The sequence below is a fragment of the Streptomyces corynorhini genome, assembly GCF_003346515.1.
GTDB lineage: Bacteria > Actinomycetota > Actinomycetes > Streptomycetales > Streptomycetaceae > Streptomyces > Streptomyces corynorhini.
In genome coordinates, this window is record NZ_QQNA01000019.1 from 1 (window position 1) to 42,645 (window position 42,645).

Sequence of the window (42,645 nt, forward strand, 5' to 3'; positions counted from 1 at the left end):
GTCGCCGAGATCCGCGAGAAGTTCCAGCAGCGCAGGGCCAGCGGCGCCGGGCGGCTCGACCAGGCGCTGCGCAAGCTGCTCGGCCTCGACGCCAAGCTCCGCCAGTACCGGGACGGGGAGCGGTTCGTACGCTCCGTGGTCGAGGAGGTCGGCATGGACGGCTTCAACCGCGTCTGGACCTCTCCGAACACCCTTCCCACCAAGGCGGAGATCGCCAAACCGGCGGATTGGGTCGCGAGGGTGCACCGTAAGGCCGATTCCTGACCCGAATCGCACCCTTGGCAGAAGGACGCCCCAGGTATCACCCATCCGAGGGACCGTGGGTGAGGGATAGGCGTGCAATGCTCGGGTAATGGCTCGGTTCTGTCACCATCGACGCACTCTGAGTGACGTTCTCCGTCCTTACCTCGACCGAGGCACCCCCCAAATAACCTCACGAAGGGCACCGGATATGGGTCCCCATCCTGCGGTCGCGGCGNNCCCCACGCCACCCCCTCCGCCCCGGGCGAACCGCCGCTCGTGCTCGTCGCCTGCTCCGGCGGCGCGGACTCCATGGCGCTCGCCTCCGCCCTCGCCTTCGAGGCTCCCCGGCTCTCCGTCCGCGCGGGCGCCGTCACCGTCGACCACGGCCTCCAGGACGGCTCCGCCCTCCGCGCGGCCGAAGTCGTCGCCCGGCTCGGCGCGATGCGGCTCGACCCCGTCGAAGCGGTCGCGGTGACCGTCGGCTCGGCGACCAGGGCGGCGCACAGCGCGCCGACCGCGGGCACCGGCGGACGACCGGCGGGCGGCGGCCCCGAGGCCGCCGCCAGGGACGCCCGCTACGCCGCGCTCGACGCCGCCGCCGAACGCCACGGGGCGGCCGCCGTCCTGCTCGGCCACACCCGCGACGACCAGGCGGAGACCGTGCTCCTCGGCCTCGCCCGCGGCTCGGGGACCCGCTCCCTGTCCGGCATGGCCGCCGTCACCGGGGCGACGGGGCGCTACCGCCGCCCCTTCCTCCAACTCGACCGGCAGACCGCCCGCAAGGCATGCCTGGTCCAGTCGATCCCCGTCTGGGACGACCCCCACAACGCCGACCCCGCCTACACCCGCTCACGACTGCGTCACGAAGGGCTGCCCGCGCTGGAGAAAGCGCTCGGCAAAGGAGTGGTCGAGGCGCTGGCCCGCACCGCGCAGCTCTCCCGCGACGACGCCGACGCCCTCGACGGCTGGGCCGCCGACGCCGAACAGGGCGTCCGGGACGAGGCGGGACAGCTGGAATGCGCCAAGCTCTACGCGCTGCCGCCCGCGGTGCGCCGCCGGGTGCTGCGCAGGGCCGCCATCGCCGCGGGCTCTCCCGCGGGCTCACTGTTCGCCCGGCACATCGAAGAGGTCGACCGCCTGATCACCGGCTGGCGCGGCCAGGGAGCCATCAATCTGCCCGGCCGCGTGGAGGCCAGGAGGCAGGGTGGCAGACTGGTCATCCGGCAGGGCTGAAGCGCGGATGCACTACGGCTGTGTCTCCGGGGCCGCTGGTTCCGGACCTCTGGCCGACGAAGAAAGCGATGCGGGTGGACGACAAGGACATGGGCAAAGACCTCCAGTCGGTGCTCATCACCAAAGAAGAGATCGACGCGAAGCTGGCCGAGCTGGCGGCGAAGATCGACGCGGAGTACGCGGGCAAGGACCTCCTGCTGGTCGGGGTCCTCAAGGGTGCCGTGATGGTCATGGCCGACCTGGCGCGCGCCCTGTCCACCCCCGTCACGATGGACTGGATGGCCGTCTCCTCGTACGGGGCGGGCACCCAGTCCTCCGGCGTGGTCCGGATCCTGAAGGACCTGGACACGGACATCAAGGGCAAGCACGTCCTGATCGTCGAGGACATCATCGACTCCGGTCTGACGCTGTCGTGGCTGCTGTCCAACCTCGGATCCCGGGAGCCCGCCTCGCTGGAGGTGTGCACTCTGCTCCGTAAGCCGGATGCCGCAAAGGTCGCGATCGACGTGAAATGGATCGGCTTCGACATTCCCAATGAGTTCGTCGTCGGATACGGCCTGGATTACGCGGAGAAGTACCGCAACATGCCTTTCGTCGGCACGCTCGCGCCACACGTCTACGGCGGCTAGCGCCTGTCCGGACGGGCCGGCCGCGCCCCGGTGGGGCAAAGCGTTACCGAAAGGCTTCGTCGTGGCCGGGAACCCCAGCCCTCTTCGCACCGTTGGAGGATGGGAAGACTGGTTTGTCAGCCGTCCCGTGCGGTCGCGGGCCATGATGCTGGGGTACCGTCCGAAGAACACTCTTTTCTCACAGCAGCATTTACCTACGGGCAGGAGGGACGGGGCGACTTCGCCTCGTATGGATGGACGTGAAGCGATACTTCCGTGGGCCGGTCATGTGGATCGTGCTGGCCGTCCTCGCCGTGGTCGTGCTGATGAATGTCGTCGGCTCGGGCAGCGGCTACAAGACGGTGGACACCGGCGAGGTCGTCCAGGCGATCAGCAAGAACCAGGCCGAGCAGGTCAAACTGACCACCGGTGACGACCAGGTCATCAAGGTCGACCTCAAGAACGGCGTCAAGGTCAAGGGCAGCGACAAGATCCAGGCCAGCTATATCGGCAGCCAGGGTTCCCAGCTGGCCCAGACACTTCAGACGAAGTTCCAGAACGGCGACATCTCCAAGGGCTATACGGTCTCGCCGACGAAGCAGAGCCCGTTCCTCTCGGTTCTGTTCTCGCTGCTCCCCTTCGTGCTGATCGTCGTGGTCTTCCTGTTCCTGATGAATCAGATGCAGGGCGGCGGCTCCCGCGTCATGCAGTTCGGGAAGTCCAAGGCCAAGCTCATCACCAAGGACACCCCCAAGACCACGTTCGCCGATGTGGCGGGGTCCGACGAGGCAGTCGAGGAACTCCACGAGATCAAGGAATTCCTCCAGGAGCCGGCCAAGTTCCAGGCCGTCGGCGCCAAGATCCCGAAGGGTGTGCTGCTCTACGGCCCGCCCGGCACGGGCAAGACCCTGCTGGCCCGCGCCGTCGCGGGCGAGGCCGGCGTCCCGTTCTACTCGATCTCCGGCTCCGACTTCGTGGAGATGTTCGTCGGTGTCGGCGCCTCCCGGGTGCGCGACCTCTTCGAGCAGGCCAAGGCGAACGCTCCGGCGATCGTCTTCGTGGACGAGATCGACGCCGTCGGCCGGCACCGCGGTGCGGGCCTCGGCGGTGGCCACGACGAGCGCGAGCAGACGCTCAACCAGCTGCTCGTCGAGATGGACGGCTTCGACGTGAAGGGCGGCGTCATCCTGATCGCCGCCACGAACCGTCCCGACATCCTCGACCCGGCGCTGCTGCGCCCGGGACGTTTCGACCGGCAGATCGCGGTCGACCGCCCGGACATGCAGGGCCGGCTGGAGATCCTCAAGGTCCACCAGAAGGGCAAGCCGGTCTCCCCGGACGTCGACCTGGGCGCGGTCGCCCGTCGTACGCCCGGCTTCACCGGCGCGGACCTGGCGAACGTGCTGAACGAAGCGGCGCTCCTGACGGCGCGCAGCGACAAGAAGCTCGTCGACAACCACTCCCTCGACGAGGCGATCGACCGCGTCGTGGCGGGCCCGCAGAAGCGGACCCGGATCATGTCCGAGAAGGAAAAGAAGATCACCGCGTACCACGAGGGCGGCCACGCCCTGGTCGCCGCGGCGTCTCCGAACTCCGACCCGGTGCACAAGATCACGATCCTGTCCCGCGGCCGGGCTCTGGGCTACACCATGGTCCTGCCCGACGAGGACAAGTACTCGACCACGCGCAACGAGATGCTCGACCAGCTCGCGTACATGCTGGGCGGGCGCGCGGCCGAGGAGCTGGTCTTCCACGACCCGACCACGGGCGCGGCCAACGACATCGAGAAGGCCACGGCCACGGCCCGCGCGATGGTCACGCAGTACGGCATGACCGAGCGGCTCGGCGCGATCAAGTTCGGCGGCGACAACACCGAACCGTTCGTCGGCCGTGAGATGGGCCATCAGCGCGACTACTCGGAAGAGGTCGCCGCGCTGGTCGACGAAGAGGTCAAGAAGCTCATCGAGACCGCGCACAACGAGGCGTGGGAGATCCTCGTCGAGAACCGTGACGTTCTCGACAATCTGGTCCTGGCACTCCTGGAGAAGGAGACGCTCAACAAGGAGCAGATCGCCGAGGTCTTCTCGACCATCGTCAAGCGTCCCTCCCGCCCGGCCTGGACCGGCTCGTCGCGTCGTACGCCTTCGACGCGCCCGCCGGTGCTCTCGCCCAAGGAGCTGGCGCTCACCAACGGCGCGGCCGGTTCGAACGGCGGGCTTCCCGCGGTGACGACCGGCGAGACGCCGACCGAAGCGGTTCCCGAGGACCGCCCGGAGAGCTGATCCGGGCGCCCCGCCGGGCCCGGAATGGAAGCCGCGTCCCCCAGGTTCTAGCCTGTGGGGGCGCGGCTTTCGTATGTCCGTACGGAAGAGCCCCGCATCAGGCACGGCACAGGAACGAGGCACACATGACCGACCCGGTGACGCTGGACGGCGCGAGCCCCGTCCGCGAGTTCGACGTGAAACGGGCCGAGGACGCCGTGCGGGAGCTGCTGATCGCCGTCGGCGAGGACCCGGACCGCGAGGGGCTGCGGGCCACTCCCGGCCGGGTGGCCCGCGCGTACAGGGAGATATTCGCGGGGCTCTGGCAGAACCCGGAGGACGTGCTGACGACGACCTTCGACCTGGGCCACGACGAGATGGTCCTCGTGAAGGACATCGAAGTGATGTCCTCCTGCGAACATCATCTGGTCCCGTTCACCGGCGTCGCCCATGTCGGCTACATCCCGTCGGCCGACGGGAAGATCACCGGGCTGTCGAAGCTGGCCAGGCTGGTGGATGTCTACGCCCGTCGCCCGCAGGTCCAGGAGCGGCTGACCACGCAGATCGCCGACTCCCTGATGGAGATCCTCGAACCGCGCGGCGTGATCGTCGTGGTCGAGTGCGAGCACATGTGCATGACCATGCGTGGGGTACGGAAGGCGGGCGCCAAGACGATCACCTCGGCGGTCCGCGGCCAGATGCGATCGCCCGCCACCCGCGCGGAGGCCATGAGCCTGATCATGGCCCGCTGACGACCGCCCGGCCGGTGCCGGGCGGGCCCGGCGCCCGTTACGCCGCCGGGCCCGCCGGGGCCGCGCCGTTGCCTCCGTGGTCGTCGTCCGAGTCGTCGGGGAGCTTGCAGACGTGCTCCAGGAAGAACGCGGCGGCGATCACCGCGATGCCCGCCAGGACCGAGAAGCCGGCGTAGATGGCCTGGTCGCGGCGGACGGGGATGTCCAGGGAGCCGAGCAGGAAGACGCCCGCGCCGCCGTAGACGCCGCTGACCAGGGCCGCCACCAGGGCGCTCGACTGACCGAAGACGACCGCGCGGGCCGCCATGAGCGGGTCGACGCCCCTGGCGTCGGGGCGGCGCTCGCGCTGGGCGCGCAGCCGGGAGCGCAGGGAGAGGGCGGTCGCGGAGAGTACGGCGGCGATCGCCGCCAGCACGATGGGCGCCGCGAGGGGCACGCTCGGCAGCGTGCCGAACGCGTCCCAGAGGCGGGCTGCGGCCCACGACAGCACGCCCGCCACCACGAACAGGCCGGCGAGGACGCCGATCCGCAACTGCTTCACCGAGAAAGTCCTCCGCCTCGCGCCGTACTCATCCGTTCCGCACCGATCTTGGCGAGCCTACTTCGCCGTACCACGACTACTCGGGCAGGCGCAGTTCCAGATCGGCCCGGGGGTGTATGCCCGCGCGGCCGATCGCGGCCAGCAGCTCCGCGACGGGACCGCGGCCAGGGACGAGGGCGCCCGGATCCACGTCGTGCCACGGGGCGAGGACGAAGGCGCGCTCGTGGACCCTCGGGTGCGGCAGGGTGAGCAGCGGGTCGTCCGACACGACGTCCGCGTACGCCACGATGTCCACGTCGATCGTGCGCGGCCCCCAGCGCTCCTCGCGGACCCGGTCGAAGGCTTCCTCGATGGCCTGGCCGCGCTCCAGCAGCGAGGACGGCGGCAGCGTCGTCCTGATCACGGCGACCGCGTTGAAGTACGACGGCTGGGAGCCGGGGTCCACGCCCCAGGGCTCCGTCTCGTACACCGGGGAGACCGCCTTGACCCGGAGGCCCGGCGTGTCCTCCAGGGCGTCGACGGCGCCCTGGAGCGTCTCCAGCCGGTTGCCGAGGTTGGAGCCGAGGGCGACCACGGCCCACTGCGGATTGGACAGCGTGCTGTCCGCGGCGTCCACCTGGGCGACCACCGAGGCGGGTACCGGCTGAACGGTCGGGTCGCTCTGCGGCCCGCCGGCGGAAAACACAGTCATACTCGGCTCCGGGTGATGGTGACGGTCACATCGTCGAAGGGCACCGTGATCGGTGCGTCGGGTTTGTGGACGACCACTTCGACCTCCTCGACGCCGTCGTGTTTCAGGCAGCGCTGCGCGATGCGCTCCGCCAGCGTCTCGATCAGATCGACCGGCTCCCCCTGGACGACCTCCACGACCTCCTCGGCCACGATCCCGTAGTGCACCGTCTTCGTCAGGTCGTCGGCGGCGGCCGCGGGACGGGTGTCGAGGCCGAGCACCAGATCCACGATGAAGGTCTGGCCCTCCTCCCGCTCCCGGGGGAAGACGCCATGGTGCCCACGGGCCTTGAGGCCGCGCAGCGCGACACGGTCCACGCGAATCACTCCTGCTGTCGTTGGTCGTCGGGCACCCGGCCGCGTACGGGCGGCTCCGTACCCTCTTCCGAATCTACCCGCGGGCACCGACAGTGCTCTCCTGCGGGGTGCGCCCGGGGCAGCCCGCCCCTACCCCGCGCGCACCGGGGTCAATCCACCGGAGGGACCCGCCCACTCACGCGGGTGTCTCGTCGTCCGGTTCCTCTTCGGTCTCGGCCAGTACGGGCGAGCCGTGGTGCGACCACAGCTTCCACCCCTCGGAGGTGCGCCGGAACACGTTCGTCGCGACGACCAGCTGGCCGACGAGCGGGCCCAGCTCGCCGCTCTCCTCGGCCGGGCCGCCGCTCAGGATGTTCTCCGTACAGGTGACCAGGGCGGTGTCCGAGCTGACGGACACCTCGACATCGGTCAGGAAGAACTGGATGTACTCCGTGTTCGCCATGATCAGGGCGTACGAGCGCAGCACCTCGCCGCGGCCGGAGAGCACGGGCCAGCCCGGGTGGACGCAGGAGACGCCGTCGTCGTCGCCGTCCAGCCAGAGCCCGGACAGCGATTCGAAGTCGCTGCGCTCCATCACCTCGTAGAAGGTCGTGTTGGCCAGCTCGACCTGCTCGGTGTCGGTGCGCGCCGTCATTCGGCGACCTCCACCGCGCGCGCGACCCGTACCGCGTCCGCCGTCGCCCGTACCTCGTGGACCCGCACCGCCCAGGCGCGCTCGCGGGCGGCGAGCGCGGAGACGGCGGCGGTGGCCGCGTCCCGTTCGCGGGCGGGCGGCGGGGAGCCGTCGCCGTCCGCGAGGACATGGCCGAGGAACCGTTTGCGGGACGCCGCGACCAGCAGGGGACGGCCCAGGGCGCGCAGCTCGGCCAGGTGGGCGAGGAGCGTCAGATCGTGTTCGGCCCGCTTGGCGAAGCCCAGGCCCGGATCGACGACCAGGCGCTCGGGCGCGACACCGCCGTCGATCACCGCGTCCATCCGGGCGCGCAGCTCGGCGAGGACCTCCGCGACGACGTCCGTGTAGACGGCGCGGCTGTTCATGCCGTCGCTGAAGCCGCGCCAGTGCATGACCACGAAGGGCACGCCCGCCGCCGCGACCGCGGGCACCATCGCCGGGTCGGCGAGCCCGCCGCTGACGTCGTTGACCAGGGCGGCGCCTGCGGCGACCGCCTGCTCCGCGACCGAGGCGCGCATGGTGTCCACGGAGACGGTGACGCCCTCGGAGGCCAGGCCGCGCACGACGGGCACGACCCGGCGCAGCTCCTCGTCCTCGTCGACCCGGGACGCGCCGGGCCGGGTCGACTCGCCGCCCACGTCCACCAGGTCGGCGCCCTCGGCGGCCAGCCCGAGCCCGCGTTTGACGGCGGCGGTGGTGTCGAACCAGCGCCCGCCGTCGGAGAAGGAGTCGGGCGTCACGTTGACGACCCCCATGACCGCGCAGCGGTCCCACCGGGGGAGCCCCTCGACCGTTCCACGCCCGCGCAAGCTACTCATATGCCCACCCTATGGGGTGTCCGGTGACCCGGCCGGGGGAAGTCCCGCGCTGCTCCGCGACATGGCCGGGGAGCGGCGTCCCGGGCTCCGGTCTACGCCGTACGGATCTCGTGATCGGACGGGGTGCGGGCGTTCGGGTGGCTGCCCGGCCGGTCACGGTGGTCGCGCCCGCCGCTGCCGAGGCGGCGCAGCGGACGCGGCAGGGCCAGCGTGACGAAGCCCTCGGCCTGCATCGCGGCGAAGCCGATCCTGGGCAGGTCGCCGGTCGAGCGGAAGATCACGTACCGCGGTTCCCAGCGCGGCTGGAACTTGGCGTTGAACTTGTACAGCGACTCGATCTGGAACCAGCGCGAGAGGAAGACGAGCAGCCCCCGCCAGCAGCGCAGCACCGGTCCCGCGCCCAGCCGCTCGCCCCGGGCGAGCGCCGAGCGGAACATCGCGAAGTTGAGCGAGACCCGGACCACACCCAGGTGGGGGGCGGCGTGCAGGGCGGCGACGATCAGCAGCTCGTTCATGCCGGGGTCGGCGGAGCGGTCGCGGCGCATCAGGTCGAGGGACATGCCGTCCGTGCCCCACGGAACGAAGTGGAGGACGGCCTTCAGGTCGCCGTAGGGGCCGGGCGTCTCGTCGCCCGGCTTGTGGGCGGTGGCGATCACCGAGTCGCCGTCGGCGGGGTCGCCGATCCGGCCGAGGGCCATGGAGAAGCCGCGCTCGGTGTCGGTGCCGCGCCAGTCGTCGGCGGCGCGGCGTACCCGCTCCAGCTCGCCGTCGGAGAGGTCACGGACGCGCCGTACCCGCGTTTCGTAGCCGGCGCGCTCGATGCGCTTCACCATCTGGCGTACGTTCCGCATGGCGCGTCCGTGCAGGGAGAAATCCGGCACGTCCACCACCGCTTCGTCGCCCAGCTCCAGCGCGTCGAGGCCGGTCTCCCGGGTCCAGACCTCGCCGCCGGTCTCGCTGCACCCCATGACGGCGGGGGTCCAGGAGTGCGACTTGGCCTCGTCCATGAAGCGTTCGATGGCGCCGGGCCACGCCTCGACGTCGCCGATGGGGTCGCCGCTGGCGAGCATCACGCCGGAGACGACGCGGTAGCAGACGGCCGCCTTGCCGCTGGGGGAGAAGACCACGCCCTTGTCGCGGCGCAGGGCGAAGTGGCCGAGGGAGTCGCGGGCGCCGTGCCGGTCGAGGAGGGCGCGCAGCCGCCGCTCGTCCTCCTCGGTGAGCCGGGCCGCCGGGTGCTCGGGCCGGAAGGCCAGGTAGATGGTGGTGAGGGCGGTGAGCAGACCGAGGGCGCCGAGCGAGTAGCCGACGGTCCAGTCGACGCTGCCGCTGTACTCGACCGGTCCTTCGAGGCCGAACAGGCCGTACAGCACGTGTTCGAGACGGTCGGTCAGGCTGGGGTTGCCCACGGTCCGGCGCGGATGGACGCTGACGATCACCAGTCCCAGGCCGATGGAGCCCGCGCCCATGAGGACGAAGTTGGCGAGCGCCCGCCACCGGCTGCGGGGGTCGGGCAGCGCCGCGAACTCGCCGCGGTGCCAGACCAGCAGCGCGAGCAGGGTCAGCGAGAACACGGCGCCGAGGACCGAGTGCCGGTAGCCGAACTGCGCGACGGCACCGGCCGGCAGCAGGATGACGGCCGCGCGCCAGGCGCGTCGTTTGCGGCGCTTGAGCCCGTGCGCCAGCAGCAGCAGGAGTACGCCGGCGCTCAGCGCGAGCGCGGCGGCGAAGGGGCCGAGCGCCCCCGGCAGCACCTCGGCGAGGGTGTGCATCCGGCTGTGCCGGAAGCGGGGGAAGACTCCGGCGGCGATGTCGATCAGGCCGATGAACGCGCAGGCGGTACCGACCAGCGCCGGTACGGAGTCGGGGCGCGGGCCGCCGAACAGCCGCCGCGCCCGGTCCGGCAGACGCCCGGTCAGCGAGCCGGTCGGCGCGCTCGACGAACGATTCATCCGATCCGGAACCGATCCCGATTTATCCCCATCTAGCGTCACAGACATCGCTTCCCGTGGTTCCGCGAGAGAGTGTGGTGTCCGGTTCGCTGTTTCGGTGCGGGCCGGACATTTTGCGACCTCTAGGACGTGGCTTTCGGGGTGCGGGTTCCGCTGTGTTCGGGAAAATCTCACGGAAGAGCTTCGGTCGACATGGGTCTTACCAGCCGTAAAGTCCTGGCTCTGGCGGTCGTGCTGGCCGTATTGCTGTTCGTTCTGACCGTCTGGCTGTGGCCACGGCTGTCCCGCCGTACGACACGGGCCGTGGCCGGGCGCGTCGGGCTGCTGTTCGCCACGCAGGTCTCCATCTTCGCGGCGGTCGCGCTCGTTGCCAATCAGTATTTCCTCTTCTACGGGACGTGGGGGGATCTCTTCGGCCAGGAGCAGCAGCTGGGGTCGGTGGTGGGCCGGGCGGCGGCCGACGGCAAGAACGTCACGGTCATGGACACCCAGCACGCGCCCGTGCCGGGCAGCCGCCGGCCGTCGGTCTCCGGGCAGATCCAGAAGATCGCCGTGAGCGGCCGGAAGTCGGGGATCGACAGCACCGCGTACGTCTACCTGCCGCCGCAGTACTTCCAGCCGCAGTTCAAGAGGCAGAAGTTCCCGGCGGCCGTGGTGCTCACCGGCTACCCGGGCGTGGCGGAGAACCTGATCAAGGGCCTCAACTATCCGACGACCGCCTGGCAGCTGGCCAAGGCCGACAAGATGCAGCCGATGATCCTGGTGATGCTGCGGCCCACCGTGGCACCGCCCCGGGACACCGAGTGCGTGGACATCCCCGGCGGTCCGCAGACCGAGACCTTCCTCGCCGAGGACGTGCCGACGGCGGTGTCGCAGGCGTACCGCGTGAAGGACGTGCCGCGCAGCTGGGGCGTCATCGGCAACTCCACCGGCGGCTACTGCGCGCTGAAGATCGCGATGCGCCACCCGGAGCGGTTCTCGGTGGGCGTCGGGCTCTCCGCGTACTACAAGGCGGCCGAGGACCCGACCACCGGCGACCTCTTCCAGGGCGACAACAACCTCAGGAACCGGTCGGACCTCCTGTGGAGCCTGGACCACCTGCCGCAGGGCGAGACGTCGCTGCTCGTCACCAGCTCCAGGAAGGGCGAGCGCAACCTCAAGGACACCGAGACGTTCATCAGCAAGGTCAAGGAGCCGTCCCAGGTCTCGTCGATCATCCTTCCGAGCGGCGCGCACAACTTCAACACCTGGCGCCGGGAGATCCCGCCGGCCCTGGTGTGGATGAGCGGACGGCTCAGCGGCGCCTGACCCGCCCGCCCGTGCGGGCCGGCCGCCTGACCGGCCCGCACGGGCCGGTCAGGCGGAGGCCACCTTGCTGACGGTCTCCAGCTCCACCTCCGTACGGGGCACGGCCCGCACGTCCGCGTCGATCGACCGGCGCAGCGCCTCGTGCAGCCGGGCCGGGGTGAGGACGCCGAGGAAGCGGCCCGTCTCCTCCTTGTCGATGACGGCGATCCACCCGGCGTCGTGCTGGAGCATGGTGGCGAACGCCTGCTTGAGGGAGGCGCCGACCGGCAGCCACGCCTCCATCCGGCGGGCGTGCTCCCGTACGGTCCCGGAGGCGCCGGTGCGGTCGGTGGAGATCCAGCCGTGCAGATTGTCGTCCGAGTCCAGTACGACGGCCCAGCGCGCGCCCTCCTCGGCGAGCCGGGCGGAGGCCCGCCCGAGCGGGTCGTCGAGGTGGAGTACGGGCGGCTGTTCCAGGTCGCCCTCCTCGATGGGGGTGACGGAGAGCCGCTTGAGGCCGCGGTCGGCGCCCACGAAGTCCGCGACGTACGGGGTGGCGGGCGCGCCGAGGACGGCGGCGGGGGCGTCGAACTGTTCGATCCGGCCCTGGCCGTAGACGGCGATGCGGTCGCCGAGCCTGACGGCCTCCTCGATGTCGTGCGTGACGAACAGCACGGTCTTGTCGACCGCTTCCTGGAGCCGGAGGAACTCGCTCTGGAGGTGGTCGCGCACCACGGGGTCGACGGCGCCGAAGGGCTCGTCCATCAGCAGGACGGGCGGGTCGGCGGCGAGCGCGCGGGCCACCCCGACGCGCTGGCGCTGGCCGCCGGAGAGCTGCTCGGGGTAGCGGTCGCCGTAGACCGACGGGTCGAGGCCGACCAGGTCGAGGAGTTCCGCGGCGCGCTCGCGGCCCTTGCCCCGTTTCCAGCCAAGGAGGTGCGGGACGGTCGCGGTGTTCTCCAGAACCGTCTTGTGCGGGAAGAGCCCCACCTGCTGGATGACATAGCCGATCCGGCGCCGGAGCTGGACCGGGTCGATGGCCGCTATGTCCTCGCCGTCGAGGAATATCCGTCCTCCGGTCGGTTCGATCAGCCGGTTGACCATTTTCATGGTGGTGGTCTTGCCGCAGCCGGAGGGTCCGACGAGCGTGACCAGTTCACCGCGCGCGACCTCGAAGGAGAGATCGTCGACAGCGGTCGTGCCGTCCGGGTACCGCTTGGTGACGTGCTCGAATCGGATCATGGTTCCCCATTGTGCTGCGAGTTGTGTGAAGGCCATGTTGCTGGAATGTGGCGGGCTTCCGCGAATGTCAGTGGTCGGGGATAGGGTCGCCGGACATAGGTGCCACACATACGCGCGGCACACATACTCAGCGGAAGACGGGGGAGGTGGGGACGGATGAGTGCGCGAGGATGCCTGGCGGCGAACGACTGGATCTGCGGCGAATATCTCCGCTCCCGCGGTCAGGAGCTGACCGACGCCACGGTCCAGCACGTGTGGATCACGGTGGTCTCGGTCGCCATCGGGCTGGCGGTGGCATTTCCGCTGGCGCTGCTGGCGCGGAGCAGGCCCGCTTTCGCCGGGCCGGTGCTGGGTCTGACGACCCTGCTCTACACGATTCCCTCCCTGGCGATGTTCTCGCTGCTGCTGCCGCTGTTCGGTCTCTCCGCGGGGCTGGTGATCACGGGTCTCGTGCTGTATTCACTGACGATTCTCGTCCGGAACATCATGGCCGGGCTGGAATCCGTTCCGGAAGAGGCCAGGGAAGCGGCGCGCGGGATGGGATACGGGCCGGGAAGGCTGCTCTGGGAGGTCGAGCTGCCGCTCGCGCTGCCGGCGCTGATGGCGGGGCTGCGCATCGCCACGGTCTCCACGATCGCCCTGACCACGGTCGGCTCGATCGTCGGCAGGGGCGGGCTCGGCAATCTCATCGAGGACGCGCTGTCGAGCTTCTTCAAGGCGCAGGTGCTGGCGGCGTCCGTGCTCTGCGTGCTGCTGGCGGTCGTCGCCGATCTGCTGCTGCTGGGCGTGCAGCGGCTGCTGACGCCCTGGACCCGCATACGTACGCCCGACAAGGCGGTACGCGCGCCTGAGGGCGCGTCCGCGTCGGCCGGGGCGGTGGCGTGACGATGGGTGTGCTGTCGGACGCGTGGTCCTGGCTGACCACGGGCGCCAACTGGTCGGGCGACGGCGGGGTGTGGCACCGCCTCCAGGAGCATGTGTACGTGAGCGGGCTCTCGCTCGCCCTGGCCTGCGCGATCGCCCTGCCGGTGGCCCTGTGGCTGGGCCACATCGGCAAGGGCGGCTCCCTCGCGATCAACATCTCCAACGCGGGCCGGGCCATCCCCGTCTTCGCGGTGCTCGCGCTCTTCATGGTCTCCCCGCTGCGCAACGCGGGCTCGGTGCCGACCGTGATCGCGCTGGTGCTGTTCGCCGTGCCGCCGCTGCTGACCAACGCCTATGTGGGGATGCGGGCGGTGGACCGCGCGGTGGTGGAGGCCGCCCGGGGGATGGGGATGTCGGGCCGCCAGCTCTTCGTACGGGTGGAGCTGCCCCTCGCCTACCCGCTGATCATGACCGGACTGCGGTCCGCCTCCGTGCAGGTGGTCGCCACCGCGACCATCGCGGCGATGGTGGGGCAGGGCGGCCTCGGCCGGCTCATCACCGCCGGATTCAACACGTACAACACCGCGCAGGTGGTCGCGGGCGCACTCCTGGTCGCGCTGCTCGCGCTGCTCGTCGAGGGGGTGCTGGTGGCGATCGACCGGATCATCGACCCGGCGCCGTCCATAGCCGCCCCCGGTCCGGCTCCGGACCGTACGGCGGCCCCGGCTTCCCCGGCCCCCGCCCGCAAGACCGCGTGACGACCGACCTTTTGGCCTCTTGGAGATGGTGGACATCATGAGCAAGACCTCGCGCATAGCGGGTGCGGCACTGGGAGTGGTCGCGCTGACCGTCTCGCTCGCCGCGTGCGGCGGCGACAGCCTGGAGAAGGACAACGCAGGCTCGGACTCCGGCTCCGGCTCGGGCAAGAAGGGCTCGCTGGTCATCGGTGCGGCCGCCTTCACCGAGTCGAAGGTGCTGGCCGAGCTGTACGCCCGGATCCTCGCCGACTCCGGCTACTCCACCTCCGTCACGACGGTGAAGAACCGCGAGCTGTACGAGCCCTCCCTGGAGAAGGGCGAGATCGACGTGGTCCCGGAATACGCCGCGACGATCACGGAATTCCTCAACGCCAAGGTGAACGGCGCGAAGACGGCGGAGGCGAAGCCCCTCGCCTCCAGCGACGCCGACGCGACCGTCGCCGAGCTGAAGAAGCTCGCCGAGCCGCGCGGGCTGAAGGTGCTCCCGGCCGGGCGGGCGGTCGACCAGAATGCCTTCGCGGTCACGAAGGAATTCGCCGAGAAGAACAAGCTCAAGACGCTTTCCGACCTCGGCAAGAGCAAGATCGAAGTGAAGATCGCCGCAGGTGACGAGTGCGCCGTCCGGCCGTTCTGCGCGCCCGGCCTCAAGAAGACGTACGGCATCGATGTCACGGACATCGACCCGAAGGGCGTCGGCACTCCGCAGTCCAAGCAGGCCGTCAAGGACGGCGTGGACCAACTCGTCCTCACCTCCACCACCGACGGCACGCTCGACAGCTTCGGGCTCGTGGTCCTGGAGGACGACAAGAAGCTGCAGAACGCGGACAACGTCCTGCCGGTCGTCAATGCCAAGGACGCCGGTTCACAGGAGATAGCCGACGTTCTGGGCAAGCTGACAGCTGCTCTGACGACCGAGGATCTCGGGAAGTTGAACCTCAAGGTCGACGGCGAGCGGGCGAAGCCGGAGGACGTCGCCAAGGAGTATCTGGAGTCCAAAGGTCTGGTCAAGAAGTAGCTCCCGCGCGGGTGGCGCCGGGTAACCCGCAACAGGCATAAAGGAGTTCTCCAGCGGAAACGGAAGAGGAACGGCGGGGGCCCGGCCACAGACCGGGAAAGATTGTCCGACCGGTGCCCCATTCGGCTCCCACGCACGGTAAATTTCAGGCCATGCCACGTGGACGCCACCGCCATTCCCCACCCCTCCACAAGCTTCTGCCGCCCACGGCGGTCGCCGGAGCCGCGGTCCTCTGCGCCGCGGGCGCCTGGCTGTTCGCCGATCCGCTGGTGCTGCGCGGGCTCGTCGCCGCGGCGGCGGCCGCCGCCGTCACCGGCGCGGTCTTCATGCGCGGCTGGGACCGCAGCGCGGGCCGCCAGGTCGCCGAGCTGGCGCGCGGACGCGAGAGCGACCAGTGGAAGACCGAGGAGCGCGTGGCCGAACTGGAGGCCGACGTCGAGGAGTCGCGCGAGTTGCGCGGCAAGCTCGACGCCAAACTCCGGGCCAAGCGCGTCGAGCTGGCCAAGCTGCGCGGCGAGCACGCCGCGCTGCTGCGGCGCTACGCCACGGCGGAGACCGAGCGGGCCACGGCGCTGGAGGGGCGGCGGCAGCTCGCCCTGGAGGCGGCGGCCGAGCCCAAGGCGCTGACCGCCGCGAGCGATACGGCGTCCGCGGCGGCGTATCTCGGCGCCGCCCGCGCCCTGGACGAGCTGGCGCGCAACGGCGCCGCCCAGCAGGCCAGGCGCACCGTCGAGGCGGCCCGCGCCCGCGATCTGGCCGAGCGGGCCACGGAGGCCGAGGACCAGCGGGGGAAGCACGCGGCGGACACGGGGGCCGAGCACAGCCGCCCGGTCGCCCTGCCCGCCACCCGGGTGCCGACCGCGTCCGCGATCGTGCCGTACTCCCCGCTGCGCCGCCCGGTGCGGCCGGAGGGCGGCTTCGACTTCTTCGGCGCGGAGAACCGGCCCGAGGGAGACGAACAGCCCCACGACGAGGCACCGTCGGGCGGGAGCCGGGGGGAGACCGGGGAAGAGGCCGGAGGCGAGGGCGAGAGCGGGGGCGACCGGCCCGGCCCGGCGGCCCGGCTGGAGCGCGAGGACCTCGCGGACGTCGTCGGTGAGGAGGCGCTCGCCGAGCGCCGCAGGTCGGAGGACCGGGGCGTCGGACAGGTCATCGACCTGACCGCGCACGACGAGACCGAGCGGCTCGAACTCGGCGAGCTGCGCGGCGCCGTCGGTTCCTGACGGGCCGCTGTCCCGGGCCACTGTCCCAGGCCACCGTCCCGATCCGGTGGGCCAGGATCGGCCGGGCCCCGAGCGGCCTGACCCGATCGGCCGGGCCCGATCCGGCGCCCCTGGTGAGGCTGCCTGCCTACTCGTCGGTGTCGTCGCCTACTTGTCGATGTCGCCGACGACGAAGAACAGCGACCCCAGGATCGCCACCATGTCCGCCACCTGCGTCCCTGGCAGCAGTTCGGTCAGCGCCTGGATGTTGTTGAACGAGGCCGAGCGCAGCTTCAGCCGGTACGGCGTCTTCTCGCCCTTCGACACCAGGTAGTAGCCGTTGACGCCGAGCGGGTTCTCCGTCCAGGCGTACGTGTGGCCCTCCGGGGCCTTCAGCACCTTGGGCAGCCGCTGGTTGATCGGGCCCGGCGGCAGCTCGGCGATCCGGTCCAGGCAGGCGTCCGCCAGCGCCAGCGCGTTGTGCGTCTGGTCCAGCAGGCATTCGAACCGCGCCAGGCAGTCGCCCTCCTCGCGGGTCACCACCTTGAGCGTGCCGCCCAGTTCGCCGTAGCCGAGATACGGCTCGTCGCGGCGCAGGTCGAAGTCCACCCCCGAGGCGCGGGCGATCGGCCCCGACACCCCGTACGCGTGCACCGCCTCCCGCGACAGCACCCCGACGCCGCGCGTACGCCCCCGGAAGATCTCGTTGCCGAGGACCAGCCGGTCGTACACGTCCATCCGCGAGCGCACGTCGGCGATCGCGTGCCGGGCGCGGCCCTGCCAGCCCGCCGGAAGGTCCTCCTTGAGGCCGCCGACCCGGTTGAACATGTAGTGCATCCGGCCGCCGGAGATCTCCTCCATCACGGCCTGCAGCTCCTCGCGCTCCCGGAACGCGTGGAACATCGGGGTGATGCCGCCCAGCTCCAGCGGATACGAGCCGAGGAACATCAGATGGTTCAGCACCCGGTTCAGCTCGGCGAGCAGCGTCCTGGTCCACACGGCGCGCTCGGGCACCTCCATGCCGAGCATCCGCTCGACGGCCATCACCACACCCAGCTCGTTGGCGAACGCCGACAGCCAGTCGTGGCGGTTGGCGAGCATCACGATCTGCCGGTAGTCCCGCGCCTCGAAAAGCTTCTCCGCACCCCGGTGCATATAGCCGATCACCGGCTCCGCCTGCCGGATCACCTCGCCGTCCAGCACGAGGCGCAGCCGGAGCACACCGTGGGTGGAGGGGTGCTGCGGACCGATATTGAGCACCATGTCGGTGCTCTCCGCCGCGCCGCCGATGCCGACCGTCGTCCGGGTGGTCTCCGTCATGGGCCACAGTCTCTCAGAGCGCCGTCCGGGCCACTCGGAGCGGTACCGACCGGCTGGACGAGCCACCCGAAGTCGCCCAGCCCGCCGCGCGCCGTCAGCTCCGCCGCCGCCCCGGCCGCCGACAGCGCCCGTACGTAGCCGGGCGGGTCGGTGGCGGCGAGGGCGAGCGGCGGGCGCGCCCCGCTCACCCCGAGCCTGCGCAGCGCCTCGCGCTGCGTCAGCAGCTCCGCGCCGGGCAACGCGCAGGCGTCCAGGGCCACATGGGCGGTCAGATCGCGCCCGCCGTCCGGTACGGGAGCCACCTCGCGGCCCGCCCGGAAGCCGGTCAGGGTGCCGAACGGCGGGCGGGCCGCCCGTACGTGCGCGTAGTCGACGGCGACGGCGAGCCCCCGCTCCAGGGTGGCCACCGCCGCCGCCCACGCCTCGTCGCGGGGGCGGCCGATCTCCGCCCGCGTCCCGGGGCCGGCCGCCGGCCACCAGCGCTCCAGCCACCGGGCGTCGGCGCCCTCGACCGGCTCGCCCGGCTCCTCGGAGCCGTCCGGCCGGACCAGGACGTAGCGCACCACACCGTCCTCGCCGGTCTCCGCGACGTCGACGGGCACGTTGTCGAGCCACTCGTTCGCGAACAGCAGCCCCCGCACCCCGCGCGGCGGCCGCGCGCACCACTCGATCCTCGGGTCGAGCCCGGCGGGCCTGGCGGCGCGCTCGACGGCGTACGGGCGCACCGTGAGGCCGTCGGGGACCGCCGCCAGGATCCCGGTCAGCAGCTCGCCGTGGCCCGCGCCGAGGTCGACGACCGCGATCTCGTCGGTCGCCAGCTCCCGCGCCGTCCCGGCCAGCAGCCGGGCCACGGCGGTGGCGAAGAGCGGGGAGGCGTGCACGGAGGTACGGAAGTGCGCGGCGGGGCCCTCGGGGCGCAGATAGAAGCCGTCCGGGCCGTACAGCGCCGCCTCGGCGGCCACGCGCCACCGTACGGGCTCCGCCTCCGCCGCCCCGGCCCGCCGTTCCGGTTCCGTCCCGTACCGGCCGCCGCGCGTGCCCCGCGCCCTGTCCGTCTCGTGCGTCACATCATCCACCACGACGCCAAGTCTCCACCTTGGGGAGTACGCTTCCGCCGACCGGATCGACCCTCCGGTTGACCCGTCCGCCGTCTCCGCCTCCCTACGCTGGGTTACGTGCAGCGCTTCTACGACTTCCTCCGCAGACACCCGACGAGTGTCGACAGTTTTCTGGCTGTCCTCCTCTTCGGGTTCTCCCTGTTGTGGGCGGTCCAGACGAACCTCGGCGTCGCGCCCCGGCTGGTGGCGATGGCGGCCGTTCTGCTGCTGAGCCTGTCGGTGGCGCTGCGCCGTCGCGCGCCCGCCAAGATCCTGCTCCTGGTGACGGCCGTGGGCGTCGCGCAGCTCGTGCTGGACGTGGATGTCAACCCGGCGGACTTCGCGATGCTGGTGATCATCTACACCGTCGCCTCGGAGGGCGGCCCGCGCTGGGCCTCCCGGTTCGCGCTGATCGGCGGGCTGCTCGCCGCGCCGCTGTCCCAGCTGCGCTGGCCGTCGGGTGACGACGGGGTGCCGGGCCGGTTCTTCGCCGCGGTGGTGCTGGCCGTGCCCTTCGTCCTCGCCTGGGTGCTCGGCGACTCGATCAGGACCCGGCGCGCCTACCTGGAGCAGCTGGAGGAGCGCGCCACCCGGCTGGAGAAGGAGCGCGAGGCACAGGCCAAGGTGGCGGTCGCCGCCGAGCGCGCCAGGATCGCCCGTGAGCTGCACGATGTCGTCGCGCACAACGTCTCGGTGATGGTGGTCCAGGCCGACGGTGCCGCCTACGTCCTGGATGCCGCGCCCGACCAGGCGAAACAGGCGCTGGAGACCATTTCGAGCACGGGCCGCCAGGCGCTCGCCGAGATGCGCCGACTGCTCGGGGTGCTGCGGACCGGCGATGCCAAGGAGAGCGGCGAGTACGTGCCGCAGCCCGATGTGGGCCAGATCGAGGAGCTGATCGAGAAGGTGCGCGAGGCCGGTCTCGCCGTGGACTTCCGCGTCGAGGGCACCGCCCGCCCGCTGCCCAGCGGCGTCGAGCTGACGGCGTACCGCATCGTGCAGGAGGCGCTCACCAACAGCCGCAAGCACGGCGGTCCCGATGTCGGCGCCAGCGTGCGGCTCGTCTACTTCGACGACGGACTGGGGCTGCTGGTGGAGGACGACGGCCGGGGCGCGGCCCAGGAGCTGTACGTGGACGGTGGGGCGGACGGCCGCGGGCACGGGATGATCGGGATGCGGGAGCGGGTCGGTATGGTCGGCGGCACGCTGGACGCCGGGCCGCGGCCCGGCGGCGGATTCCGGATCAGCGCGCTGCTGCCGCTGAAGCCCGCGGACTGAGCGCGAGCCGTCCGGTCGCCGTCGCCGTCCGTCCCCGGTCCCATCCGGCTGTCGCGCCCCTTCCGCTCCGCCGTCCGCCTCTCCTCCGCCGTCCGCCTCTCCTCCGCCGTCCGTCCCTTCTCCGCCGTACGTCCCCCGCCTTCTTCCCCGTTCCGCTCGGCCTACTGGACAAGGACCCCCCCATATGTCGATTCGCGTGATGCTCGTCGACGATCAGGTACTTCTGCGCACCGGTTTCCGTATGGTGCTGGCCGCGCAGCCGGACATGGATGTCGTCGCCGAGGCAGGCAACGGCGCCGAGGCCATCGAGACGCTCCGCTCCACCAAGGTGGACGTCGTCCTGATGGACGTGCGCATGCCCCGGCTGGACGGCGTCGAGGCCACCCGCCGGATCTGCGCCCAGCCCGGCGCCCCCAGAGTGCTGATCCTGACCACCTTCGACCTCGACGAGTACGCGTTCTCCGGTCTCAAGGCGGGCGCCAGCGGGTTCATGCTGAAGGACGTCCCGCCGGGCGAGCTGCTGAGCGCGATCCGCGCGGTGCACAGCGGCGACGCGGTCGTCGCCCCGTCCACCACGCGTCGGCTCCTGGACCGCTTCTCACCGATGCTGCCGGGCGGCGCGCAGCCGCGGAACAAGGAGCTGGACCGGCTGACCAGCCGCGAGAGCGAAGTGCTGCTGCTGGTCGCGCAGGGGCTGTCGAACGGCGAGATCGCGGGCCGGCTGGTGCTCTCCGAGGCGACCGTGAAGACGCATGTCGGCCGGATCCTCACCAAACTCGGCCTGCGCGACCGCGTCCAGGTCGTGGTCCTCGCCTACGAGACCGGGCTGGTGCGCGCCGGGGGCAACCCGGGGCTCTGAGCGGCCCGTCTCGCCCGCCGCTCGCCCGCCTGCCGCTCTCCCGTCGCTCGCCGGGCGCGTGACCGGGCCGTGGCCGGGCCGTGGCCGGAGCCGGACACGTACGGTCCGTTCAGCGCAGCATCCCCTCCAGGAAGTCGCTGCCGAGCCGCGCCACCACGGCGACGTCCAGCTGGTGCAGTACGTAGCGGCCGCGCCGCTGCGTCGTCAGCAGCCCCGCCTTGCGCAGCACGGCGAGGTGCCGGGAGACCTCGGGTGCGGTGATCCCGTTCGCGTCGGCCAGCTCGCCCGTCGTGTACGCGCCCCGCGCGAGGTAGCGGCAGAGCCGCATCCGCTGCGGGTGGGCGACGGCCTCCAGGCGCAGCTTGACGGTGTCGACCGGGGTGCTGGCGCCGGCCAGTTCGCGGCCGGAGACCGGGTACTGGACGACGGGCTGCCAGCCCGGGGCGTGCAGCGCGATCAGGTGCGGCCACCCGAAGGCGGTGGGCAGCAGCGTCACGCCTGCGCCGGATCCCGAGCCGGATCCCGAGCCGGATCCCGAGCCCGAGTCGGCTTCGAAGGCGGTCGTCCGGCCGTGGCCGAGCTTGTCCACGACGATCCGCGTGCGTGGACCGTCCCGCTCGACCGTGACCGCGGGGGAGACCGCCGCCATCGCTTCGGCGAGCCCCTGACGGCGCAGCAGCTCCGTCTTGTGGCGGGCGTCGGCGGCGAGCTGCACCCGCACGCGCCGCCAGGTGTCCGCGAAGAACACCTCGTCGCACTCCTCGAACAGCCGCCGTATCCACGCCCTGACGGCGGGCGGGTCGTCGAGCATGCGACGGGCGAAGGCCGCCTGACGCGGGCCCCTGGCCGCCGCCAGCTCCAGGGCGCGCTTGCGCACGGCCGCGTCGACGAGCGGCGACGCGATGCCCTCCCCGTACCGGCTGGCGCAGGAGATCTCCATCGCGGCGGCGACGTACCGCTCGTCGTCCATCCGGTCGAGGTCGTCCAGCTCCTCGGCGAGGGTCTCGCGCGGCGTGGGAGGCAGCAGGATGTCGGCGCGGGCGGCACGCCACAGGAAGTCCGCCTCGTGCAGCCGGTCGGCCAGCTCGGGCTTGAGGGAGGCGGCGGTGGCGGTGGTCCAGCCGTGCAGCCTGGCGTGGTGGCCGGGCTCGGACAGCGCGTGCAGGGCCGCCGCCAGCTCGGCCAGCGGGGAGGGGGCGAACGAGATCCGCTCCTGGGGCAGCCCGGTGATGTCGATGAACACGCTCATGTCCTCCATGCTGCCTCCCCCCACTGACAACGGGCGCCTCGATTGACGGCGCCCGTCAATCGGGACGCCCGGAGCCGGGTGCCCGGCGCAGGGTTGGCGCATGGACGCCATTCAGCAGCACATGCTCGACAGCTACCGCGCCACCCTCCGGGGCGAGCCGGTCCCGCCGTCTCCCGGCCGGTACGACCGGGAGACGCTGCGCACGATCCGCGAGTACCGGCTGCTGCGCGCCGTCGAGACGCCCGCGCCCGGCACCGGCGGCGGCGCGTGGGCGGCGCCGGCCGCGCTGGCCCGGCTGCTCCGCCGCCCGCGCCGCCGACCGCCCGCGCCCGGCGCGCACTGAGCGCGTCCCGGGCGGTCGCGGCAGGCCGGGGGAGGGCGGCCCACAGGCTGTGGACAACCCGGTGGCTGGTGGAAACGCTGGCGTAGCATGGCGAGAAATCGTCCGGTACCCCCTGCGGACTGGAACGGAAGGCCCCGCCGCGTGAACCCACCACCCCAGGCTCCCTTCGATCCCCGGGACCGCCCCGCCCGGCTCGGCGTCGGTGTCGTCGGCGCCGGCCGGGTGGGCCCCGCCCTCGCCGCGTCGCTGCGGCAGGCCGGGCACCACCCCGTCGCCGTGTCCGGGGTCTCCGACGCCTCGGTGCGCAGAGCGGGCGTGCTGCTGCCCGGCGTGCCGCTGGTCACCCCCGCCGACGTGCTCGCCCGCGCCGACCTGGTGCTGCTGACCGTCCCCGACGACGCGCTGCCGGGGCTGGTCGAGGGCCTCGCGGAGACCGGTGCCGTACGGCCGGGACAGCTGCTCGTGCACACCTCGGGGCGGTACGGCGTCAAGGTCCTCGAACCGGCCCTGCGCGCCGGGGCCCTGCCCCTCGCCCTCCACCCGGCCATGACCTTCACCGGCAGCCCGGTGGACGTCCAGCGGCTGGCGGGCTGCTCGTTCGGCGTCACCGCGCCCGAGGAGCTGCGGCTGGCCGCGGAGGCGCTCGTCATCGAGATGGGCGGCGAGCCGGAGTGGATCGCGGAGGAGTCCCGTCCGCTCTACCACGCCGCCCTGGCCCTGGGCGCGAACCACCTGGTCACCCTGGTCGCCCAGGCCATGGAGCTGCTCCGTACGGCCGGGGTCGCCGCCCCCGACCGGATGCTCGGCCCGCTGCTCGGCGCCGCCCTGGACAACGCGCTGCGCTCCGGCGACGCCGCGCTCACCGGGCCGGTCGCGCGCGGCGACGCGGGTACGGTCGCGGCGCACGTGGCGGAGTTGCGCGCGCACGCGCCCGGCGCCGTCGCCGGATATCTGGCGATGGCCCGCACCACCGCCGACCGGGCGCTCGCGCACGGGCTGCTCAAGCCCGAGCTGGCCGAGGACCTCCTCGGCGTCCTCGCGGCCGGCGACAGCCTCGGCGACCCGCGCGGAGGCGGCACGGGGGGCGCCCGATGAGCCTCGCCCTCGCCACCTCCCGCGCCGATCTCGACAAGCTCCCGCAGCGGCGCGCCGCCCCCGGCGGTACCGCCCCGGCCCGTACCGCCGCCGTGCTCACCATGGGCGCGCTCCACGAGGGCCACGCGGCGCTCGTACGGGCGGCGCGCGCCCACGTCGGACCGGACGGGTTCGTCGTGGTCACCGTCTTCGTCAACCCGCTCCAGTTCGGCGCGGGGGAGGACCTCGACCGCTATCCGCGCACCCTGGACGCCGATCTGGAGGTGGCAGGGAAGGCGGGGGCCGACGCCGTCTTCGCCCCGTCCACCGAAGAGGTCTACCCGGACGGGGCGCCCCTGGTGACGCTCGCGGCCGGGCCCATGGGCGAGCGCCTCGAAGGCGCCTCGCGCCCCGGCCACTTCGACGGGATGCTCACCGTCGTCGGCAAGCTGCTGCACCTCACCCGCGCCGACGCCTCGTTCTTCGGCACCAAGGACGCCCAGCAGCTGGCCCTGGTCCGCCGGATGGTCCGCGATCTGAACTTCCCGGTCGAGATCGTCGGCGTACCGACGGTGCGCGAGGAGGACGGTCTCGCGCTCTCCAGCCGCAACCGCTATCTCTCCCCGGCCGAACGCCACACCGCCCTGGCCCTCTCCCGGGTGCTGTTCGCGGCCCGCGACGCCGACGCCCGTGATCTGCCCGACGCCCGCGGCGCGCGCGGCGCCGACGCCGTACGGGCCGCCGCCCGCGCCGTGCTCGACGCGGCGCGCGGCGCGCTGCCGCCGCTGACGCTCGACTATCTGGCGCTCGTCGACCCCGGCGACTTCACCGAGGTCCCCGACGGCCACACCGGCGACGCGGTCCTCGCCGTCGCCGCGCGCGTCGGCACCACCCGGCTGATCGACAACATCACCCTGAGACTTGGAGCGCCCCAATGACCGGACCGGCGAACGGAACCGGAATACGGCTGTCCGCCCCCGCCCCCGGCTGGGCGATCGACGCCGATGTCGTCGTGGTGGGCTCCGGCGTCGCCGGTCTCACCACGGCCCTGCGCTGCACCGCCGCCGGACTGCGTACCGTCGTCGTCACCAAGGCGAGGCTCGACGACGGCTCCACGCGCTGGGCACAGGGCGGCATCGCCGCCGCCCTCGGTGAGGGCGACACCCCCGAACAGCACCTCGCCGACACGCTCGTCGCGGGCGTGGGCCTCTGCGACGAGGACGCCGTGCGCGCCCTGGTCACCGAGGGCCCCGCTGCCGTGCGCCGGCTGATCGACACCGGCGCCCACTTCGACACCTCCGCCACCGGAGAGCTGGAGCTGACCCGCGAAGGCGGCCACCACCGGCGCCGCATAGCCCACGCGGGCGGCGACGCCACCGGCGCCGAGATCTCCCGGGCCCTGGTCGAGGCGGTCCGCGCCGCCGCGCTGCGCACCGTGGAGAACGCGCTCGTCCTCGACCTCCTGACGGACGCGCACGGCCGTACGTCGGGCGTCACGCTCCATGTGATGGGCGAGGGCCAGCACGACGGCGTCGGCGCCGTCCACGCGCCCGCCGTGGTCCTCGCCACCGGCGGCATCGGCCAGGTCTTCTCCGCGACGACCAACCCCGCCGTCTCCACCGGCGACGGTGTGGCGCTCGCGCTGCGGGCCGGCGCCGAGATCTCCGACCTGGAGTTCGTCCAGTTCCACCCGACGGTGCTCTTCCTGGGCAGCGGCGCCGAGGGCCAGCAGCCGCTCGTCTCCGAGGCGGTACGGGGAGAGGGCGCCCACCTCGTGGACGCCGACGGGGTCCGCTTCATGCTCGGCCGGCACGAGCTGGCGGAGCTGGCGCCGCGCGACATCGTCGCCAAGGCGATCGTGCGCAGGATGCGCGAGCGGGGCGCCGATCACATGTATCTGGACGCCAGGCACTTCGGCGCCGCCATGTGGGAGAGCCGCTTCCCGACCATCCTGGCCGCCTGCCGCTCCCACGGCATCGACCCGGTCACCGAGCCCGTCCCGGTGGCGCCCGCCGCCCACTACGCCTCGGGCGGCATCCGTACGGACCTGCGCGGCCGGACCACGGTCCCCGGGCTGTACGCGAGCGGCGAGGCCGCCTGCACGGGCGTGCACGGAGCCAACCGGCTGGCCTCCAACTCCCTGCTGGAGGGCCTGGTCTTCGCGGAGCGCATCGCGGCGGACATCGTCGCGTCGCGGCGCCCCGGCCCGGCGGAACACGGCCCGGCGGAACACGGCCCGGCGGAACACGGCCCTCTTACAGAGGCCGCGGAAAACGCGCCCGAGGCCGCGGAGAACGTCGACGGACTGCCGCTCATCGCCCCCGAGGCACGCCCCGTGATCCAGCGGATCATGTCCATGGGCGCGGGCGTCCTGCGCTCGGCGCGCAGCCTGGAGGAGGCCGCGCGCGCCCTGGAGACCGTGGAGTCGGCCGCGTACGAACCCCTGGCGCCCGGCGCCAAGGCCGCCGTGCCCGGTGTCGACTCCTGGGAGACCACCAACCTGCTCTGCGTCGCGCGCGTCCTGGCCGCGGCCGCGCTGGAGCGCGAGGAGACCCGCGGCTGCCACTGGCGCGAGGACCACCCCGAGCGCGACGACACCGACTGGCGCCGCCACCTCGTCGTCCGGCTGACGCCCGAGCGCCGCCTGGTGCTCGGCCGTACCGGCACGGCGGGCTTCCCGCCCGTCAGCCCCGTACTCATCCCCACCGACCTGCCCCAGCCCCCCGCCGACGCCCCCAGGGAGCCGTAACCGTGAGCACGCACGAAGTCAGTCCACGCCCCGAGCCCGTGGACGTACCGCTCATCCAGATCGGCGCCCCCGCCGCCGCACCGGCCGAGGCGGGCGGCTGCGGTGACGGCTGCGGCTGCGCGGCGGGCGACGACGCGGACGGAGCCGGTCTGGAGTGCGGCCTCGACCCGGCCCTCGCCCAGCTCCTCGCCGACGCCGGACTCGACCCCGTCCTGGTGGAGGACATCGCGCACGTCGCGGTGGAGGAGGACCTCGACGGCGGCGAGGACATCACCTCGGCCGCCACCGTCCCCGACGACGCCGTCGCCACCGGCGACTTCACCGCCCGCGAGAGCGGCACGGTCGCCGGACTGCACATCGCCGAGGCCGTGCTCTCCCTCGTCTGTACGGAGGCGTTCGAGGTCGAGCGGCACGTCCTGGACGGCGACCGCGTCGAGGCGGGCCAGAAGCTGCTGAGCGTGACCACCCGCACCCGCGACCTGCTCACCGCCGAGCGCAGCGCCCTCAACCTGCTGTGCCGACTCTCCGGCATCGCGACCGCCACGCGCGCGTGGGCCGACGCCCTCGAAGGCACCGGCGCCAAGGTCCGCGACACCCGCAAGACCACCCCAGGGCTGCGCACCCTGGAGAAGTACGCGGTGCGCTGCGGGGGCGGCGTCAACCACCGCATGTCGCTCTCGGACGCGGCCCTGGTCAAGGACAACCACGTCGTGGCGGCGGGCGGCGTCGCGCAGGCGTTCAAGGCCGTACGCGCGCGGTTCCCCGACGTGACGGTCGAGGTGGAGGTCGACACCCTCCAGCAGGTCCACGAGGTGCTGGAGGCCGGTGCCGACCTGATCCTGCTGGACAACTTCACCCCGGAGCGGACCGCCGAGGCCGTGGCCGTCGTCGCGGGCCGGGCCGTCCTGGAGTCCTCCGGCCGGCTCTCCCTCGACAGCGCGCGCGCGTACGCGCGGACCGGCGTGGACTTCCTCGCCGTCGGCGCGCTGACGCACTCCTCGCCGATCCTCGACATCGGCCTGGACCTGCGCGAGGCCGCCGGGACGGCCGGGGCCGCCGAGGCGGACGCCTGATGCTGCTCACCATCGACGTTGGCAACACCCACACGGTCCTCGGCCTGTTCGACGGCGAGGAGATCGTCGAGCACTGGCGCATCTCCACCGACGCCCGGCGCACCGCCGACGAACTCGCCGTGCTCCTGCAGGGCCTGATGGGCATGCACCCGCTGCTCGGCGACGAACTGGGCGACGGCATCGAGGGCATCGCGATCTGCTCGACCGTCCCCTCCGTCCTGCACGAGCTGCGCGAGGTGACCCGCCGCTACTACGGCGACGTCCCCGCCGTCCTCGTGGAGCCCGGCATCAAGACCGGCGTGCCGATCCTCATGGACAACCCCAAGGAGGTCGGCGCCGACCGCATCATCAACGCCGTCGCCGCCGTCGAGCTGTACGGCGGCCCGGCGATCGTCGTCGACTTCGGTACGGCGACGACCTTCGACGCGGTCAGCGCGCGCGGCGAGTACACGGGCGGCGTCATCGCCCCCGGCATCGAGATCTCGGTCGAGGCCCTCGGCGTCAAGGGCGCCCAGCTCCGCAAGATCGAGCTGGCCCGGCCGCGCAGCGTCATCGGCAAGAACACGGTCGAGGCGATGCAGTCGGGCATCCTCTACGGCTTCGCGGGACAGGTCGACGGCGTGGTGACCCGGATGGCCCAGGAGCTGGCCGACGACCCCGAGGACGTCACGGTGATCGCGACGGGCGGCCTCGCCCCCATGGTCCTCGGCGAGGCGTCCGTGATCGACGAGCACGAGCCCTGGCTGACCCTGATCGGACTGCGGCTGGTGTACGAGCGCAACGTCTCACGCATGTAGCGCCAGGCCCCCCCGCCCGGCGCCCGCCCGGTCCCCGCCCGTCCGCCTGGTACTCCGGCACCCGCCCCGGCGGGCGGGCGACCGCGCCGCCGTCATCCGTTCGGCGGCGCGGGCCGCGCCAGCGGAGAGGCGTTAAGAGGATTTTGTCCCTTTGGCGCGTACTGTCGCCGCATGCCCACGCCATACGGATCCCGCGGCGGCATGGCCTTCGGCACCGACGAGCTGCGTGTGCTCCGACGTGCCCTCGCCGTTGCCCTCCATCCCACCCCGCTCCCGGACGGGGACATCCAGGCATGTCTGCGGCTCGCCGAGTCCGTGGACGAGGCGATGCACGAGGCCGGGCGGCTGCGGGACTTTCTCCTGGCCGACCTCGCCAGGTACCGCCAGGCCCTCCCCGGCTCGCTCACGGGCTATCTGGAGCTGCTCCAGGACGCCCTGGCCGCCGGGTACGTGCCGCTGCCCGACGACCTCGCCGCGCTGCGCGCCCTGCGCGGCAGCCCGGCCGCCGCGGCGCTCCTGGAGCGCTGCCGGATCCGCGCCGAGCGGTCGGTGCGCGCCCGGCTGGCCGGCCGGGTGTCCGCCGAGGCCCACGCCGTCCACGCCGTCCACGCGGCTCCCGCGCCCCGTACCCGGCTGCTGTCGATCCCGGGCGGCCGGGCCGCCGACGAGCCACGGCGCCCCAAGGAGCCCCAGCGCCCCGCCGAGCCCCGCGAGCCCGCCTCGCCGAAGCCCCCGGCGCCCGGCCGGCCCATGCCCAAGCCGTCCGAGGTCTTCCCGCCACGCCGCCGCCCCACGCCCCCGCCGGAGCGGCTGGCCGCCGGATAGCTACGCTGGGCGCCATGGACTACGTATCCGCGCTTCTGCCGCCCGTGGTGATGGCCGGCTTCTTCATCGGCCTGGTCGTGACGATCGTCAAGAGCCAGGGCGGCCCCAACAAGTTCAAGGAGGACGCCGCCGTCGACGCGGCGTTCTCCCGCGCGGAGGCCGAGCGGCGCCAGGGCGGCCCCGCCCCGGACGCGCGCGGCGCCTGAGCGGCCCCTCGCGCCGAACGTATGACCTGGACGTACGACTGACTCCCCGTCGTACGTCCTTTTTGTTACGTCAATAACCGGCCATTCGGACATCTCGCACTAGGGTGGCGCTGTGCCCCGTCAATTGGGAGACCTGGAAGACGCCGTCATGACCCGCGTCTGGCAATGGAACCGACCGGTCACTGTCCGGGAAGTCCTGGAAGACCTTCAACGGGAGCGGTCCATCGCCTACACCACCGTCATGACCGTAATGGACAATCTCCATCAGAAGGGCTGGGTCCGCAGGGAAGTCGACGGACGCGCCTATCGATATACGGCCGTCTCCACCCGTGCCGCCTACGCCGCCGCACTCATGAACGAGGCGTGGTCGAAGAGCGACAACCCGGCGGCGGCGCTGGTGGCCTTCTTCGGCATGATGTCGCCGGAGCAGCGGACCTCGCTGGAGGATGCCGTCCGTATGGTCCGCGCCCGCCCGGAAGACGCGCGGGAAGAGCGGGCCGAGGGCGCCGGTGAGCCGGACGGGACGGGGCGATAGCGTCCAGCCATGTCCACAGCCCATCCGGTTCCCAATGCCGAAGCAAATGCCCTCACCGTCCGCCGGGCCAGGACCAGGGATGTTCCGGCGGTCCGCCGTCTTGTCGACCCTTACGTCAGTGAAGGCATCCTGCTCGACAAAGCACCGGTGACGCTTTACGAGGACATCCAGGAGTTCTGGGTAGCAGAACGCGACGACGACGCTACTGTCATCGGCTGCGGCGCCCTTCACGTGATGTGGGAAGACCTCGCCGAAGTGCGCACACTCGCCGTGGATCCCGCGGTCAAGGGGGCGGGCGTCGGCCATCTTCTTCTGGACAAGCTGCTGGAGACGGCCCGCTGGCTCGGAGTGCGGCGCGTATTTTGCCTCACCTTCGAAGTCGAGTTCTTCACCAAGCGCGGCTTCGTGGAGATCGGTGAGACACCGGTCGACGGAGATGTCTACAGAGAGCTGCTGCGTTCCTATGACGAGGGCGTTGCCGAGTTCCTCGGTCTCGAACGGGTGAAGCCGAACACCTTGGGCAACAGCCGGATGCTTCTGCACCTGTGATCGCCGCACTCGGCGAGAGCCCTATGTCCGAATCGCGCACGTTTCCCTCGCGCCTGCCCCACTGAACCACTGCCGGGGGTTTGTGTTTTCCTGAGAAAAGCGGTTTCCTTTCCGCGTACTGCATTTTCGATGAAAGGAAATCCGGTGGCACAGAAGGTTCAGGTCCTTCTTGTCGATGACCTCGACGGTGGCGAGGCGGACGAGACAGTCACGTTCGCTCTGGATGGCAAGACCTACGAGATCGACCTCACGACCGCCAATGCGGACAAGCTCCGGGGTCTGCTCGATCCGTACACCAAGGGCGGCCGGCGTACCGGTGGCCGAGGCGCGAGCAGCCGCGGCAAGGGCCGGGTGGCGGCGGGCGGCAACAAGGACACCGCGGAAATCCGCAAGTGGGCCAAGGAGAACGGCTACAGCGTCAACGACCGCGGCCGCGTTCCCGCCGAGATCCGGGAAGCCTACGAGAAGGCCAACGGCTGAGTATTCGTACGAAACGCATTTCTGCGCAGCAGCCGGGCCCGGTGGCACTCAAGAGCCGCCGCGCCCACGAGGCGTACGAGATCGGGGGCACCCCCACCGCTGCCCCCGCTGCTGCCGCCGCCCCCGAACGGGACGAGCGCCGGCAGCGTCGCCTCGACCTCGCGTCCTGGCTCGGGGGGTCGCAGCCATACGGCGGCCCCCTGCGCAGTGGTGCCGCGCCACCCGGGCGGTACGGGGGCCGTCAGGCGCCCGTCCGTGCCGAGAGCGGTCAGTCCCAGCGGGACGCCGCCCCACTCCAGCCAGTCGAGCAGCCCCGGCAGCTCGTCCGCGCCCCCCGGGGCCACCAGGAAGCGCGTCCGGCCCCCCTGGAGTGCCACGGGACCCGTGGCACAGCCGCGCCGCAGCAGCGCGGCCCCGGCGTCCGCGGGCAGCTCCAGCGCGTCGAAACGCGCCCCGGTGAGCAGCAGGACCGGCGGCCCCGCCGCCGTGGGCCAGCCGAGCTTCTCCTCGTACCACCGCGCGGGATCGCCTTCGGGCGCGGCGCGGGGCGGCGGGACAGTGGGAGCCATACCCGGAGCAACTCCCGAACCCCACCCGGAGTTACGCTGTGGTGCCGGAACGTCGCACAGCGTGTCCGTTCCGGCGGCGTCCGGGAGCGCTCACGAGCGCAAGGGTGTTCGCCCGTAGCGGAGGGAACGGGGGTGCGCCGCATGGAGTGTCCGTGCTTGCGGGTAAGAGATTATCGAGTGCCCCTCCCGGCCGTACCCGTCCCGTCGCACCGTCCAGCGCGCGCGCCCGCCCCGCCGGTCAAAAGCCCAGGTAGCTCAGTTACCAGGGCCTTCGGCCGCCGTGCGATCGCACCCGATGGACGGCGTCTCGCCGGGCCGGACCACGCCGGTCGCGGCACGTGTGGGAGGGGGACGACACGCGGTTTCGGACGGCGCGCGTTCGCCATCGGCGTACTGATGGCAGGGGTATCCGCCTGGCCTGCGGGAACATCGTCTCGGACCATCGGGTTGGAGCTGGTGTCCGACGTTCAGGGCTGAGAGCCTGGGACAGGTGTCAGCAGTTGGAATGAGCGGTCCCCGCTTGCGGGACTAAGCTGCGGAAGGACAGGGAGGGGACCGACCCCTTTACTGCCTGACCGCTCTGAGGAGCGATTAACGATGTTCGAGAGGTTCACCGACCGCGCGCGGCGGGTTGTCGTCCTGGCTCAGGAAGAAGCCCGGATGCTCAACCACAACTACATCGGCACCGAGCACATCCTCCTGGGCCTGATCCACGAGGGTGAGGGTGTCGCCGCTAAGGCCCTGGAGAGCCTCGGGATTTCGCTCGAGGCGGTCCGCCAGCAGGTGGAGGAGATCATCGGGCAGGGGCAGCAGGCCCCGTCCGGCCACATCCCCTTCACCCCCCGTGCCAAGAAGGTCCTGGAGCTGTCGCTCCGCGAGGCCCTTCAGCTGGGCCACAACTACATCGGCACGGAGCACATCCTGCTCGGCCTGATCCGCGAGGGCGAGGGCGTCGCCGCCCAGGTCCTCGTGAAGCTGGGCGCCGATCTCAACCGGGTGCGGCAGCAGGTCATCCAGCTGCTCTCCGGCTACCAGGGCAAGGAGGCCGCCACAGCGGGCGGTCCTGCCGAGGGCACGCCCTCCACGTCCCTGGTCCTCGATCAGTTCGGCCGGAACCTCACCCAGGCCGCCCGTGAATCCAAGCTCGACCCGGTCATCGGGCGCGAGAAGGAGATCGAGCGGGTCATGCAGGTGCTGTCCCGCCGCACGAAGAACAACCCGGTCCTCATCGGCGAGCCCGGCGTCGGCAAGACGGCGGTCGTCGAGGGACTGGCGCAGGCCATCGTCAAGGGCGAGGTGCCCGAGACCCTCAAGGACAAGCACCTCTACACCCTCGACCTCGGCGCGCTCGTCGCCGGCTCCCGCTACCGCGGTGACTTCGAGGAGCGTCTGAAGAAGGTCCTGAAGGAGATCCGCACCCGCGGCGACATCATCCTGTTCATCGACGAGCTGCACACCCTGGTGGGTGCCGGCGCCGCCGAGGGCGCGATCGACGCCGCGAGCATCCTCAAGCCGATGCTGGCCCGCGGTGAACTCCAGACCATCGGTGCGACGACCCTTGACGAGTACCGCAAGCACCTGGAGAAGGACGCGGCCCTTGAGCGCCGCTTCCAGCCCATCCAGGTCGCGGAGCCGTCGCTGCCGCACACGATCGAGATCCTCAAGGGCCTGCGCGACCGTTACGAGGCGCACCACCGCGTGTCCATCACGGACTCCGCGCTGGTCGCCGCCGCGACGCTCGCCGACCGCTACATCTCGGACCGCTTCCTGCCGGACAAGGCGATCGACCTGATCGACGAGGCCGGTTCCCGGATGCGCATCCGCCGGATGACCGCGCCGCCGGACCTCCGCGAGTTCGACGAGAAGATCGCGGGTGTCCGCCGCGACAAGGAGTCGGCCATCGACTCCCAGGACTTCGAGAAGGCAGCCTCGCTCCGCGACAAGGAGAAGCAGCTGCTGGCCGCGAAGACCAAGCGGGAGAAGGAGTGGAAGGCCGGCGACATGGACGTCGTCGCCGAGGTGGACGAGGACCTGATCGCCGAGGTCCTGGCGACGGCCACCGGCATCCCGGTCTTCAAGCTCACCGAGGAGGAGTCCTCGCGGCTGCTCCGCATGGAGGACGAGCTGCACAAGCGCGTCATCGGTCAGAAGGACGCCATCAAGGCGCTCTCGCAGGCGATCCGCCGTACGCGAGCCGGTCTGAAGGACCCCAAGCGCCCCGGCGGCTCGTTCATCTTCGCCGGTCCTTCCGGCGTCGGTAAGACCGAGCTTTCCAAGACGCTCGCCGAATTCCTCTTCGGCGACGAGGACGCGCTGATCGCTCTCGACATGTCGGAGTTCAGCGAGAAGCACACGGTTTCCCGCCTCTTCGGTTCTCCCCCCGGATACGTGGGATACGAGGAGGGCGGCCAGCTCACCGAGAAGGTCCGCCGCAAGCCGTTCTCCGTCGTCCTCTTCGACGAGGTCGAGAAGGCCCACCCCGATATCTTCAATTCCCTTCTCCAGATCCTGGAGGACGGTCGCCTGACCGACTCCCAGGGCCGGGTCGTGGACTTCAAGAACACGGTCATCATCATGACGACCAACCTCGGGACCCGGGACATCTCGAAGGGGTTCAACCTGGGCTTCGCCGCCCAGGGCGACACCAAGACGAACTACGAGCGGATGAAGAACAAGGTCAACGAAGAGCTGAAGCAGCACTTCAGGCCCGAGTTCCTCAACCGTGTCGACGACACGGTCGTCTTCCACCAGCTCACCGAGGAAGACATCATCCAGATCGTCGACCTCATGGTCGACAAGGTCGACGAGCGCCTCAAGGACCGCGACATGGGCCTGGAGCTGAGCCCGTCCGCGAAGTCGCTCCTCGCCAAGAAGGGCTACGACCCGGTCCTGGGCGCCCGGCCGCTGCGCCGGACGATCCAGCGGTCGATCGAGGACATCCTCTCCGAGAAGATCCTCTTCGGCGAGCTGCGCCCCGGTCACATCGTGGTCGTGGACACGACGGGTGAGGGTGACGCCAAGGAGTTCACCTTCCGCGGCGAGGAGAAGTCCCCGCTCCCGGACGCCCCGCCGATCGAGCAGGCGGCGGGTGGCGGCCCGAACCTGACGAAGGAGGCGTGAGCGTTCTCGCTCCACGCTGAGCAGTGCGAAGGGGCTGCCCCGGACCGTACCCACGGTTCCGGGGCAGCCCCTTTTCGCGCGTACGGGACCGGCGGGGCAGTTCAGTTCGTGGACCGGAAGGTGACGTGCAGCCCGGGGTGCGCGCGCAGGGGCGTCAGGTCCGGTGGCCGGGCCTCGGCGGACTCGGCGGACTCGGAGACGATGTCGAGAGTCGTGAGGGACGGAAACAGGCCGGGCAGGTGGGCCAGCCCGTCATGGTCCCCCGCCCTGAGGTGGAGCGTCAGCGAGGTGACCTGGGGCGCGGGGGGTGGTTCGGGGACGATACGGGTGAGCCAGAGGCATGAGTCGATGGACAGGTGGAGTCTCCGGAGCGAGGACCACTCCGGTAAGGACGAGAGGTCGATCGGGCGCCGGCAGACCAGTCCCAGGAAGATCACCTCGGGGTGTGCGGTGGGCAGCCGGTCCAGAGTCGAGTGGCCGTAGTCGAGGGTCACGTGCCGCAGGTGCGCAATCCGGCGTACCAGGCCGAGTTCGGCCTCGCCGAAGGCGCCCACCTCCAGGTCCAGCGCCGTGAGCGAGGTGTTCACCAGCCCGGAGAGGTCCCTCAGAGCGGGGCATCTGGCGATACTGAGACTCCGCAGCCCGGTGAGCCCCTGGAGGAAGGACACGTCCCGGAGCACCGGGTTGTCGCCGATGTTCAGCTCTTCGCATCCCGTGGCGGGGAGATACGCGCGCAGTTGCGCGGCGGTGGCGCCGACGAAGACGTCGACGGTCGACGGGGGCGGCAGAACGCGGAGGAGGCGCAGTTCGTCCAGGTCGGACACGGTGAGGACCACGCCGGTCAGCGACATACCGGCCAGCACCTCGCGGGCGTACCGCTCCATCGGGAACATGAACCAGCTCCCCGCGATGATCGCCCGTACCCCGGCGCTCTCGCGCCGGGAGAACCGCTGCGCGTAGGGAAGGGCGGCGGATCCGCCGACCACGCAGATGAGTTCGGCCACCTCCTCGGCGTCCTCGTGGGAGAGCCCGGACGGTTCGGGCAGAAACGGCAGCACATGCTCCCCGAGCGAGGCCAGTTCCTCCGTGTGCCCCCTGCCCCGGGGCGGCAGCAGCGTACGGATCCGGTCGGCGACCAGCTCGCTCACCGCCTCGTCCACCACGACCGTGTCGAGCAGGCAGTGCGCCGCGAGGACATACAGGGACGCGCGCCTGCCGCCGTAGGACGAGGCAGCCCCGTCGGAGAGCAGACCCTCGATCAGTTTCCGCGCCTCGTGCGGCCGGCAGTGGCCCACCGCCAGCAGGACCGTGTCCTGCCACTGCTCGTTGTGGGCGTTCTGGATCAGCTCGGACAGCGAGCCGCCCTCGATGAGCGCGCGGGCCGCCAGATAGTCCTGGAACGTGCGGTGGATGAACTGGATCTCGTCGTCCGCGCGCTCCTGGAGCAGCCCGGTGCGGTTGAGCAGATGGGTGAGAACCGTGGCCGCCGTGCCCTGCGTGCCGACCCTCGGCAGCCGCCGCAGCGCCACCTCGATCTGCCGCCGCGCGTCCTCACGGGAGAGCTGCGCCCGTCCGGCCCGTACCAGCCAGACCGCGAGGCACTGCAGCAGCTCCTGGTGCTCCTCGGCGCCCACCGTGATGCCCTCGGGGCTGCCGATCCCGCGCTGGGCGTCCCGGCTGCCGAGGAGCATCGCGAGCGTGGCGCGGTAGAGGTCCCAGCGGGTGTCCGGCAGCAGGCCGCCCCGACGGCGGTGCAGGGCGCAGATGACGGCGCAGAGCAGCGGCGTCTGGGCGAGGGTGCGCAGGGCGGTGTTCTGCCTGAACCGGGAACGCAGTTCCGTCTCCAGGCCGTCCAGTTCGGCGCGTTCGGCGTCCGCGCGCCGCCCGTCCCCGTACGCGTCGCATTCGAGCCGTGCCGCCCGGTGCCAGCCGGTCACGAACGCCTGGATGTCCTCGTCCCGCATGGGCAGGAGCTGGAGTTCGTCGAACCCCGCGGAGCGCAGCCAGTCCGCCTCGACCGCGAGGGGGCGCACGGTCGCCAGGCAGCGCGTGGCCGGGTACAGGTCCAGCACCTCGCCGAGCCACTGCCGGGCGTTCGCGCGTTCCGCGGGGGGCACCTCGTCCACGCCGTCGAGCAGCAGGAGGCCCCGGCCGGCCTCCAGTACCCGGCACACCCATCCCGGTGGCGGCTCGTCCGTCAGGACCTGCGCCACGGAGGCCAGTTGGGCCGGTCGCGGCATGCCGTGGCCCCGCGCGTGCACGGTGCGCAGCGGGATCACGAACGGCACCAGGCCGTTGAGGTCGGCCAGTTCGGGGCCCAGCGTGCCGCAGGCCGCGTGGGCCGCGAGCCACCAGACCAGGGTGGTCTTCCCCGCGCCCGCCTCGCCGCGCAGCAGGGCCCGGGGCCGGTTGCCCAGCAGCTCCTCGATCCGGCGGGGCGGGGCGGCGGAGGATCTGTACGCCGCATGCCGGTCCTGGGCCAGGCGGTCCCGGGGCCCGGCCTCCAGACTCAGGTACGCCGTATCCAGGTCCCAGCTGGCCTCGTTGGTGCCCAGTTCGTCGATGCCGAAGATACGCGTTTTGCGGTAGCGGGCCTTGACGGCCTTCGCGTATCCCTCCTCGAAACGCCGGTCGCGCGGGTGGACGTCGGTCACCGGCTCGATACGGAACGAGCCGCCGAGTCTGTGCGTGTCCAGGACCCCGTCCATCGACGCCCCCTCCACCCGCAGATGCGCCCGGCCGCGCGGGATCGCCGTCACGATCCCCAGCAGCACGGGCCCCGCGAAGACCGGCGCGCCCGAGAGCCCCCGGAGCGGTGAGCCGCCGTCGTGGCGGGCGGCGGCCGGGTGGTCCAGCTCGCAGACCAGCACGCCGCGGAGCGAGCCCGCCACCGGGAGGACGGTGGCGCGGTACTGGTCGAGTTCCAGGGCGCCGTCGTCCCCGTACCGCTGGATGCCGGGGAAGCCGATGATCCCGCAGTGCGGCAGCGGTGACTCGGTGTCGATCGAGCCGATACGGAGCCGGCCCAGCGGCGCGTGCTGTTCCGCGTCGAGGATCTCCCCGGCGACGGTGAGCAGGGCCGTATCGCGGTCCCAGTCGATCGACTGGACCTCGGCGGTCACCTGGCCCCGGCGGCGGGGATGGGCGATCGTCACCCGCTCGGCGTCGGTGACCACGTGTGCGCAGGTCAGTACGGTACGCGGCGTGAGCAGCACCCCGGTGCCCTGGGTCCCGCCCAGGACGGCGACGACCCGGGCGAGGCTCACCGTCCCCCGCCGCCGAATCCGGCCGTACTGCCCCGGTCCGGGTTGCCGACCCGCCAGGGCGCGCCGGTCCGGGCGTCCCGCGGCTTCAGCGTGAAGGCGACCTTGTGGGTGTGGCCGCCGACGCGGGCGCCGTCCGCGCCCGCTTCCACGACCCAGGCCCTGACCTTGAGCCCGCCCTTGATCTCCTTGCGGAGTTCGAGCGTGAACTCCATCTGGATGTCGCCGACCTCGAAGGCCAGGGGGCGGCCGGTGGCGCGGGTGGCGGCGTCGAGGAGCTGGTCGCGTACGGAGGCGATGGCGTCGGCGAGTTCGATGCCTTCGAAGCCGTGGTCGCCGCTGTCGCTGCCGTCAGGGCCGTCGGGCTGAGCGGTCATGCGGTGTTCCCCCTGGGTGAGCTGCGTGCGGTGCGGTGCCTGCGGTGCGGTGCCTGCGGTGAGCTGCCTGTGGTGCGGTGCCGCCGTCCGGTGCCGCCGTCCGGTCGAGCCTAGGGTTCCGCGCCCTCCCGTACCCGCCGTTTCCGACAGGACCTTCGTCCCGAAACGGACAGGCTTCGTACCCGGTGGCCGTGACAAGGCGCACAGGCGTTTTCGGCGCTACTAGCCGGAATAGTCAGCCCCCGCGGCACTGGGCGGTGACCTTCGTCCGTACGGCCCCCGAGGCGCTCGGCGGCAGGGCCCGGCCGCCGTCCCGGCCTGGTGGGTCGGCCGCCGCGTACCCCTTCGCGTAGGGCCGGGAGCGTCCGGATCGGCATATGCGCCAAGAGCTGCGACCGAGGTGGTTGAAGGGTCAAGAGGCGGAGGGCCATGGTGATTCCTACGACGCGATGTCGTAGATGGGGTGTTTTGGGATGGGGCAGGGGCCGGGTTACCAAGGTGGAGCAAGCCCGGTGCTTCGAGTGCCGGGTCCCTTTACGCCCGGAGGTTCTCCTCGTATGTCGCAGCGTGTGCTGTCCCGTCTCTCCCGCCCGTCCGCCCTTCGTACCCGTGCCGGTGTGCTGGCTGCCGGACTCGGGGTGTCGATGGCGGTAGGGGCCGGATCCGCGTTCGCCGCGACCAGCGGTGGCGACGTGCACTCCGGTTCGCCCGTCACGGCCGCCGCCGGCTCCGTCCACCAGCAGGTCACCACGGTCGGTGCGCAGGACGCCAAGGACGCCAAGAAGGCCGCCGCCAAGAAGGCCGCCACCTGGACCGGTCCCGTCAAGAAGTACACGCTGAGCGCGACCTTCGGCCTCGGCGGCTCCAGGTGGTCGCACAAGCACTCCGGCCAGGACTTCGCGGTGCCGATCGGTACGGCCGTCCACGCCGCGCACGGCGGCACCGTCGTCAAGGCCGGTCCCAACGGCGCCGGTGACGGCCCCGCCTACGGCAACGCGATCGTCGTCAAGCACGGCAACGGCACGTACTCGCAGTACGCGCACCTCTCGAAGGTCCAGGTGAAGGTCGGCCAGTCCGTCAAGACGGGCCAGCAGATAGCCCTGTCCGGCAACACCGGAAACTCCAGCGGCCCGCACCTGCACTTCGAGATCCGTACGAGCCCGAACTACGGCTCGGCGGTCAACCCGGTCAACTTCCTGCGCTCGGTCGGCGTGAAGGTGTGACCCGCACGCGCTGAAGGTGCGAGCCCCACTCCGTAGGAGTGGGGCTCGTTTCCGTGGGGGCGCCGCTCGTCTCCGCGGCGCGCGGCTCACTCCGAGCCGCGCCCCGTGACGCCGTGCGCGCGGTCCACCAGCTCGTAGGAGACCTCAAGGACGGCCTCGCGCTTCTCCTCGGGGTCTCCTTCGGCGTCCTTGAGGGCGAACATCCCGGCGTGGATCGTGAAGAGCGCGCTCAGGCAGCGGACCCGGTCGCTCAGGGGCGCGTCCGGCTCCTCCAGCAGCTCGCGCAGGTCCGCCATGCGCTCCTTGAAGGGCGCGCCGATCCGCAGATCGCGCAGGCTCGCCTGGTTCTCCTGGAGGAAGCGGAACATCGGCGCCGCGTCCGTCAGCATCCGGCTGTAGCGCCGCAGGACCTCGCGCTTGGTCTCCAGGGTCCGCGGTTGCCCGCGGCCCCAGGCGACCAGGTCGTCGACCGGCCGCGTCAGATCCTTGAAGATGCTGACGATGATGTCTTCCTTGGATTTGAAGTGGTAGTAGAGCGCCGCCTTGGTGACGTCCAGCCGCTCCGCGATCTCCCGGAGCGAGGTCTTCTCGTACCCCTGCTCGGCGAACAGTTCCAGCGCGACGTCCTGGATGCGCTGGCGGGTGTCGCCCCGTCGCGGGTGCTGGGTGCTGCCCATGCTGCTCTCCCGAGGATTTAACTTACTTGACGCCCGGCAAGTAAAGGTCTACCTTCCCCCAGTGTAGTCAGCTTGCCGGGCGGCAAGTAAGTCCAGGGCGGTAGGCAGGGGAGTGGGAGAGATGAGTACAACCGACAAGCAGGCGGAGGAGACTCCGGGGAAAGCGGCCGGGGGGGCCGGGCCGACCGGGCCGGCGGGGCCGGAGACGGGCCCTCGGCCCCGTAGCGTACGTGTGGTGCTGCTCGCGCTGATGATCGCGATGCTGCTGGCCATGCTGGACAACATGATCGTCGGTACGGCGATGCCGACGATCGTCGGCGAACTCGGCGGACTCGCACACCTGTCCTGGGTGGTGACCGCGTACGCCCTGGCGACCGCCGCCTCCACCCCGATCTGGGGCAAGCTCGGCGACCTCTACGGGCGCAAGGGCGTCTTCCTCGCCTCGATCGTGGTCTTCCTGATCGGCTCCGCGCTCAGCGGCATGGCCCAGGACATGAGCCAGCTCATCGGCTTCCGGGCCGTCCAGGGCCTCGGCGCCGGTGGTCTGATGGTCGGTGTCATGGCGATCATCGGCGACCTCATCCCGCCCCGCGAGCGCGGCAAGTACCAGGGCATGATGGCCGGCGTCATGGCGCTCGCCATGATCGGCGGTCCGCTGGTCGGCGGCACCATCACCGATCACCTCGGCTGGCGCTGGAGCTTCTACATCAACCTGCCGCTGGGCGCGGTGGCGCTGATCATGATCACCGCCGTACTGCATCTGCCCGCCAAGGACCGCTCGAAGGCCAAGATCGACTATCTCGGCGCCGGGCTGCTGACGGTCGGCATCACCGCGATCGTGCTGGTCACCACCTGGGGCGGTTCCGAGTACGCCTGGGACTCCGCGACGATCCTGCTGCTGATCTTCGCCGGTGTCGCCGCGCTCGTCGGGTTCGTCGCCGTACAGCGGCAGACGGCCGAGCCGATCATGCCGCTGCACATATTCAACAACCGCAACTTCTCACTGATGTCGGTGATCGGCTTCCTGACCGGCTTCGTGATGTTCGGCGCGGTCCTCTTCCTCCCGCTGTACCAGCAGGCCGTCCAGGGCGCCTCGGCCACCAACTCGGGGCTGCTGCTCCTGCCGATGCTGCTGTCGATGATGGTCGTCTCGTTCGTCGCGGGCCGGGTCACCACCAACACGGGCCGGTACAAGATCTTCCCGATCATGGGCAGCGGGCTGATGGTCGCCGGGCTGTTCCTGCTCGCGCAGATGGACACCGAGACCTCCCGGCTGACCTCCGGCCTCTACATGGCGGTGCTCGGCGCCGGCATGGGCTTCCTGATGCAGATCACCATGCTGGTCGCGCAGAACAGCGTCGAGATGAAGGACATGGGCGTCGGCTCGTCGACGACCACCCTCTTCCGTACGCTCGGCGGCTCCTTCGGAGCGGCGATCATGGGCGCGCTGTTCACCAACCGGGTGCAGGACGAGATGTCCCGGCTCGGCGGCTCCGCGGCGGGCGCCGCCTCGCAGTCCGCGCAGCTGGACGCGGCGAGCCTGGCGAAGCTGCCCGAGGTGGCGCGCGAGGCGTACCAGCACGCGGTGTCGACCGGTACGCACGCGGCGTTCACGCTGGGCGCGGCGATCGCGGTGATCGGCTTCGTGGCGGCGTTCTTCGTCAAGGAGGTCCCGCTCAGGGGAGGCGGACCGCAGAGCCCCGGCGAGACGCCCGCGGCCGAGGGCAAGGTCCCCCAGGCCGCGTGACCCCTGCGCCGCCCGTAGGGCACTGACCTCGGTACGACTGACAACGGCTCCCCGGCGTACACCGCGCCGGGGAGCCGTTGTCAGTGGTGCGTGCCAGCATCGGTCATGGGGGAGAGCACGGACCGCCACGAGGGAGCACACCATGATCAAGGGTCTTTCGATCGCCACGGTCTGGGTCCTGGACCACGACCGGGCGAAGGAGTTCTACACCGAGAAGCTGGGTCTGGAGCTGCGCGCCGACATGACGATGGGCGAGGGCGGGGCGCGCTGGGTGACGGTCGGCGCGCCGGACCAGCCGGACCTGATGCTGACCCTCATGGTGCCCGGCGCCCCGGCGATGGACGAGGAGTCGGCCGCCGCGGTCAGGAAGCTGGTCGCCAAGGGAGTGCTCGGCGCGGGCGCGCTGGCCACGGACGACGTGCGCGGGGACTACGAGCGGCTCAGGGCGCGCGGGGTCGAGTTCGTCCAGCCGCCGCGGGAGCGGCCGTACGGTACGGAGGCGATCCTGCGCGACGACTCGGGGAACTGGTTCTCCTTCACGCAGCGGCGCGAGAGCGACGACCTGGACCTGAGAGCCTGTCGGGTGACCTCTGATCGGGCGGCCACGCCCTGGCCCGCACGCTTCCCGCGTTGCCGAAATGCCCTAGTAGCTCCGCTACGAGGACACTCCGGCGCCTTGGAATCGCACGCACCAGACCGCGTCCGCTTTCCGATCGAAGGTCACCCGACAGGCTCTGAG

39 protein-coding genes and 2 pseudogenes are annotated in these 42,645 nt (G+C 71.5%); 27 read left to right on the forward strand and 14 right to left on the reverse strand.

The genetic code is table 11. The features are described from left to right. The 5 genes and pseudogenes from DVH02_RS03250 to folE all read left to right on the forward strand — a co-directional run. A partial coding sequence (locus DVH02_RS03250; protein ID WP_199566149.1) for a zinc-dependent metalloprotease occupies positions 1 to 264 on the forward strand: 264 nt, incomplete at its 5' end. 187 nt (positions 265 to 451) lie between these two features. After that, a pseudogene (gene tilS / locus DVH02_RS03255) lies at positions 452 to 1,476 on the forward strand (tRNA lysidine(34) synthetase TilS). Positions 1,477 to 1,544: 68 nt separating this feature from the next. Continuing rightward, the gene (gene hpt / locus DVH02_RS03260) at positions 1,545 to 2,105 is read left to right on the forward strand and encodes a hypoxanthine phosphoribosyltransferase (RefSeq protein ID WP_114622138.1); all 561 of its coding nucleotides are present in this window, start codon (positions 1,545 to 1,547) and stop codon (positions 2,103 to 2,105) included. A 233-nt stretch (positions 2,106 to 2,338) separates the two neighbouring features. Beyond that, positions 2,339 to 4,366 (forward strand): ATP-dependent zinc metalloprotease FtsH, encoded by a 2,028-nt coding sequence (gene ftsH, locus DVH02_RS03265; RefSeq protein WP_114622139.1) that lies wholly within the window; start codon positions 2,339 to 2,341, stop codon positions 4,364 to 4,366. A 125-nt stretch (positions 4,367 to 4,491) separates the two neighbouring features. Then, the gene (folE, locus tag DVH02_RS03270; protein ID WP_114622140.1) at positions 4,492 to 5,097 is read left to right on the forward strand and encodes a GTP cyclohydrolase I FolE; all 606 of its coding nucleotides are present in this window, start codon (positions 4,492 to 4,494) and stop codon (positions 5,095 to 5,097) included. 37 nt (positions 5,098 to 5,134) lie between these two features. On the opposite strand, the gene DVH02_RS03275 is transcribed toward folE, so the two are convergent. From DVH02_RS03275 to DVH02_RS03300, 6 genes are all read right to left on the reverse strand, one after another. Beyond that, complete coding sequence (locus DVH02_RS03275; RefSeq protein WP_114622141.1) at positions 5,135 to 5,638, reverse strand: DUF3180 domain-containing protein; 504 nt, start codon at positions 5,636 to 5,638, stop codon at positions 5,135 to 5,137. 76 nt (positions 5,639 to 5,714) lie between these two features. Beyond that, positions 5,715 to 6,329, reverse strand: a complete 615-nt coding sequence (gene folK / locus DVH02_RS03280) for a 2-amino-4-hydroxy-6-hydroxymethyldihydropteridine diphosphokinase (protein WP_114622142.1) — start codon at positions 6,327 to 6,329, stop codon at positions 5,715 to 5,717. Continuing rightward, complete coding sequence (gene folB, locus DVH02_RS03285; protein WP_114622143.1) at positions 6,326 to 6,685, reverse strand: dihydroneopterin aldolase; 360 nt, start codon at positions 6,683 to 6,685, stop codon at positions 6,326 to 6,328. Before folB ends, folK begins: the two co-directional genes overlap by 4 nt. A gap of 175 nt (positions 6,686 to 6,860) precedes the next feature. After that, entirely contained in the window at positions 6,861 to 7,319 is a 459-nt protein-coding gene (locus DVH02_RS03290) for a nuclear transport factor 2 family protein (RefSeq protein WP_114622144.1), read from the reverse strand. Next, complete coding sequence (gene folP, locus DVH02_RS03295) at positions 7,316 to 8,176, reverse strand: dihydropteroate synthase (RefSeq protein ID WP_114622145.1); 861 nt, start codon at positions 8,174 to 8,176, stop codon at positions 7,316 to 7,318. Before folP ends, DVH02_RS03290 begins: the two co-directional genes overlap by 4 nt. 92 nt (positions 8,177 to 8,268) lie before the next feature. Continuing rightward, positions 8,269 to 10,128, reverse strand: a complete 1,860-nt coding sequence (locus DVH02_RS03300; RefSeq protein ID WP_233518015.1) for a phosphatidylglycerol lysyltransferase domain-containing protein — start codon at positions 10,126 to 10,128, stop codon at positions 8,269 to 8,271. A 192-nt stretch (positions 10,129 to 10,320) separates the two neighbouring features. Here DVH02_RS03300 and DVH02_RS03305 point away from each other — a divergent pair, with 192 nt between their 5' ends. Then, on the forward strand, positions 10,321 to 11,436 hold the full coding sequence (locus tag DVH02_RS03305; protein ID WP_114622147.1) for an alpha/beta hydrolase: 1,116 nt from the start codon (positions 10,321 to 10,323) through the stop codon (positions 11,434 to 11,436). A gap of 48 nt (positions 11,437 to 11,484) precedes the next feature. On the opposite strand, the gene DVH02_RS03310 is transcribed toward DVH02_RS03305, so the two are convergent. Further along, entirely contained in the window at positions 11,485 to 12,657 is a 1,173-nt protein-coding gene (locus DVH02_RS03310; protein ID WP_114622148.1) for an ABC transporter ATP-binding protein, read from the reverse strand. 156 nt (positions 12,658 to 12,813) lie between these two features. Between DVH02_RS03310 and DVH02_RS03315 the strand changes: the two genes are divergently transcribed. From DVH02_RS03315 to DVH02_RS03330, 4 genes are all read left to right on the forward strand, one after another. Then, positions 12,814 to 13,542 carry an ABC transporter permease gene (locus DVH02_RS03315; RefSeq protein ID WP_114622149.1) on the forward strand — a complete coding sequence of 243 codons (729 nt, stop codon included), beginning with the start codon at positions 12,814 to 12,816 and terminating at the stop codon, positions 13,540 to 13,542. A gap of 2 nt (positions 13,543 to 13,544) precedes the next feature. Beyond that, positions 13,545 to 14,279: an ABC transporter permease gene (locus tag DVH02_RS03320; RefSeq protein WP_114622150.1), complete on the forward strand. Its 735-nt coding sequence runs from the start codon at positions 13,545 to 13,547 to the stop codon at positions 14,277 to 14,279. Between the two features lie 37 nt (positions 14,280 to 14,316). Further along, complete coding sequence (locus DVH02_RS03325) at positions 14,317 to 15,294, forward strand: ABC transporter substrate-binding protein (protein ID WP_114622172.1); 978 nt, start codon at positions 14,317 to 14,319, stop codon at positions 15,292 to 15,294. Positions 15,295 to 15,446: 152 nt separating this feature from the next. Next, complete coding sequence (locus DVH02_RS03330) at positions 15,447 to 16,517, forward strand: hypothetical protein (RefSeq protein ID WP_199566150.1); 1,071 nt, start codon at positions 15,447 to 15,449, stop codon at positions 16,515 to 16,517. 147 nt (positions 16,518 to 16,664) lie between these two features. On the opposite strand, the gene DVH02_RS03335 is transcribed toward DVH02_RS03330, so the two are convergent. Further along, a complete protein-coding gene (locus tag DVH02_RS03335; protein WP_114622151.1) occupies positions 16,665 to 17,816 on the reverse strand; it encodes an NADH-quinone oxidoreductase subunit D in 1,152 nt (383 codons plus the stop codon). Next, a complete protein-coding gene (locus DVH02_RS03340) occupies positions 17,813 to 18,778 on the reverse strand; it encodes an SAM-dependent methyltransferase (RefSeq protein ID WP_233518018.1) in 966 nt (321 codons plus the stop codon). Before DVH02_RS03340 ends, DVH02_RS03335 begins: the two co-directional genes overlap by 4 nt. 213 nt (positions 18,779 to 18,991) lie before the next feature. Between DVH02_RS03340 and DVH02_RS03345 the strand changes: the two genes are divergently transcribed. After that, on the forward strand, positions 18,992 to 20,191 hold the full coding sequence (locus DVH02_RS03345) for a sensor histidine kinase (protein WP_114622152.1): 1,200 nt from the start codon (positions 18,992 to 18,994) through the stop codon (positions 20,189 to 20,191). A 184-nt stretch (positions 20,192 to 20,375) separates the two neighbouring features. Further along, the gene (locus DVH02_RS03350; RefSeq protein WP_114622153.1) at positions 20,376 to 21,050 is read left to right on the forward strand and encodes a response regulator; all 675 of its coding nucleotides are present in this window, start codon (positions 20,376 to 20,378) and stop codon (positions 21,048 to 21,050) included. A 109-nt stretch (positions 21,051 to 21,159) separates the two neighbouring features. On the opposite strand, the gene DVH02_RS03355 is transcribed toward DVH02_RS03350, so the two are convergent. Next, the gene (locus DVH02_RS03355) at positions 21,160 to 22,299 is read right to left on the reverse strand and encodes a DUF5937 family protein (RefSeq protein ID WP_114622175.1); all 1,140 of its coding nucleotides are present in this window, start codon (positions 22,297 to 22,299) and stop codon (positions 21,160 to 21,162) included. A 100-nt stretch (positions 22,300 to 22,399) separates the two neighbouring features. On the opposite strand from DVH02_RS03355, the gene DVH02_RS03360 reads away from it, so the two are divergent. The 11 genes from DVH02_RS03360 (at position 22,400) to DVH02_RS03410 (ending at position 30,930) form a co-directional block, all read left to right on the forward strand. Further along, a complete protein-coding gene (locus DVH02_RS03360; RefSeq protein ID WP_114622154.1) occupies positions 22,400 to 22,642 on the forward strand; it encodes a hypothetical protein in 243 nt (80 codons plus the stop codon). A gap of 87 nt (positions 22,643 to 22,729) precedes the next feature. Further along, positions 22,730 to 23,737 carry a Rossmann-like and DUF2520 domain-containing protein gene (locus tag DVH02_RS03365; RefSeq protein ID WP_233518016.1) on the forward strand — a complete coding sequence of 336 codons (1,008 nt, stop codon included), beginning with the start codon at positions 22,730 to 22,732 and terminating at the stop codon, positions 23,735 to 23,737. Beyond that, positions 23,734 to 24,654: a pantoate--beta-alanine ligase gene (panC, locus tag DVH02_RS03370; RefSeq protein ID WP_114622156.1), complete on the forward strand. Its 921-nt coding sequence runs from the start codon at positions 23,734 to 23,736 to the stop codon at positions 24,652 to 24,654. Before DVH02_RS03365 ends, panC begins: the two co-directional genes overlap by 4 nt. Further along, positions 24,651 to 26,465, forward strand: coding sequence for an L-aspartate oxidase (locus DVH02_RS03375; RefSeq protein WP_114622157.1), 1,815 nt, complete (start codon positions 24,651 to 24,653; stop codon positions 26,463 to 26,465). Before panC ends, DVH02_RS03375 begins: the two co-directional genes overlap by 4 nt. A 2-nt stretch (positions 26,466 to 26,467) precedes the next feature. Next, a complete protein-coding gene (gene nadC, locus DVH02_RS03380; RefSeq protein ID WP_114622158.1) occupies positions 26,468 to 27,538 on the forward strand; it encodes a carboxylating nicotinate-nucleotide diphosphorylase in 1,071 nt (356 codons plus the stop codon). Beyond that, positions 27,538 to 28,335, forward strand: coding sequence for a type III pantothenate kinase (locus DVH02_RS03385; protein ID WP_114622159.1), 798 nt, complete (start codon positions 27,538 to 27,540; stop codon positions 28,333 to 28,335). Before nadC ends, DVH02_RS03385 begins: the two co-directional genes overlap by 1 nt. Before the next feature lie 201 nt (positions 28,336 to 28,536). Next, a complete protein-coding gene (locus DVH02_RS03390) occupies positions 28,537 to 29,160 on the forward strand; it encodes a hypothetical protein (protein WP_114622160.1) in 624 nt (207 codons plus the stop codon). A 14-nt stretch (positions 29,161 to 29,174) separates the two neighbouring features. Continuing rightward, positions 29,175 to 29,366, forward strand: a complete 192-nt coding sequence (locus tag DVH02_RS03395) for a hypothetical protein (RefSeq protein WP_114622161.1) — start codon at positions 29,175 to 29,177, stop codon at positions 29,364 to 29,366. 112 nt (positions 29,367 to 29,478) lie between these two features. Continuing rightward, positions 29,479 to 29,901 carry a BlaI/MecI/CopY family transcriptional regulator gene (locus tag DVH02_RS03400; RefSeq protein WP_114622162.1) on the forward strand — a complete coding sequence of 141 codons (423 nt, stop codon included), beginning with the start codon at positions 29,479 to 29,481 and terminating at the stop codon, positions 29,899 to 29,901. A 9-nt stretch (positions 29,902 to 29,910) separates the two neighbouring features. Beyond that, positions 29,911 to 30,450, forward strand: a complete 540-nt coding sequence (locus DVH02_RS03405) for an amino-acid N-acetyltransferase (RefSeq protein WP_114622163.1) — start codon at positions 29,911 to 29,913, stop codon at positions 30,448 to 30,450. 144 nt (positions 30,451 to 30,594) lie between these two features. Beyond that, positions 30,595 to 30,930, forward strand: a complete 336-nt coding sequence (locus tag DVH02_RS03410) for a histone-like nucleoid-structuring protein Lsr2 (RefSeq protein WP_114622164.1) — start codon at positions 30,595 to 30,597, stop codon at positions 30,928 to 30,930. Here DVH02_RS03410 and DVH02_RS03415 read toward each other — a convergent pair. Next, the gene (locus DVH02_RS03415) at positions 30,909 to 31,499 is read right to left on the reverse strand and encodes an SCO3374 family protein (protein WP_114622165.1); all 591 of its coding nucleotides are present in this window, start codon (positions 31,497 to 31,499) and stop codon (positions 30,909 to 30,911) included. The genes DVH02_RS03410 and DVH02_RS03415 overlap by 22 nt on opposite strands. A gap of 597 nt (positions 31,500 to 32,096) precedes the next feature. Here DVH02_RS03415 and DVH02_RS03425 point away from each other — a divergent pair. Further along, the gene (locus DVH02_RS03425; RefSeq protein ID WP_114622166.1) at positions 32,097 to 34,619 is read left to right on the forward strand and encodes an ATP-dependent Clp protease ATP-binding subunit; all 2,523 of its coding nucleotides are present in this window, start codon (positions 32,097 to 32,099) and stop codon (positions 34,617 to 34,619) included. A gap of 101 nt (positions 34,620 to 34,720) precedes the next feature. On the opposite strand, the gene DVH02_RS03430 is transcribed toward DVH02_RS03425, so the two are convergent. Continuing rightward, a complete protein-coding gene (locus DVH02_RS03430; protein ID WP_114622167.1) occupies positions 34,721 to 37,885 on the reverse strand; it encodes a serine protease in 3,165 nt (1,054 codons plus the stop codon). Next, positions 37,882 to 38,259 carry a trypco2 family protein gene (locus tag DVH02_RS03435; RefSeq protein ID WP_114622168.1) on the reverse strand — a complete coding sequence of 126 codons (378 nt, stop codon included), beginning with the start codon at positions 38,257 to 38,259 and terminating at the stop codon, positions 37,882 to 37,884. Before DVH02_RS03435 ends, DVH02_RS03430 begins: the two co-directional genes overlap by 4 nt. Before the next feature lie 557 nt (positions 38,260 to 38,816). On the opposite strand from DVH02_RS03435, the gene DVH02_RS03440 reads away from it, so the two are divergent. After that, complete coding sequence (locus DVH02_RS03440) at positions 38,817 to 39,482, forward strand: M23 family metallopeptidase (RefSeq protein ID WP_114622169.1); 666 nt, start codon at positions 38,817 to 38,819, stop codon at positions 39,480 to 39,482. Positions 39,483 to 39,568: 86 nt separating this feature from the next. Here the strand turns inward: DVH02_RS03440 and DVH02_RS03445 are convergent, their stop codons facing one another. Continuing rightward, a complete protein-coding gene (locus DVH02_RS03445) occupies positions 39,569 to 40,159 on the reverse strand; it encodes a TetR/AcrR family transcriptional regulator (protein WP_114622170.1) in 591 nt (196 codons plus the stop codon). A gap of 121 nt (positions 40,160 to 40,280) precedes the next feature. Between DVH02_RS03445 and DVH02_RS03450 the strand changes: the two genes are divergently transcribed. Together DVH02_RS03450 and DVH02_RS03455 are read left to right on the forward strand one after the other, a co-directional pair. Further along, positions 40,281 to 41,906, forward strand: a complete 1,626-nt coding sequence (locus tag DVH02_RS03450) for an MDR family MFS transporter (RefSeq protein WP_114622171.1) — start codon at positions 40,281 to 40,283, stop codon at positions 41,904 to 41,906. Positions 41,907 to 42,048: 142 nt separating this feature from the next. Continuing rightward, a pseudogene (locus tag DVH02_RS03455) lies at positions 42,049 to 42,471 on the forward strand (VOC family protein); the annotation flags it as partial. Positions 42,472 to 42,645: the final 174 nt, after the last annotated feature.

What these genes read in the sequence shown, in the direction of transcription:
- folE (WP_114622140.1), top strand. Translation starts at nt 4,492, where the DNA reads ATGACCGACCCGGTGACGCTGGACGGCGCGAGCCCCGTCCGCGAGTTC.
- DVH02_RS03405 (WP_114622163.1), top strand. Translation starts at nt 29,911, where the DNA reads ATGTCCACAGCCCATCCGGTTCCCAATGCCGAAGCAAATGCCCTCACC.
- panC (WP_114622156.1), top strand. Translation starts at nt 23,734, where the DNA reads ATGAGCCTCGCCCTCGCCACCTCCCGCGCCGATCTCGACAAGCTCCCG.
- DVH02_RS03315 (WP_114622149.1), top strand. Translation starts at nt 12,814, where the DNA reads ATGAGTGCGCGAGGATGCCTGGCGGCGAACGACTGGATCTGCGGCGAA.
- DVH02_RS03320 (WP_114622150.1), top strand. Translation starts at nt 13,545, where the DNA reads ATGGGTGTGCTGTCGGACGCGTGGTCCTGGCTGACCACGGGCGCCAAC.
- DVH02_RS03445 (WP_114622170.1), bottom strand. Translation starts at nt 40,159, where the DNA reads ATGGGCAGCACCCAGCACCCGCGACGGGGCGACACCCGCCAGCGCATC.
- DVH02_RS03435 (WP_114622168.1), bottom strand. Translation starts at nt 38,259, where the DNA reads ATGACCGCTCAGCCCGACGGCCCTGACGGCAGCGACAGCGGCGACCAC.
- folK (WP_114622142.1), bottom strand. Translation starts at nt 6,329, where the DNA reads ATGACTGTGTTTTCCGCCGGCGGGCCGCAGAGCGACCCGACCGTTCAG.
- DVH02_RS03425 (WP_114622166.1), top strand. Translation starts at nt 32,097, where the DNA reads ATGTTCGAGAGGTTCACCGACCGCGCGCGGCGGGTTGTCGTCCTGGCT.
- DVH02_RS03350 (WP_114622153.1), top strand. Translation starts at nt 20,376, where the DNA reads ATGTCGATTCGCGTGATGCTCGTCGACGATCAGGTACTTCTGCGCACC.
- DVH02_RS03360 (WP_114622154.1), top strand. Translation starts at nt 22,400, where the DNA reads ATGGACGCCATTCAGCAGCACATGCTCGACAGCTACCGCGCCACCCTC.
- DVH02_RS03415 (WP_114622165.1), bottom strand. Translation starts at nt 31,499, where the DNA reads ATGGCTCCCACTGTCCCGCCGCCCCGCGCCGCGCCCGAAGGCGATCCC.
- DVH02_RS03310 (WP_114622148.1), bottom strand. Translation starts at nt 12,657, where the DNA reads ATGATCCGATTCGAGCACGTCACCAAGCGGTACCCGGACGGCACGACC.
- DVH02_RS03290 (WP_114622144.1), bottom strand. Translation starts at nt 7,319, where the DNA reads ATGACGGCGCGCACCGACACCGAGCAGGTCGAGCTGGCCAACACGACC.
- DVH02_RS03385 (WP_114622159.1), top strand. Translation starts at nt 27,538, where the DNA reads ATGCTGCTCACCATCGACGTTGGCAACACCCACACGGTCCTCGGCCTG.
- DVH02_RS03325 (WP_114622172.1), top strand. Translation starts at nt 14,317, where the DNA reads ATGAGCAAGACCTCGCGCATAGCGGGTGCGGCACTGGGAGTGGTCGCG.
- DVH02_RS03375 (WP_114622157.1), top strand. Translation starts at nt 24,651, where the DNA reads ATGACCGGACCGGCGAACGGAACCGGAATACGGCTGTCCGCCCCCGCC.
- DVH02_RS03450 (WP_114622171.1), top strand. Translation starts at nt 40,281, where the DNA reads ATGAGTACAACCGACAAGCAGGCGGAGGAGACTCCGGGGAAAGCGGCC.
- DVH02_RS03355 (WP_114622175.1), bottom strand. Translation starts at nt 22,299, where the DNA reads ATGAGCGTGTTCATCGACATCACCGGGCTGCCCCAGGAGCGGATCTCG.
- folP (WP_114622145.1), bottom strand. Translation starts at nt 8,176, where the DNA reads ATGAGTAGCTTGCGCGGGCGTGGAACGGTCGAGGGGCTCCCCCGGTGG.
- DVH02_RS03300 (WP_233518015.1), bottom strand. Translation starts at nt 10,128, where the DNA reads ATGAATCGTTCGTCGAGCGCGCCGACCGGCTCGCTGACCGGGCGTCTG.
- hpt (WP_114622138.1), top strand. Translation starts at nt 1,545, where the DNA reads ATGCGGGTGGACGACAAGGACATGGGCAAAGACCTCCAGTCGGTGCTC.
- DVH02_RS03395 (WP_114622161.1), top strand. Translation starts at nt 29,175, where the DNA reads ATGGACTACGTATCCGCGCTTCTGCCGCCCGTGGTGATGGCCGGCTTC.
- DVH02_RS03330 (WP_199566150.1), top strand. Translation starts at nt 15,447, where the DNA reads ATGCCACGTGGACGCCACCGCCATTCCCCACCCCTCCACAAGCTTCTG.
- DVH02_RS03390 (WP_114622160.1), top strand. Translation starts at nt 28,537, where the DNA reads ATGGCCTTCGGCACCGACGAGCTGCGTGTGCTCCGACGTGCCCTCGCC.
- DVH02_RS03335 (WP_114622151.1), bottom strand. Translation starts at nt 17,816, where the DNA reads ATGACGGAGACCACCCGGACGACGGTCGGCATCGGCGGCGCGGCGGAG.
- DVH02_RS03365 (WP_233518016.1), top strand. Translation starts at nt 22,730, where the DNA reads ATGGCGAGAAATCGTCCGGTACCCCCTGCGGACTGGAACGGAAGGCCC.
- ftsH (WP_114622139.1), top strand. Translation starts at nt 2,339, where the DNA reads ATGGACGTGAAGCGATACTTCCGTGGGCCGGTCATGTGGATCGTGCTG.
- DVH02_RS03305 (WP_114622147.1), top strand. Translation starts at nt 10,321, where the DNA reads ATGGGTCTTACCAGCCGTAAAGTCCTGGCTCTGGCGGTCGTGCTGGCC.
- DVH02_RS03440 (WP_114622169.1), top strand. Translation starts at nt 38,817, where the DNA reads ATGTCGCAGCGTGTGCTGTCCCGTCTCTCCCGCCCGTCCGCCCTTCGT.